This is a genomic window from Enterovibrio nigricans DSM 22720 (assembly GCF_900167155.1).
In the GTDB taxonomy this organism is placed as follows: domain Bacteria; phylum Pseudomonadota; class Gammaproteobacteria; order Enterobacterales; family Vibrionaceae; genus Enterovibrio; species Enterovibrio nigricans.
On sequence record NZ_FUXU01000002.1, the window covers coordinates 114,909 to 172,579 of the forward strand.

48 protein-coding genes (2 of these 48 cut by a window edge) are annotated in these 57,671 nt (G+C 48.0%); 27 read left to right on the forward strand and 21 right to left on the reverse strand.

The window, feature by feature from the left end:
• The 5 genes from murC to lpxC form a co-directional block, all read left to right on the forward strand.
• Window positions 1-1,288, forward strand: the 3' portion of a protein-coding gene (murC, locus tag B5D35_RS01305; protein WP_078750817.1) for a UDP-N-acetylmuramate--L-alanine ligase. The gene continues 194 nt to the left of window position 1, outside the view; the window shows 1,288 of its 1,482 coding nt (coding positions 195-1,482); its start codon lies beyond the left edge, outside the window; the stop codon is at window positions 1,286-1,288.
• A gap of 206 nt (window positions 1,289-1,494) precedes the next feature.
• Complete coding sequence (locus tag B5D35_RS01310) at window positions 1,495-2,262, forward strand: cell division protein FtsQ/DivIB (RefSeq protein WP_078750818.1); 768 nt, start codon at window positions 1,495-1,497, stop codon at window positions 2,260-2,262.
• Window positions 2,263-2,279: 17 nt separating this feature from the next.
• Window positions 2,280-3,536 (forward strand): cell division protein FtsA, encoded by a 1,257-nt coding sequence (ftsA, locus tag B5D35_RS01315; protein ID WP_078750819.1) that lies wholly within the window; start codon window positions 2,280-2,282, stop codon window positions 3,534-3,536.
• 33 nt (window positions 3,537-3,569) lie between these two features.
• Entirely contained in the window at window positions 3,570-4,745 is a 1,176-nt protein-coding gene (ftsZ, locus tag B5D35_RS01320; RefSeq protein ID WP_078750820.1) for a cell division protein FtsZ, read from the forward strand.
• A gap of 113 nt (window positions 4,746-4,858) precedes the next feature.
• On the forward strand, window positions 4,859-5,776 hold the full coding sequence (lpxC, locus tag B5D35_RS01325; RefSeq protein WP_078750876.1) for a UDP-3-O-acyl-N-acetylglucosamine deacetylase: 918 nt from the start codon (window positions 4,859-4,861) through the stop codon (window positions 5,774-5,776).
• 81 nt (window positions 5,777-5,857) lie between these two features.
• Here the strand turns inward: lpxC and B5D35_RS01330 are convergent, their stop codons facing one another.
• A complete protein-coding gene (locus tag B5D35_RS01330) occupies window positions 5,858-6,319 on the reverse strand; it encodes a DUF721 domain-containing protein (protein ID WP_078750821.1) in 462 nt (153 codons plus the stop codon).
• Between the two features lie 438 nt (window positions 6,320-6,757).
• Here B5D35_RS01330 and secA point away from each other — a divergent pair, with 438 nt between their 5' ends.
• The gene (gene secA / locus B5D35_RS01335) at window positions 6,758-9,478 is read left to right on the forward strand and encodes a preprotein translocase subunit SecA (protein ID WP_078750822.1); all 2,721 of its coding nucleotides are present in this window, start codon (window positions 6,758-6,760) and stop codon (window positions 9,476-9,478) included.
• A 59-nt stretch (window positions 9,479-9,537) separates the two neighbouring features.
• Window positions 9,538-9,945 (forward strand): 8-oxo-dGTP diphosphatase MutT, encoded by a 408-nt coding sequence (gene mutT / locus B5D35_RS01340; RefSeq protein WP_078750823.1) that lies wholly within the window; start codon window positions 9,538-9,540, stop codon window positions 9,943-9,945.
• 69 nt (window positions 9,946-10,014) lie between these two features.
• Here mutT and yacG read toward each other — a convergent pair whose 3' ends face one another.
• The 8 genes from yacG to nadC form a co-directional block, all read right to left on the reverse strand.
• A complete protein-coding gene (gene yacG / locus B5D35_RS01345) occupies window positions 10,015-10,212 on the reverse strand; it encodes a DNA gyrase inhibitor YacG (RefSeq protein ID WP_078750824.1) in 198 nt (65 codons plus the stop codon).
• 25 nt (window positions 10,213-10,237) lie between these two features.
• Entirely contained in the window at window positions 10,238-10,978 is a 741-nt protein-coding gene (gene zapD, locus B5D35_RS01350; protein WP_078750825.1) for a cell division protein ZapD, read from the reverse strand.
• 12 nt (window positions 10,979-10,990) lie between these two features.
• Complete coding sequence (gene coaE / locus B5D35_RS01355; protein WP_078750826.1) at window positions 10,991-11,590, reverse strand: dephospho-CoA kinase; 600 nt, start codon at window positions 11,588-11,590, stop codon at window positions 10,991-10,993.
• Window positions 11,591-12,460: a prepilin peptidase gene (locus B5D35_RS01360; RefSeq protein ID WP_078750827.1), complete on the reverse strand. Its 870-nt coding sequence runs from the start codon at window positions 12,458-12,460 to the stop codon at window positions 11,591-11,593. It abuts the gene before it with no gap.
• A gap of 118 nt (window positions 12,461-12,578) precedes the next feature.
• A complete protein-coding gene (locus B5D35_RS01365) occupies window positions 12,579-13,802 on the reverse strand; it encodes a type II secretion system F family protein (RefSeq protein WP_078750828.1) in 1,224 nt (407 codons plus the stop codon).
• A gap of 10 nt (window positions 13,803-13,812) precedes the next feature.
• Window positions 13,813-15,522 carry a type IV-A pilus assembly ATPase PilB gene (pilB, locus tag B5D35_RS01370; RefSeq protein ID WP_078750829.1) on the reverse strand — a complete coding sequence of 570 codons (1,710 nt, stop codon included), beginning with the start codon at window positions 15,520-15,522 and terminating at the stop codon, window positions 13,813-13,815.
• A 230-nt stretch (window positions 15,523-15,752) separates the two neighbouring features.
• A complete protein-coding gene (locus tag B5D35_RS01375; RefSeq protein ID WP_078750830.1) occupies window positions 15,753-16,187 on the reverse strand; it encodes a pilin in 435 nt (144 codons plus the stop codon).
• Between the two features lie 212 nt (window positions 16,188-16,399).
• Window positions 16,400-17,305: a carboxylating nicotinate-nucleotide diphosphorylase gene (gene nadC, locus B5D35_RS01380; protein ID WP_078750831.1), complete on the reverse strand. Its 906-nt coding sequence runs from the start codon at window positions 17,303-17,305 to the stop codon at window positions 16,400-16,402.
• A gap of 186 nt (window positions 17,306-17,491) precedes the next feature.
• Here nadC and ampD point away from each other — a divergent pair, with 186 nt between their 5' ends.
• From ampD to acnB, 8 genes are all read left to right on the forward strand, one after another.
• Window positions 17,492-18,049 (forward strand): 1,6-anhydro-N-acetylmuramyl-L-alanine amidase AmpD, encoded by a 558-nt coding sequence (ampD, locus tag B5D35_RS01385; RefSeq protein WP_078750832.1) that lies wholly within the window; start codon window positions 17,492-17,494, stop codon window positions 18,047-18,049.
• A gap of 309 nt (window positions 18,050-18,358) precedes the next feature.
• On the forward strand, window positions 18,359-19,132 hold the full coding sequence (gene pdhR, locus B5D35_RS01390) for a pyruvate dehydrogenase complex transcriptional repressor PdhR (RefSeq protein WP_078750833.1): 774 nt from the start codon (window positions 18,359-18,361) through the stop codon (window positions 19,130-19,132).
• Window positions 19,133-19,237: 105 nt separating this feature from the next.
• Window positions 19,238-21,901 carry a pyruvate dehydrogenase (acetyl-transferring), homodimeric type gene (gene aceE / locus B5D35_RS01395; RefSeq protein ID WP_078750834.1) on the forward strand — a complete coding sequence of 888 codons (2,664 nt, stop codon included), beginning with the start codon at window positions 19,238-19,240 and terminating at the stop codon, window positions 21,899-21,901.
• A 13-nt stretch (window positions 21,902-21,914) separates the two neighbouring features.
• Window positions 21,915-23,807 carry a pyruvate dehydrogenase complex dihydrolipoyllysine-residue acetyltransferase gene (aceF, locus tag B5D35_RS01400; protein WP_078750835.1) on the forward strand — a complete coding sequence of 631 codons (1,893 nt, stop codon included), beginning with the start codon at window positions 21,915-21,917 and terminating at the stop codon, window positions 23,805-23,807.
• Window positions 23,808-24,025: 218 nt separating this feature from the next.
• The gene (gene lpdA, locus B5D35_RS01405) at window positions 24,026-25,456 is read left to right on the forward strand and encodes a dihydrolipoyl dehydrogenase (protein ID WP_078750836.1); all 1,431 of its coding nucleotides are present in this window, start codon (window positions 24,026-24,028) and stop codon (window positions 25,454-25,456) included.
• A gap of 393 nt (window positions 25,457-25,849) precedes the next feature.
• A complete protein-coding gene (locus B5D35_RS01410; RefSeq protein ID WP_078750837.1) occupies window positions 25,850-27,493 on the forward strand; it encodes a methyl-accepting chemotaxis protein in 1,644 nt (547 codons plus the stop codon).
• Between the two features lie 173 nt (window positions 27,494-27,666).
• Window positions 27,667-29,934, forward strand: a complete 2,268-nt coding sequence (locus B5D35_RS01415) for a patatin-like phospholipase family protein (RefSeq protein ID WP_078750838.1) — start codon at window positions 27,667-27,669, stop codon at window positions 29,932-29,934.
• Window positions 29,935-30,161: 227 nt separating this feature from the next.
• Complete coding sequence (gene acnB / locus B5D35_RS01420; RefSeq protein WP_078750839.1) at window positions 30,162-32,759, forward strand: bifunctional aconitate hydratase 2/2-methylisocitrate dehydratase; 2,598 nt, start codon at window positions 30,162-30,164, stop codon at window positions 32,757-32,759.
• A gap of 73 nt (window positions 32,760-32,832) precedes the next feature.
• Here the strand turns inward: acnB and B5D35_RS01425 are convergent, their stop codons facing one another.
• From B5D35_RS01425 to B5D35_RS01435, 3 genes are all read right to left on the reverse strand, one after another.
• Window positions 32,833-33,966, reverse strand: a complete 1,134-nt coding sequence (locus tag B5D35_RS01425; protein WP_078750840.1) for a glycerate kinase — start codon at window positions 33,964-33,966, stop codon at window positions 32,833-32,835.
• Between the two features lie 12 nt (window positions 33,967-33,978).
• The gene (locus B5D35_RS01430) at window positions 33,979-35,244 is read right to left on the reverse strand and encodes a GntP family permease (RefSeq protein WP_078750877.1); all 1,266 of its coding nucleotides are present in this window, start codon (window positions 35,242-35,244) and stop codon (window positions 33,979-33,981) included.
• Between the two features lie 124 nt (window positions 35,245-35,368).
• Entirely contained in the window at window positions 35,369-36,520 is a 1,152-nt protein-coding gene (locus tag B5D35_RS01435) for a sugar diacid recognition domain-containing protein (protein WP_078750841.1), read from the reverse strand.
• 80 nt (window positions 36,521-36,600) lie between these two features.
• Between B5D35_RS01435 and B5D35_RS01440 the strand changes: the two genes are divergently transcribed.
• The 6 genes from B5D35_RS01440 to B5D35_RS01465 all read left to right on the forward strand — a co-directional run bounded on the left by B5D35_RS01440 (window position 36,601) and on the right by B5D35_RS01465 (window position 42,749).
• Entirely contained in the window at window positions 36,601-36,978 is a 378-nt protein-coding gene (locus tag B5D35_RS01440; RefSeq protein ID WP_078750842.1) for a YacL family protein, read from the forward strand.
• Window positions 36,979-37,257: 279 nt separating this feature from the next.
• The gene (gene glnK / locus B5D35_RS01445) at window positions 37,258-37,596 is read left to right on the forward strand and encodes a P-II family nitrogen regulator (protein ID WP_002537421.1); all 339 of its coding nucleotides are present in this window, start codon (window positions 37,258-37,260) and stop codon (window positions 37,594-37,596) included.
• A 20-nt stretch (window positions 37,597-37,616) separates the two neighbouring features.
• Entirely contained in the window at window positions 37,617-38,846 is a 1,230-nt protein-coding gene (locus B5D35_RS01450; protein ID WP_078750843.1) for an ammonium transporter, read from the forward strand.
• A gap of 161 nt (window positions 38,847-39,007) precedes the next feature.
• On the forward strand, window positions 39,008-40,024 hold the full coding sequence (locus B5D35_RS01455) for a Fe(3+) ABC transporter substrate-binding protein (RefSeq protein ID WP_078750844.1): 1,017 nt from the start codon (window positions 39,008-39,010) through the stop codon (window positions 40,022-40,024).
• A 68-nt stretch (window positions 40,025-40,092) separates the two neighbouring features.
• On the forward strand, window positions 40,093-41,724 hold the full coding sequence (locus B5D35_RS01460; protein ID WP_078750845.1) for an ABC transporter permease: 1,632 nt from the start codon (window positions 40,093-40,095) through the stop codon (window positions 41,722-41,724).
• On the forward strand, window positions 41,721-42,749 hold the full coding sequence (locus B5D35_RS01465) for an ABC transporter ATP-binding protein (protein ID WP_078750846.1): 1,029 nt from the start codon (window positions 41,721-41,723) through the stop codon (window positions 42,747-42,749). The genes B5D35_RS01460 and B5D35_RS01465 overlap by 4 nt, the downstream gene beginning before the upstream one ends.
• 63 nt (window positions 42,750-42,812) lie before the next feature.
• Here the strand turns inward: B5D35_RS01465 and B5D35_RS01470 are convergent, their stop codons facing one another.
• Window positions 42,813-43,394 carry a TetR/AcrR family transcriptional regulator gene (locus tag B5D35_RS01470; protein ID WP_078750847.1) on the reverse strand — a complete coding sequence of 194 codons (582 nt, stop codon included), beginning with the start codon at window positions 43,392-43,394 and terminating at the stop codon, window positions 42,813-42,815.
• Between the two features lie 248 nt (window positions 43,395-43,642).
• Between B5D35_RS01470 and hpt the strand changes: the two genes are divergently transcribed.
• Window positions 43,643-44,176: a hypoxanthine phosphoribosyltransferase gene (gene hpt / locus B5D35_RS01475; protein ID WP_078750848.1), complete on the forward strand. Its 534-nt coding sequence runs from the start codon at window positions 43,643-43,645 to the stop codon at window positions 44,174-44,176.
• A 66-nt stretch (window positions 44,177-44,242) separates the two neighbouring features.
• Here the strand turns inward: hpt and can are convergent, their stop codons facing one another.
• A complete protein-coding gene (gene can, locus B5D35_RS01480) occupies window positions 44,243-44,893 on the reverse strand; it encodes a carbonate dehydratase (RefSeq protein ID WP_078750849.1) in 651 nt (216 codons plus the stop codon).
• A gap of 205 nt (window positions 44,894-45,098) precedes the next feature.
• Here can and B5D35_RS01485 point away from each other — a divergent pair, with 205 nt between their 5' ends.
• From B5D35_RS01485 to B5D35_RS01495, 3 genes are read left to right on the forward strand one after another with little or no spacing between them, the layout of a single operon-like run.
• A complete protein-coding gene (locus B5D35_RS01485) occupies window positions 45,099-46,751 on the forward strand; it encodes a SulP family inorganic anion transporter (protein WP_078750850.1) in 1,653 nt (550 codons plus the stop codon).
• Between the two features lie 16 nt (window positions 46,752-46,767).
• Complete coding sequence (locus B5D35_RS01490; RefSeq protein ID WP_078750851.1) at window positions 46,768-47,691, forward strand: ABC transporter ATP-binding protein; 924 nt, start codon at window positions 46,768-46,770, stop codon at window positions 47,689-47,691.
• The gene (locus B5D35_RS01495; RefSeq protein WP_078750852.1) at window positions 47,688-48,458 is read left to right on the forward strand and encodes an ABC transporter permease; all 771 of its coding nucleotides are present in this window, start codon (window positions 47,688-47,690) and stop codon (window positions 48,456-48,458) included. The genes B5D35_RS01490 and B5D35_RS01495 overlap by 4 nt, the downstream gene beginning before the upstream one ends.
• Before the next feature lie 35 nt (window positions 48,459-48,493).
• Here B5D35_RS01495 and panC read toward each other — a convergent pair whose 3' ends face one another.
• From panC to sfsA, 7 genes are all read right to left on the reverse strand, one after another.
• Window positions 48,494-49,375, reverse strand: coding sequence for a pantoate--beta-alanine ligase (gene panC / locus B5D35_RS01500; protein ID WP_078750853.1), 882 nt, complete (start codon window positions 49,373-49,375; stop codon window positions 48,494-48,496).
• A gap of 14 nt (window positions 49,376-49,389) precedes the next feature.
• Window positions 49,390-50,184 carry a 3-methyl-2-oxobutanoate hydroxymethyltransferase gene (gene panB, locus B5D35_RS01505; RefSeq protein WP_078750854.1) on the reverse strand — a complete coding sequence of 265 codons (795 nt, stop codon included), beginning with the start codon at window positions 50,182-50,184 and terminating at the stop codon, window positions 49,390-49,392.
• A gap of 50 nt (window positions 50,185-50,234) precedes the next feature.
• Window positions 50,235-50,717: a 2-amino-4-hydroxy-6-hydroxymethyldihydropteridine diphosphokinase gene (folK, locus tag B5D35_RS01510; protein WP_078750855.1), complete on the reverse strand. Its 483-nt coding sequence runs from the start codon at window positions 50,715-50,717 to the stop codon at window positions 50,235-50,237.
• Window positions 50,714-52,108 carry a polynucleotide adenylyltransferase PcnB gene (gene pcnB, locus B5D35_RS01515; protein WP_078750856.1) on the reverse strand — a complete coding sequence of 465 codons (1,395 nt, stop codon included), beginning with the start codon at window positions 52,106-52,108 and terminating at the stop codon, window positions 50,714-50,716. The genes folK and pcnB overlap by 4 nt, the downstream gene beginning before the upstream one ends.
• Window positions 52,109-52,177: 69 nt before the next feature.
• Window positions 52,178-53,050 carry a tRNA glutamyl-Q(34) synthetase GluQRS gene (gluQRS, locus tag B5D35_RS01520; RefSeq protein ID WP_078750857.1) on the reverse strand — a complete coding sequence of 291 codons (873 nt, stop codon included), beginning with the start codon at window positions 53,048-53,050 and terminating at the stop codon, window positions 52,178-52,180.
• A gap of 75 nt (window positions 53,051-53,125) precedes the next feature.
• Window positions 53,126-53,575: an RNA polymerase-binding protein DksA gene (dksA, locus tag B5D35_RS01525; protein WP_078750858.1), complete on the reverse strand. Its 450-nt coding sequence runs from the start codon at window positions 53,573-53,575 to the stop codon at window positions 53,126-53,128.
• A gap of 131 nt (window positions 53,576-53,706) precedes the next feature.
• Window positions 53,707-54,417: a DNA/RNA nuclease SfsA gene (gene sfsA / locus B5D35_RS01530; RefSeq protein ID WP_078750859.1), complete on the reverse strand. Its 711-nt coding sequence runs from the start codon at window positions 54,415-54,417 to the stop codon at window positions 53,707-53,709.
• A 243-nt stretch (window positions 54,418-54,660) separates the two neighbouring features.
• Between sfsA and hrpB the strand changes: the two genes are divergently transcribed.
• Together hrpB and B5D35_RS01540 are read left to right on the forward strand one after the other, a co-directional pair.
• Window positions 54,661-57,069, forward strand: coding sequence for an ATP-dependent helicase HrpB (gene hrpB, locus B5D35_RS01535; RefSeq protein WP_078750860.1), 2,409 nt, complete (start codon window positions 54,661-54,663; stop codon window positions 57,067-57,069).
• A 62-nt stretch (window positions 57,070-57,131) separates the two neighbouring features.
• Window positions 57,132-57,671, forward strand: the 5' end (the start) of a protein-coding gene (locus B5D35_RS01540; RefSeq protein WP_078750861.1) for a hypothetical protein. Its footprint extends 606 nt past the window's final position; 540 of the gene's 1,146 nt are visible here — the first part of the coding sequence; its start codon is at window positions 57,132-57,134; its stop codon lies beyond the right edge, outside the window.

A 57,671-nucleotide genomic window follows, 5' to 3' on the forward strand; every position in this document is an offset into this window, starting at 1 on the left:
CAAAGGTGCCACGGTCTTTATTGGGCATGCTGAAACCCATGTGGACGGTGCGAGTGTCGTGGTGGTATCCACCGCTATCAAACTTGACAACCCAGAGTTGGTGGCAGCAAAACGTGCTCGCATCCCTGTTGTTCGCCGCGCTGAAATGCTGGCAGAGCTAATGCGTTACCGTCACGGTATTGCTGTCGCAGGAACGCACGGTAAAACCACGACGACAGCGTTGGCCACCTTGATTTATCAAGAAGCAGACTTGGATCCAACCTTCGTGAACGGTGGTCTGGTGAAAAGTGCAGGTACCAATGCTCGTTTGGGATGTAGCCGTTACTTGATTGCAGAAGCGGATGAAAGTGACGCATCTTTCCTCCACCTGCAGCCAATGGTGGCGATTGTCACCAACATCGAAGCAGATCACATGGACACGTACGGTGGTGACTTTAACAACCTGAAACAGACGTTTATCGATTTTCTGCACAAGCTGCCGTTTTATGGCCAAGCTGTTATGTGCATCGACGACCCTGTCGTGCGTGAGCTTATTCCACAGATCGGTCGTCAGGTGATCACCTATGGTTTTGCCGATGATGCCGATGATGCCGATGATGCCGATGTACAGCTCAAGGATTACCGTCAAGAAGGTCAAAAAGGCATTTTCACCATCTTGCGTAAAGACAAGCCTGAGCTTCATATTGAACTGAATATTCCTGGGCGTCACAACGCACTGAATGCGACAGCCGCGGTTGCAGTTGCCACCGAAGACGGTGTTGAAGATGACGCGATCTTGCGGGCGCTGTCAAGTTTTGAAGGCACCGGCCGTCGTTTCGATCAGCTGGGCCTATTCCCTGTCGATGATGGCGAAGTGTTGCTGGTGGATGATTATGGACATCACCCAAGTGAAGTGGACGTAACCATTCAGGCAGCACGTGCGGGTTGGGCTGATAACCGTTTGGTTATGGTATTTCAGCCACACCGATATAGCCGAACGCGTGATTTGTATGATGATTTCGCGAACGTGTTGGAACACGTGGATGTTCTGCTGATGCTGGATGTGTATTCGGCAGGGGAAGCGCCGATTGCAGGCGCTGATGGTCGTAGCTTGTGTCGCACTATTCGTAGCCGAGGCAAGATAGATCCCATTTTTGTGCCGGACGTGGATTCACTACCTGCAGCCCTCGAAGCGGTGATTAAGCCGGGCGATTTGGTGTTGACCCAAGGTGCTGGTGATATCGGTAAAGTGGCCAGAAAACTGGCGGAATTGAAATTGAATAGAAAAGCATTGAGTGAGCAAAGCTAGGAATCAGAATGGGCTTGCAGCACACCTCAACTGGTTGATGTCTAACTTTTAACCTGTTTTTGGTTGTTTTGCATGTATTTGATCTCAGCTTCATCACTTCTGTGTTAAGAAGGGTTGGTGACCTGTCAAACTGACCGTTATAATCGGTCGGCTTTGCAATGAGTAAAGCGGCAGGTTGCCCATCAAGAGCGAGGCAGTTGCCAGATATGACGCAAATGACGGCAGAAGACGTACCGGCTCAACCTTCAATGTTGAAATCGCATTGGGGGGGGCTGGTGTTTTTGGTATTTGTCATTCTAGCTATCGTTTGGTCAATGCTACGCGTACTTGCTTGGATGGGGGATGAACAGCAGTTACCCCTGTCACAGATTGTTGTACAAGGCGAGTTGCAACATGTGTCGCCGACTGACGTGAGAAACGCGGTATTAACTCTGGGTACATTGAAGAGTTTCATGCTGCAAGATGTCGACACCATTCATGGTGCTGTTGCATCACTCCCCTGGGTGGCGAACGTTGCGATTAGAAAGCAATGGCCAGACACATTGAAAGTCAATGTGACGGAATATCAACCTGAAGCGGTCTGGAATGGATCGCAACTTTTAGATATTCATGGGGTGGTCTTTGATGCCAGCCCTGAAGATGTGAAAGACAGACACTTAGTGTCACTTCATGGCCCTGAGGGGAGTGAAGAAGAAGTATTACATGTTTGGCGAGAGCTACGAGACATATTAGCCTCGACAGACTACAAGATTGCTGCGCTCGCTCTGAATGAGCGACGCTCATGGCGAATAGTGACTCGGGACGGTGTGCGTATCGAGTTAGGACGAGAGTCCAGAAACGAAAGATTACAGCGATTTGTCGCGCTGATTAAAGATATCAACGCAACAGGCCGAACCATTCAATACGTGGATTTGCGCTATGACACTGGTGCTGCGGTGGGCTGGAAAGCCCCTGTTCAAGCTGGTGAAGAGTAAACCTGAGAGTAGGTGGGATGAAACAGACAGCTGACAGACCTTTGATAGTAGGGTTAGACATCGGTACTTCTAAAGTATCGGTGGTCGTCAGTGAAGTGCTGCCAGATGGCGCCGTCAATATATTGGGCGTTGGCACCACTCCATCTCAGGGGATGGACAAAGGTGGTGTAAACGATCTTGAATCTGTCGTTAAATCAGTTGAGCGTGCAGTCAATGACGCAGAATTGATGTCAGATTACAAGATACGCTCCGTATTTTTGTCGTTGTCGGGTAAACATATTCACTGCCAGACCGAGCGAGGCATGGGCACTATCTCCGACGAAGAAGTTACGCAAGACGACGTAGATATGGTGATCCACACGGCGAAGTCCGTGAAAATCAGTGATGAGCAGCGTGTACTTCATGTGATCCCACAAGAGTACAAAATTGACTACCAAGAAGGGATAAAGAACCCCGTCGGGTTGTCGGGCGTCCGTATGGAAGCCAGTGTTCATTTGATCACTTGTCATAATGACACCGCCAGAAATATAGAAAAAGCGGTTGAACGTTGTGGTCTTAAAGTTGACCAATTGATTTTCTCGGGGCTTGCAGCCAGTCACGCTGTGATTACAGCGGACGAAAGAGAACTTGGCGTTTGTGTCGTCGATATCGGCGGCGGAACAATGGACATTGCGGTATGGACAGGTGGCGCATTACGTCATGCTGCGGTTATTCCTTATGCCGGCAATGTTGTGACCAGTGATATCGCATATGCCTTCGGTACACCTTTGAGCGATGCTGAAAAGATCAAAGTCAGGTACGGTTGCGCGTTAAGTGAGTTGGTCAATAAAGATGCAAAAGTCAATGTCCCAAGTGTAGGCGGTCGCCCTTCGCGCAGCCTGCAAAGACAGACCTTGGCGGAAGTGATTGAGCCACGCTGCAGCGAATTGTTGGGGTTGGTGCAGCAAGAGCTGGAGCGAGTTCAGGAACGCCTACGTGCACAAGGCGTTAAGCATCAATTAGCAGCAGGCGTTGTTCTGACTGGTGGTGCGGCACAAATGCAAGGGTTAGTGGAATGCGCAGAACGTGTATTCCAGAACCAAGTCCGTGTGGGACTACCTGAGGGAGTCACAGGGTTGACAGATTATGTCAACACTCCTATCCATGCGACAGCGGTTGGTTTGCTGCATTACGGCAAAGATAACCTATTAAACGAAACGAGCGAACCAGAGCCTAAGCGTACTGTATCCGGAATGTTCAGTAAGCTTAGTGGCTGGATCAAGAAAGAATTTTAAACCTGATGCGAACAGGAAAGACGGAGAGAACACATGTTTGAACCGATGATGGAAATGTCCAACGATGCGGTAATTAAAGTCGTTGGTGTTGGCGGCGGCGGTGGTAATGCAGTCGAGCACATGGTACGAGAGTCAATTGAAGGGGTGGAATTCATCACCGTCAACACTGACGCTCAAGCTCTGCGTAAGACAGCTGTTAGCACAGTCATCCAAATTGGTGGTGATATCACGAAAGGCCTAGGTGCTGGTGCAAACCCGCAAGTAGGTCGCGAATCTGCGATGGAAGATCGCGAAGCCATTAAAGCTGAGCTCGAAGGTGCCGATATGGTATTTATCGCAGCAGGTATGGGCGGCGGTACTGGTACTGGTGCAGCTCCTGTTATCGCTGAGATTGCGAAAGAGCTGGGCATTCTTACTGTAGCGGTGGTGACAAAACCATTTAGCTTTGAAGGTAAGAAGCGCATGGTGTTTGCTGAGCAGGGTATTGAAGAGCTTTCTAAGCATGTTGATTCCCTGATCACTATCCCGAACGAGAAATTGCTCAAAGTTCTGGGTCGCGGTATTACGCTTCTGGACGCGTTTGCAAAAGCAAACGATGTGCTGCGTAACGCTGTCCAGGGTATTGCAGAGCTGATTACTCGTCCTGGCCTTATCAACGTCGACTTTGCAGATGTACGCACAGTGATGTCTGAAATGGGTCACGCAATGATGGGTAGCGGTGTAGCAACAGGCGAAGATCGTGCGGAAGAAGCCGCTGAAATGGCGATTTCTAGCCCACTGTTGGAAGACATTGATCTGGCAGGTGCGCGTGGTGTTCTCGTAAATATTACAGCTGGTTTCGATATGAGACTGGATGAATTCGAAACTGTGGGTAACACTATAAAAGCGTTTGCGTCTGACAATGCGACAGTTGTGATCGGAACTTCTATGGACCCTGAGATGTCTGAAGAGTTACGAGTGACGATTGTTGCAACGGGTATTGGCAATGAACGTAAGCCGGATATTACCTTGGTTTCTGGTTCTCAAAAGCCAGCACCAGTGGAAAATAAGGCACAACCTTTGCAGGAAGCTCCTAAGGCGGCAACAAATGTGCCGGTTGGACGTCCAGCAGAGCAGGTAGTTCAGCCACAGACAAACGTTGCGCCGAAACCAAAGCAAGAGCAAGACTACTTAGACATCCCTGCGTTTCTTCGTAAGCAGGCAGACTAACCTAGGCGGTGCTTGGTTTGTGAGCAGCAGCATGTTATCATGCTGCCCGTTTTGCCCTTTGTGACACCGTAATGGGTGATTTGGGGCGCAAAAAATTCAGTTGGGAATGGCAGATGATTAGACAACGAACATTAAAAACTATTGTTCAAACGACCGGAGTCGGCTTGCACTCTGGCCGTAAGGTCACGTTGATCCTGCGCCCGGCAGCAGCTAACACAGGCGTAATCTATCGCCGTACAGACCTTAATCCGCCAGTGGACTTTCCTGCTGATCCGGCGTCTGTTCGCGATACGATGCTGTGTACTGCATTGGTAAACGACGAAGGCGTTCGTATCTCGACTGTTGAGCACTTAAATGCCGCTTTGGCAGGCATGGGTATCGATAACGTTATCGTTGAAGTTGACGCACCAGAAATTCCAATCATGGACGGCAGTGCCAGTCCATTTATCTATCTGTTGCAATCAGCGGGGATTGAAACTCTTAATGCAGCAAAACGTTTTGTTCGTATTAAGAAACCTGTTCGCATCGAAGACGGCGACAAGTGGGCTGAGTTGTTACCTTACGACGGTTTCCGCTTGGATTTCGCTATCGACTTTAATCACCCAGCGATTGAATCAGAACAGCAAAATTTGGTGTTAGACTTTTCTTCTAAGTCGTTTATCAAAGATATTAGCCGCGCACGTACATTTGGCTTTATGCGTGATATTGAATATCTTCAATCACGTAATCTGTGCCTTGGTGGCAGCTTTGACTGTGCAATTGTTTTGGACGACTACCGTATCCTGAACGAAGAAGGCTTGCGTTACGACAATGAGCTAGTGAAACACAAAGTGCTGGACGCGATTGGCGACCTTTACATGTGTGGTCATAACATCATTGGTGAAATGCGTGCATACAAGTCAGGTCACGCGTTGAACAACCAGCTTCTGCGAGCGGTGCTTGCAGACCAAGAAGCGTGGGAGTGGGCAACGTTCGAAAACGAACAGACATTGCCAGTGACGTTTGCACAACCAGGCATGGTACTCGCCTAAGAAAAAACCGGAGTGATAACTCCGGTTTTTTTATGTCTATTGCCCGCTAAAAGCTTACCGTATTCTTCGAATTTACGGGTTCTATGTTTTGTCTGCCAGTGCGGCAATCGCCTCTAGCTTTTTTCGAATCTTCTCAGGTGCGCTTTGCGCAATCGCCTTTAAATACTCTGCAGCGACAGGGCTGACAGGCGGTGTCTTTTCTTTAAATTCTTTAGCTTTTTGCTCTTCCACTTCACGCTTAGCTAATTCTGGGTTCACTTTGATTTCAATTGTCATCAGTGACGGCAGTGTACTTTTACGTAATGAAGACAAAAGCACTTGTCTGTCAAAGTTCAGTCGGTTTGCCCACGAAGAAGAACCACATTCTAAGACCAAAATACCGTCACGAAAATTTGCCACGCGGCAATGTTTCGCCGAATGGGGAGGTAAAAGGGTTTTCACTTGATCATTTAGCTGAGACAGCGCGTGTGCGCGTTGGCGAACTTGCCCTGCTAACCCTTTTTCTAATAGATCTAATGCTGCTTGTGGACGGTGATCTCTCAAAACCAACTCTCTTTAACGTGACTGAATTAAGAGTATCAGTTGATCACGCACCACTCTATCTTTCACGGAGATTTCTCTCTAATTATTTGACGGTGTAAGGCAACGACTGCGCGAAAAGCGAGCATTAAATGCACTATTTCGTAGCAGGGTATTGGACGGGTTCTAATTTTTATTAACAAACCAAGAAGAACGTGTATTACGAGTGGGATGCTTGTGAGATATGGCTTATGATAATCGGCCAACGCGCATAATAAGCGAGAAGAATTGATTCTCAAGCCTTGAAAACATCGTCGTCAGGCACAAGATCAATATTCATAATGAATCGCTAATTCTTCCGAAAGAATTTTGGCAGAGGGATATGCTGAATTTCTCTGCTGCGCAGTATCCAGGCTTTGGCCCTTTTGCTGAAGCTAAAATTATGAGAGAAACGGCAAAGCCATGTTATCGAAGCTAATTACCAAAGTAATCGGAAGCCGCAACGACCGCACCCTGCGTCGTCTTCGCAAAGTCGTCAATGAAATCAATAATCTTGAACCCCAGTTTGAAGCGTATAGTGACGACGAACTGAAAGCCAAAACGGCAGAATACCGTCAACGTATTGAGCAAGGCGAATCGCTGGATGTCATCCTGCCAGAAGCATTTGCTACCGTGCGTGAAGCCTCTAAGCGTGTATACGGCATGCGCCATTTTGATGTGCAGTTGATTGGCGGCATGGTGTTGAACAATGGTCAGATCGCAGAGATGCGTACTGGTGAAGGTAAAACCCTAACGGCAACCCTGCCAGCGTATCTACACGCATTGACAGGCAAAGGCGTTCATATTGTTACCGTGAACGATTATCTGGCCAAGCGTGATGCTGAAACAAACCGCCCTCTATTTGAATTCCTTGATATGACAGTTGGCATCAACGTGCCAAATATGCATCCTCAAGAGAAAAAATCGGCTTACCAAGCGGACATCCTGTACGGCACGAATAACGAATTTGGCTTTGACTACCTGCGTGACAACATGGCATTCCGTGCTGAAGACCGTGTGCAGCGTGAGCGTTACTTTGCCGTTGTCGATGAAGTCGACTCCATCCTTATCGATGAAGCACGTACGCCACTGATTATCTCTGGTCCAGCTGAAGACAGCTCAGACATGTATACCCGTATCAATGCGCTTATCCCGCAATTGGTGCGTCAAGACAAAGAAGACAGTGAAGAATACCGCGGTGACGGTCACTTCACCGTTGATGAAAAATCTAAACAAGCACACCTTACCGAAACGGGTCAGGAGTTTGTTGAAGATTTGCTGAAGAAAAACGGTCTGATGGAAGAGCTTGATACGCTTTATTCTCCGACAAATATTACCTTGCTTCACCATATCAATGCAGCATTGCGTGCACATGTTTTGTTTGAAAAAGACGTCGACTACATCGTGAAAGACGATGAAGTGGTCATCGTTGATGAACACACTGGCCGTACTATGCCGGGTCGTCGTTGGTCTGAAGGTCTTCACCAAGCTGTTGAAGCGAAAGAAGGCGTTAAAATCCAAAACGAAAACCAGACGCTGGCATCGATCACCTTCCAGAACTATTTCCGTTTGTATGACTTACTGTCTGGCATGACCGGTACAGCAGACACAGAAGCATTCGAATTCCAGTCAATTTATGGTCTGGAAACCGTGGTTATTCCAACCAACAAACCAATGGTTCGCGATGACATGGCCGATCAGGTCTACATGACTGAACGTGAGAAATTTGAAGCCATTATTGCGGATATCAAAGAACGCAGTGAAAAAGGTCAGCCATCGCTTGTTGGTACGGTGTCTATCGAGAAATCTGAACTGTTATCAAATGCACTGAAAAAAGCAGGCGTGAAACACTCCGTACTGAACGCGAAATTCCATGCCTCTGAAGCAGATATTATTGCTGAAGCTGGCGCGTTGGGTTCGGTGACTATCGCAACCAACATGGCGGGTCGTGGTACGGATATCGTGTTGGGTGGTAGCTGGCAAACAGACGTCGCTAAGTTGGAAAACCCAACGGAGCAGCAAATTGCAGATATCAAAACGGAATGGCGTGAGCGTCACGAAGCGGTGAAAGCTGCGGGTGGTCTTCATATCATTGGTACTGAGCGTCACGAATCTCGCCGTATCGATAACCAGCTCCGTGGTCGTTCTGGTCGTCAGGGGGACCCGGGTTCAAGCCGTTTCTATTTGTCGATGGAAGACACACTGATGCGCATTTTTGCGTCTGAGCGTGTATCTAACATGATGAAAAAGCTCGGAATGGAAGAAGGTGAGGCGATTGAACACCCTTGGGTGAACAAGGCGATCGAAAACGCACAGCGTAAAGTTGAAGGCCGTAACTTTGATATTCGTAAGCAACTGCTTGAATTCGATGATGTTGCCAATGATCAGCGTAAAGTGGTTTATGAACTGCGTGATGAGTTGATGGATACAAATGACATCAGCGAGATGATTGAACACAACCGCGAAGATATCGTGAGCAGCGTGATTGATCAGTACATTCCGCCTCAATCTCTCGAAGAAATGTGGGATGTGGCAGGTCTGGAAGCGCGCCTTAAAGCGGACTTCGATGTTGATTTGCCACTGCAGCAATGGCTGGATGCAGACGAAAAACTGTACGAAGAGCAACTGCGTGAAAAAATCCAGAACCACATCGTTGACGTGTATCAGTCGAAAGAAGCTGCTGTAGGTGCGGAAACGCTACGTAATTTCGAAAAAGCAGTGATGTTGCAAACGCTCGACACGCTGTGGAAAGAACACTTGGCGGCGATGGATCACCTGCGTCAGGGTATCCACTTGCGTGGCTATGCGCAGAAGAACCCGAAACAGGAATACAAGCGAGAGTCTTTTGAACTGTTTGAAGATATGCTGGGTGCCCTGAAATCAGATGTTGTGACGACATTGAGCAAAGTGCGCGTTCAGCAGCCTGAAGAAGTCGACCGCATGGAAGAGCAACGTCGTGCACACGCAGAAGCGGCAGCACGTCGTCAGCAGATGAGCCACGCAGAAGCAGAAAACCAGTTGGATGACAGCCAAGGCCATGCATCTGACACTGTTGTTCGTGATGGCCGAAAAGTGGGTCGTAATGAGCCATGTCCTTGTGGGTCAGGCAAGAAATTCAAGCAATGCCACGGTAAGATAGACTAACCGAAGGCAGAGATATAAGAGGCCGCAGATTGCGGCCTTTTTTATGGGAAAACGGATTAATGACTAACATAAAACGCATTCATATTGCAGCGGGGATCATCCTGAACCCGACAAAGGATGGGATTTTTATTACTCAGCGCGCCGCGAAAGCCCATAAAGGCGGTTTCTGGGAGTTTGCTGGCGGACAGGTTGAAGCTGGCGAAACCGCGGAGACTGCTGTCATTCGAGAGCTGGATGAGGAAGTCGGGATCTGTGCTACCGGTATCGAACATTTTCTGTCACTATCGCATGACTATCCGGATAAGTGCCTGACTTTCGATTTTTTTTTGATATCAGAATTTCGTGGTGAGCCCTTTGGGAAAGAGGGACAACCGGGACGCTGGGTGAAGATAAAAGAGCTTGGTCTTTTTGAATTTCCCGAGGCAAATGGCCCCGTGCTTGCCAAGCTGAAAGCGATGTTTCTATAAAATACGGGCGGCAAAAGTATTCACTTTGCCGCCCGTAATTATGGATTGGTGTTTTTGAACGGATGGGTGTTATTGATCTTCTGACCAACCATCACTGTCAGACATATCTGGGGCACCAGCAATACGCTTTTCTTCATCGGCCCATTCACCCAGATCGATAAGCTGGCACTTCTTGCTGCAGAACGGGCGATAGGGACTCACGTCGCCCCAAACGACAGGGATGCCACACTGCGGGCACTTAACAATGGTTGGACTTTCTTTGCTCACAGAAACCTCTGTATATTGGTTGTATCTAGCAAACGGCCAGTCGAAGTGACATGGAGTCTGCGATGGTACGGCTTTCGTCAAATGGCATAAAGCGGACAGCAAAGCGCGATTTATGACCCGACACTAACGGGTAGGCATTGTAATCGGGCGATATCTGAATGCGAAGTAAATAGGCGCCATCAACGTCTTGTTGATAAAATCCATTGCTCACGGTGCAAGGTTGCATGACCGTGCTACCTCTGACTAAGCGAAGCCAAAACGTCAGCGCGTCATTTAGTGCATCTAGCGAAGATAGCCAGTGTACCGTATTGGATTGTTGGTGTGCCAATGGCAAACTCAGCCAATGATGAAGGGCAGGTAAGTCAAAGCTACATACTCCCCCTGGGATAGAAAAACGCTGACGAATAGAAGACAGAAACTTATCTTCTTTTAGTTTTTGTCCCAATCGAGGCGTCTGCAGTAATGCTTGTTGTCGTTGACGACTTTCACCCAGCAAGATTTTTAGCTGTTCCACATCAACATGAGGTACATCAAGCCAAGCTTCTAACTTGGCCCGTTGCTTTTCAAGATCTTTAATCAGATCCCCTTTCACTTGAACCTGCTCCAAGATCTCCATCAGATCAAACAGGCTTTTAAAGAACTGAGCCCACTGAGAGGTTTCCGAAACATCGGCCGCACGTTTTACCTGATCTAACAAGTACTCAAGCCGCAAATACACACGGACTTGCTCATTTAAAGGGTGCTCGTAAAGGGTGTCAGTGCTCATGGTGCTCTCAATTTACTGTATTGCCAGTTCAAGGTACTGAGCATGTAATGCGTCGATTTGAGGAATTAGCGCCTCATCATTCCCATCATTGTTCACGATGTCGTCGGCAATTGCTAGTCGCTGCGTGCGGCTCGCTTGCGCATTTAATATATTTTTCACCTGATCGTCACTGATGCCGTCGCGTTTACGTGTGCGCGCAATTTGTGTCTCTTCGGAGACATCAACAACCAGAACACGCTCGCACAGGGACTGAAGCCCGTTTTCAACCAGCAATGGCACCACTAAAAGGCAGTAAGGTGTATCACTCAGTTGTGTTTGCGTGATCATGGCTTCACGAATTTTGGGGTGTAGCAGTGCATTAAGCCACGCTTTGTCCTCAGGGTGTGAAAAAATGTGCTCGCGTAAAGCGCTGCGATTGAGCGTGCCGTCTGACGTGAGAATGTGACGACCAAACTTTTGAGCAATGGCGTTCAGCCCTTCGGTGCCGGGTTCGACAACTTGGCGAGCAATCACGTCGGCATCAATGATATCCATGCCTTTTTCAGCAAACATATTGGCAACCGTGCTTTTTCCGCTGCCGATGCCACCCGTAATGCCAATAACTAACGCCATTTAGTAACCCAGATAAGATGTTAAATACCAATGGATGATCTTATCGCCCCAGAGCAAACCGATCCACCCTGCAATAGCAAGATAGGGGCCAAATGAGAAAGGGGTTTCTTTGCCTGTGCCGTTAATACGCATCAGTGCGATGCCACCGATTGCACCAACGAACGAAGCAAGAAGAATAACCATCGGGAGTGTTTGCCAGCCAAGCCATGCCCCTAATGCGGCAAGGAGTTTGAAATCGCCATACCCCATCCCTTCTTTGCCTGTCAGTATTCTAAAGAGTTGGTAAACACTCCAAAGCGAGAGATAGCCTGCCATGGCGCCAATCACTGCGTCTTCAAGAGACACGGGAGACACACCAACGACGGCTAGCAAAATGCCTGCCCACATAAGAGGTAAGGTCATCTGATCGGGAAGAAGCATGGTGTCCATGTCGATAAAACAGAGCGAGAACAACACAAACGTGGCGAAAATAGCGGCCAGAGACCAATAGGAACCCGTTAGCGTAAATGCGGTTGTTCCCGCTAAAACAGCGGTCAGTAGCTCGATCAATGGATATCGTTTACTTATGGGGGTTTTGCAGTGTCGGCACTTTCCCCCAAGGACTAGCCAGCTTAAAACTGGCACGTTATCGATTGCCGTAACAGGGTGTTGGCAAGCAGGACAGTGAGAACGTGGCAGGCTTAAGTTAAATACTTTACCTTCAGGCGCAGATATTTCGTCAGGGAAACAGTCGTGACATTCTTGTCGCCACTGCCTCTCCATCATCTTTGGCAGTCGGTAAATCACGACATTGAGAAAGCTGCCGACGATTAGGCCAAACACAGAAGCAAATACTACAAAGAGACTCGGAGAGTCAAACAGCCAATTCATCACGATATTCCATGGTTAAGCGTAAACGAGGTAAAGCAAAGGAATATGATAACCAGTTGTGTTCACGCACTCTATGTGAAATCTGAACAAAAAAGAAATCTGAGACGCTGTTTGATTTTTATCCCAATACACTGATCAAATTAAACATTGGTAAATACATCGCAACGACTAAAGAACCAATTAATACACCAAGAACGATGATTATGAGGGGCTCTAGGATTTTTCCTAAGTTATCGACCGTATTATCGACCTCATCCTCATATATCCCCGCGACTTTGTTCAACATGTCATCCAGCGAGCCTGACTCTTCACCGATCATCACCATTTGCGTCATCATGTCAGGGAATTGCCCCGTTTCTTTGATTGAGCGGTGTAGAGGACGTCCCCCAGAAGTTTGCTGATACACGGTTTCAATCACTTTTTGATAATGCAGGTTATTCGCCGTTTTTCCGGCCGCAGCGAGGCCATTTAACAAAGGTATACCTGCGCTGAAGGTGGTGGCGAGGGTACGTGTGAAACGCGCAAGCGTCGCCTTGGTGAGTACGCCCCCAACAATGGGGATATGGAGAGAAAAACGGCTGACCTTGAGTCGAAACGCAGTGCTGCGTTTGTAATACGCGCGAAATAGCAAAGAGGCGATAACGAAAGCAAGGGCTGTGTATAGGCCATAATGTTGAACAAATTCAGAGAGTCCCAGCACTTTTAGCGTAAACCAAGGCAGTTCTGCATTAAAAGAGGCAAACACATCTTTAAACGTCGGGATGACAAATAGCAGCATGCCGATCGTCACAGCTAACACTAAAAACATCACGATGCTGGGGTAAATCATCGCTTTGACCACTTTCGCCCGTGTGGCTTCTTCTTTTTCTCGATAAACACTGATACGCGCGAAAATTTGCTCTAAACGCCCCGTCTGCTCACCGGTTGAGACTAGGTCGCAATAAAACTGGTCGAAAAGGGGGGAGCTGTTTTTCATGGCGATTGCCAGCGAAGCCCCAGCTTCAACGTGGCGATAAATATTGCTGATAATCAGCTTCATTTCCGCTTTCTTTGCACCTGCTTTCAGCAACTGCAAGGTTTCCCCTAGCGGCACGCCAGCTTCTAGCATGGTGGAAATTTGACGACTGAACAGGGTAATGTCTTTTGCTGTTGCCGCATTGCGTCGTTGTACAATTGCTGAAGGGCTACGTCGTTTTATTTTGGAAACTTGCACCCGTTGTTCTGCAAGCGCAATACGTGCTTCCTGTTCGTTAAAAGCCAGTATTTGACCTTTCACTTTTGAGCCTTTGGAGGTCAACCCTCGCCAATGAAAGGCATGAAGTTTCTGTTTGCTTGTCGCCATAATTTAACCTCTAGAGACTGATGACGCGCTGCAATTCTGTCAGGCTGGTAATGCCTTCATTCAGCTTTTCAATGCCCGCTTCTTGAAGCGATAGCGTACCGCTCGATGTGGCAATGTTTTGTAATCGTCCTGGCGTTGCGCCTTGGCCTATTGCTTCAGCAAGCTCGTTATCAATTTTCATTACTTCGTAAATACCCACGCGGCCTAAATATCCGTTGTTGCATCGATCGCAGCCATTGGTTTTAGCAGTGAAAAGACTGTCACGTTTGAGTGAGGGGTAATGGTGCTGGAGTGCCGAGAGTTGTTGGTCGTCGCTAAAGTGTGGCTCTTTACAGTGAACGCAGAGCCGTCTGGCGAGGCGTTGAGCAATGACAAGCGATAAAGACGCCGCAAGATTGTATGGCGCGACGCCCATATTCACGAGCCTGTTTATGCTCTCTACTGCTGAGTTGGTATGCAGTGTCGACAGTACCAAATGCCCGGTTTGTGCCGCTTTAATACCGATTTCAGCCGTTTCTAAATCTCGAATCTCGCCCACCATCACAACATCGGGGTCTTGTCGAAGGAAGGCGCGCAGTGCTTTGGCAAAGTCCAGTCCGATATCGTTGTTAATGTTCACTTGATTGATGCCGGGCAGATTGATTTCGACCGGATTTTCAGCCGTTGAAATATTCCGTTCGTCCGTATTGAGATACTTTAAGCCTGTGTAGAGCGACACTGTTTTGCCACTCCCCGTCGGCCCAGTCATCAATATCATGCCTTGGGGTTTATCCAAGGCTGACAAATAGTCGGCTTTTTGTTTTTCGTTATACCCCAGTTTATCGATGTCCAACCCGACACTGCCGCTATCCAAAATACGCAGTACCACTTTTTCCCCCCACAAGGTAGGCAGGGTGGAGACGCGCATATCTATAGAATTGGTGTTAGATAGCGTGAGCTTAATACGTCCATCTTGCGGCATTCGACGCTCAGCGATATTGAGCTTGGCGAGAATTTTCAACCGGGTTGATAGCCGCCTTGAAATGCCTGCTGGGGGAGAGCTATGAAGCTGCAACATGCCATCCAGACGAAAGCGGATGCGATAGGTGTCTTCAAAGGGTTCGAAGTGAATATCTGAAGCTTGTTTTCTTACAGCATCAAGGATGACTTGCTGAATATAGCGGCTGACTGGGGCTTCATCTGTCGCCAGTTCATCGACATCTTGCGCGTTGTCGAACTCTGCAAGCTCTTCAAGCTCGGAGTCTGAAACCGATGAGGAATCAGGCGTGATGGAAGACAGATTTTTGCCGTAGAGTTTTCGAAGTGCACCTTGTAATTGCTGATGTTCGAGAATCACAGGCTTAATCATTAAACCTGTTGCAAAGCGGAATTCGTCTTGTGCATTTAAATCTGTTGGGTCACTGACGCCGAGATAAAGCATCGCATCCTTGATCAGTAAAGGAAGGACGGTGTGATTGAGGCAGAGTGATTTTTTGTCTAGTTTTTCGCAGGTCGCAACGTATGGGTAGTCTCCAATATTGCTCAAAGGTTCTTTGAAATAGCCGCTGAGTATTTCCGCCAGAGATGCACTGGAAAGGACATGGTTTGCGATAAGGGCATCTGGAGCGGAACGGTTATCAAGCGTCATGGTATTTAAGGCTTGTGTCGCTTGCTCTTGCGAAACCGCTGAACTATGCAGAAGAAGTCTGATCAAGCTGGAATCTAAGGTTTCTGCATTCACAGGGGGAGGTTCCCTTCTCTATATATTGGTATAAGTATTTGGTATTACGTTATTCCTCCAATGTGAAACCATTTCGTTCATAATTCGAGGGAGTTTCGACGAGCGTCATGTCAGATGATGTTTAAGTTGTGCTGCTTTTGCTTTTGCTTTTGCTTTTGCTTTGGTGGGTTGGAGATGACTAAATGGAGGGAGGCTCCCCCCTCCATTTATTTGTGTTATCTAGTCAACGTTTATGGAGCTACGCACCCTTTCAGATCTTCAAGACCTGTTGTGTGGGTACAGGCCCAGCCAGTATTTGATTTAGTGTAAATGATAGTTTTTGTATCTAAAGAAGAAGTCGGGTTGAATGTTAGTGTAAGCGTACCGCCACTAACAAAAGCTTCATCACCTTCACCTGTAATAACTTGGGCCAGCTCCATACCACCTAAAGTAAGCATGTCGGCTTTACCACCCAGATCTGCCCAATCAGTATCCTCCGGAAATACGCCATTTTGCGCAAACGCATCAATATTGACCAACAGTGATTTCATGGTAGCAATGCCCGCCGTCGCATCTGCTTTTTTCGTGTAGTCCTGATACGCAGGCACGGCAATCGCAGTCAGTGCACCAATGATCCCAACAACAATCAACAACTCAATTAAACTAAAACCTTTTTGCTTTCTCATATTCTTCTCTCCTGTTTTTTAATACGCAATGAATTGCGTAAGTGGTTTCAAGATAAGACTGAATATGGCGGAGGAACAGCGGGATTGTGGGGTCTTTCGAGGCGTGGCAGCCTTTCATGTAACAAAAAATGAAGGGGACGAGGAAGAGTGTGACCGTTAGGTGATAATGCAGGCGTATTGCCCGCATTATCAGTAATTTATAGCAATCGTGATTACTTGAAACGCATGGAAAGATCCATGGCATTGATATGCTTTGTTAGTGCCCCGACAGAGATATAATCGACACCTGTATCGGCATAATCGCGAATGGTGTCTAACGCCACGTTACCTGACACTTCCAATGCAATGCGTCCGTTGTTTAGCGTCACGGCATCACGCATCATATCGGTAGTGAAGTTATCCAGCATCACAATGTCTGCACCCGCATCAATCGCTTGTTGTAATTCGTCCAGCGATTCGGTTTCCACTTCAACAGGTTTGCCAGGGTTAAGCTTTTTCGCCGTATCAACGGCTTGCTGGATACCGCCACAGGCGATGATGTGATTTTCTTTAATCAGGTAAGCGTCATACACACCGATGCGATGGTTATAACCACCGCCACAGGCCACCGCGTATTTTAGGGCATTGCGAAGACCCGGGATGGTTTTGCGGGTATCGAGCAAACGCGTCGTCGTCCCTTGCAACTTTTCAACATAGCGCGCAGTTTCGGTTGCACAGCCAGAAAGCGTCTGAATAAAATTCATGGCATTGCGCTCACCTGTCAGCAGGATGCGTGCAGGGCCTTCCAGTTCACACAGCACCTGATTCGGTTCAACCTTGTCACCGTCTTCGACCATCCAGCGAATGCTTACGTCGCCACCAAGTTGACGAAACACTTCATCAGCAAATGCTTTACCACAGAAAACCCCTTTTTCGCGGGTGATGATAGTGGCAGACGCATCGGTGAAAGCGGGGATTAAGCTTGCAGTGATATCTTGAGTGGCATCTAAATAGCCTCCCAAGTCTTCTTTTAAAGTATCTGCAACGCAACGAACGATGTCGCTTTTGAGCATTTCTTTCAGGTTTTCCAGCCGCTTTTGGCTGTCGTGAATGCGCTGTGCGCTGGAGAGTTCTGACATGGTGGTTCCATCACAGGTAAAACGAAAATTCTAACAGGTTAGCCCTGACTACTTTGGCTGCAAGTGTACATGTGAGAGGCAAAGAATGCGAGGCATGTAGCCATGAGGTTGCAAAGTGTTTAAGGCTTAGGTTTTTACGGAAAATGCGGTAAACTGTTGTTTTCCTGATGCTCAAAGGCATTGTGTATGTTAATTATCAGTGATCACATTCTGGACTCGGCTGTTTACCTCCCTTCTCCCCATTTTAATGAACGCCCGGATCCGAAAGATGTGTCATTGCTGGTGATGCACAATATCAGTTTGCCGCCTGGAGAGTTTGGTGGCCCGTATATTGAGCAGTTTTTTCAGGGAAATCTCACCTCTAGAGACCATCCGTATTTTGACGAAATCCGTCACCTCGACGTGTCGGCCCATTGCTTAATTAAACGCGATGGCTGTGTGATGCAATTCGTGCCTTTTGATAAACGCGCCTGGCATGCCGGCGTGTCGTGTTTTGAAGGCCGAGACCAATGCAATGACTATTCGATAGGTATTGAGCTAGAAGGAACGGATGATTTGCCGTATACCGATGAGCAATATCGGGTGCTCGCCTTGGTGACGGCGTCTCTGTTGCATCATTATCCGAAAATGACGGCCTCGCGCATCACGGGTCACGAATTCATAGCACCGAGTAGAAAGACAGATCCTGGGCCGTCATTTAACTGGCAGCGGTATCGACAATCGCTGGATACGAAGGAGATCTGACGATTTAGAACAGCAAACCCTGTAAATGGGAGTTGCCAAAATTCGCGTTTCTGTGAAACGGTGATGAGACTTTGCGTATTTTTCCATCGAAATGAGCAAACAAATTGGTCATACCATTGAGGTTGGATTGATTATTTCGCAAACGACATCTACTTGTAATTTCTATGACTTAAATCAAGTTTACGGTAGACAATAACAACACTATCTGGTAACTTTTTATGTGTTTGGTTATTGGTCTTACCAATTTACAAGACCGATGGATGGGATTAGACGCGCAGGATTTCCGGCGCCAGAAAATAAAGAAAAACGATGGCAATACAACGGATTCGTCAACCCAAACTGTCAGATGTTATAGAGAAAGAGCTGGAAAGCTTGATTCTGGAAGGCACATTGTCACCGGGGCAAAAATTGCCGCCGGAGCGCGAGTTGGCGCTACAATTTGATGTTTCTCGACCTTCGATTCGTGAAGCGATTCAACGACTGGAAGCAAAGAAATTACTCACTCGAAAGCAAGGTGGCGGCACCTTCGTCAGTGAACGCTTGTGGCAGCGTTTCTCTGAACCTTTGATTGAGTTATTGGCAGACCATCCAGAATCTCAACTCGATTTATTAGAATCTCGACACGCACTGGAAGGCATTTCAGCCTATTTTGCTGCATTACGAGGTACAGAAGAAGATTTAAACCGAGTGTGTCAGTGCCACGACCACATTCGGGAAGCTCAGCAACTTGGTGACTTAAAAGCGGAAGCCGCTGCTGTCATGCAATACCTGATCGCCGTAACTGAGGCATCACATAACGTGGTATTGCTGCACATCATGCGCAGCTTGGGACCGTTGCTGGAGCAAAACATTTTACAAAACTTTGAGTTACTAAATCGCCGTAAAGAAGTGGTTGATAAAGTAACCAGACACAGAGCCAATATTGTTCAGGCGATAACTGCAGGGGAGCCCGAAAAGGCCCGTCAGGCATCGCATGCACATTTGGCTTTTATAGAGGAAACCCTACTGGATCTGGGGCGAGAAGAAAGCCGACGTGAGCGCTCGCTTCGCCGGATACAGCAACGCAAGGACGAGTTGGAATAACGCTTCCTGACAGTTCAATTAAGTATTGGAGCTGTCAGGATGCGTTTTTTTCAGCTGCGACAACATTAGTTTTGTACGAGTCAATCAACGAAAGGATAGATCGCCATGTCTGAAGTCATGAAAAATGACGTGGACGCACTTGAGACCCAAGAGTGGTTAGAAGCTCTTGCATCAGTCGTTCGTGAAGAAGGTGTAGAACGTGCCCAATTCCTACTAGAGCAAGTTATGGAAAAGGCACGCCTTGATGGTGTTGATATGCCTACTGGCATCACCACCAACTATGTGAATACCATCCCTGCGGATAAAGAACCAGCATATCCAGGTGGCGTAAACCTGGAACGTCGTATTCGTTCTATCATTCGTTGGAACGCGATCATGATCGTGTTGCGCGCATCTAAGAAAGACTTGGATCTTGGTGGCCACATGGCGTCATATCAGTCTGCTTCTGCTTTCTATGAAGTGTGTTTTAACCATTTCTTCCGTGCGCCTAACGAGGTGGACGGTGGCGACTTGGTTTATTACCAAGGTCACATCTCTCCGGGTATTTACTCGCGTGCATTTGTTGAAGGCCGCTTGACTGAAGAGCAGCTAGATAACTTCCGTCAAGAAGTTGATGGTAAAGGTATCCCTTCATACCCACACCCTAAACTGATGCCTGAGTTCTGGCAGTTCCCGACCGTATCTATGGGGCTGGGTCCGATCTCTGCTATCTATCAAGCTCGCTTCCTGAAATATTTGGAAGGTCGTGGCCTGAAAGAAACCAATGCGCAACGCGTATACGCGTTCTTGGGCGATGGTGAGATGGATGAGCCAGAATCTCGTGGTGCGATCTCGTTCGCCGCGCGTGAAAAACTGGGCAACCTGTGCTTCCTGATTAACTGTAACCTTCAGCGTCTAGACGGCCCTGTAATGGGTAATGGCAAGATCATCCAAGAATTGGAAGGTCTGTTCAAAGGTGCTGGTTGGAACGTTATCAAAGTGGTTTGGGGCAGTGGTTGGGACAAACTTCTTGCGAAAGACACCACAGGTAAGCTTCTTCAGCTGATGAATGAAACTATCGACGGTGACTACCAAACATTTAAGTCTAAAGACGGCGCTTACGTTCGTGAGAACTTCTTTGGCAAATACCCAGAAACAGCGGCGTTAGTTGCTGACATGACGGATGAAGAGATCTTCGCACTGAAGCGCGGTGGTCACGAGTCATCTAAATTGTATGCGGCATTCAAAAATGCACAAGAGAACACAGATCGCCCAACTGTTATCCTAGCTAAAACCGTTAAAGGTTATGGCATGGGTGAAGCAGCAGAAGGCAAAAACATTGCGCACGGCGTGAAGAAAATGGACATGACACATGTTCAGCACCTTCGTGACCGCCTAGGCCTGCAAGATCTTGTTTCTGATGAAGACATGAAAGCACTTCCATACCTGAAGTTGGAAGAAGGCTCTGCAGAATACGAATACATGCACGCTCGTCGTAACGCGCTGCACGGTTACACGCCTAAGCGTTTGCCGAAGTTCACAGAAGAACTTGTTATTCCAGAAGTTGAAGAATTTAAGCCACTGCTTGATGAGCAGAAGCGCGATATCTCAACCACAATGGCGTTTGTTCGTACACTGAACATTCTGCTAAAAAACAAAGGCATTGGTAAGAACATCGTTCCTATCATTGCGGACGAAGCACGTACCTTCGGTATGGAAGGTCTGTTCCGTCAAATCGGTATCTACAACCCGCACGGTCAGGAATACACGCCTGAAGACCGTGGCGTTGTTTCTTACTACAAAGAAGCGACCTCGGGTCAGGTTCTGCAAGAAGGTATCAATGAACTGGGCGCCATGTCTTCATGGGTAGCAGCAGCGACTTCTTACAGCACCAACGATCTGCCAATGATCCCGTTCTACATCTACTACTCTATGTTCGGCTTCCAACGTGTGGGCGATATGGCGTGGATGGCAGGCGACCAACAAGCACGTGGCTTCCTACTGGGCGCAACAGCAGGTCGTACTACCTTGAACGGTGAAGGTCTGCAGCACGAAGATGGTCACAGCCACATTCAGGCGAACACTATCCCGAACTGTATTTCTTACGATCCAACGTTCGCTTACGAGCTAGCGGTTATCATGCAAGACGGTATCCGTCGCATGTACGGTCCTGAACAAGAAAACGTGTTCTACTACCTGACGCTGATGAACGAAAACTACGCAATGCCAGCAATGCCAGAAGGCGCTGAAGAAGGCATTCGTAAGGGTATTTACAAACTTGAGTCTTATGCTGGTGCGAACAAAATTCAGCTGATGAGCTCAGGCACCATCATGAATGAAGTACGCAAAGCCGCTCAAATCCTGAGCGATGAGTACGGTGTTGCTTCTGATGTTTACTCTGTTACCTCATTCAATGAGCTAACGCGTGAAGGTCAAGATGCAGAGCGCTTCAACATGCTGAACCCTAATGCTGAGCCAAAAGTTCCATATATCACTCAAGTGATGGGTTCTGAGCCAGCAATCGCAGTGACTGACTACATGAAGAACTACGCGGAACAAGTGCGTGCGTTCATGCCTTCTGAGTCTTTCAAAGTGCTGGGTACGGATGGCTTTGGCCGTTCAGACAGCCGTGAGAATCTGCGTCGTCACTTCGAAGTGAACGCAGGCTACGTTGTTGTTGCTGCGCTAAGCGAGTTGGCAAAACGCGGTGATATCGAGAAATCTGTTGTGGTTGACGCAATCCAGAAATTCGATATCGATACTCAGAAAGTGAATCCACTGTACGCGTAAGAGGCATAAATCAATGGCAATCGAAATTAATGTACCTGACATCGGTGCCGATGAGGTTGAAGTAACTGAGATCCTCGTTAGCGTTGGTGACAAAGTTGAAGAAGAGCAGTCGCTGATCACCGTTGAAGGTGACAAGGCGTCGATGGAAGTACCTGCATCACAGGCTGGTATCGTAAAAGAAATCAAAATCGCGGAAGGCGACACGGTTTCTACCGGTTCTCTGATCATGATTTTCGAAGCCGAGGGTGCAGCGCAAGCTGCACCTGCTCCTGCGGCAGAAGCAGCTCCAGTAGCAGCTCCAGCTCCAGCAGCAGCGGCATCTGAACTGAAAGAAGTTCACGTTCCAGATATCGGTGGTGACGAAGTAGAAGTTACCGAGATCATGGTTGCGATTGGCGACAGCATCGAAGAAGAGCAATCTCTTCTTACGGTTGAAGGTGACAAGGCTTCGATGGAAGTTCCTGCACCGTTCGCGGGTGTACTGAAAGAAATCAAAGTAGCTGCAGGCGATAAAGTGTCTACTGGCTCTTTGGTTATGATCTTTGAAGTGGCTGGCTCTGGCGCAGCGCCAGTTGCAGCAGCGCCTGCGGCTGAAGCACCAGTTGCTGCGCCAGCAGCGTCTGCAATGAAAGAAGTGCATGTACCTGATATCGGCGGCGACGAAGTTGAAGTTACCGAGATCATGGTTGCAATTGGCGACAGCATTGAAGAAGAGCAATCTTTGATCACTGTTGAAGGTGACAAGGCTTCGATGGAAGTTCCGGCACCGTTCGCAGGTGTACTGAAAGAAATCAAAGTAGCAGCAGGCGATAAAGTGTCTACTGGTTCTCTGATCATGGTCTTCGAAGTGGCGGGTGCAGCACCGGCTCCAGCAGCGGCAGCACCAGTTGCATCTGCACCAGCAGCGGCTCCAGCTCCTGTGGCAGCACAAGCGGCTCCGGTGGCGTCGGGTGATTTCGTTGAGAATGACGAATACTCACATGCATCTCCAGTTGTTCGCCGTCTGGCGCGCGAGTTTGGCGTTAACCTGTCGAAGGTTAAAGGTTCGGGTCGTAAGAGCCGTATCCTGAAAGAAGACGTTCAGAACTACGTGAAAGAGGCGCTTAAGCGCTTGGAATCAGGCGCAGCAGCGTCTGCATCTGGCAAAGGCGATGGCGCAGCATTGGGTCTACTGCCTTGGCCGAAAATTGATTTCAGCAAGTTTGGTGAAACTGAGGTTCAACCTCTGTCACGCATCAAGAAGATTTCTGGCGCGAACCTGCACCGTAACTGGGTAATGATCCCGCACGTTACACAGTGGGATAACGCTGACATCACTGAGCTGGAAGCATTCCGTAAAGAGCAGAACGCGATCGAAGCGAAACGCGATACGGGCATGAAGATCACCCCATTGGTGTTCATCATGAAAGCCGTTGCTAAAGCGCTGGAAGCGTTCCCAACGTTCAACTCTTCTCTGTCTGATGACGGTGAGAGCTTGATTCTGAAGAAATTCGTTAACGTTGGTATTGCGGTAGATACGCCAAATGGTCTAGTTGTTCCTGTCTTTAAAGACGTGAACAAAAAAGGCATTTACGAGCTGTCAGCTGAGCTGATGGAAGTATCGAAAAAAGCACGCGGCGGTAAGCTGACGGCAGCTGACATGCAAGGCGGCTGTTTCACTATCTCTAGCCTGGGTGGCATCGGCGGTACAGCATTCACGCCAATCGTGAATGCACCTGAAGTTGCAATCTTAGGTGTGTCTAAGTCTGAAATGAAGCCAGTGTGGAACGGTAAAGAATTCGCACCACGTCTACAGCTTCCACTGTCACTGTCTTACGATCACCGTGTGATCGATGGTGCTGATGGCGCACGCTTCATTACTTACCTGAACGAGTGTCTGTCAGACATTCGCCGTCTGGTACTGTAAGACAACACCCGATCGGCACTTGTCTGCATAAGACAGGTGCCGATTTGATGTATAGCTCACAGGCTATGGGTTTTTATTTTTCAGCTTGTTAACACGGCTGTAAAATGTTGGACCAACTAAGTGTCTTTCAATAAAAAGCACTTATCGTGAAACAAAACGGAACCAACATAAAAATAATTCTTAGCCTGTCAGGGATATAAGACTACAACGAGGTCAGAATGAGTAAAGAAATCAAAACCCAAGTCGTGGTGCTGGGTTCAGGTCCTGCTGGTTATTCAGCCGCATTCCGTTGCGCGGACTTGGGTCTGGAAACTGTTCTGGTAGAAAAGTACAGCACCTTAGGTGGTGTGTGCCTGAACGTGGGTTGTATTCCATCTAAAGCCCTGCTGCACGTAGCAAAAGTTATTGAAGAAGCCAAAGCGATGGCTGAACACGGTGTTGTTTTTGGTGAGCCAACGACAGACATCAACAAAATTCGCCTTTGGAAAGACAAAGTTGTTACCCAACTGACTGGCGGTCTTGGCGGCATGGCTAAGATGCGTAAAGTGAACGTGGTTAACGGCTACGGTAAATTTACCGGCCCTAACACCATCGTTGTTGAAGGTGCTGATGGTGCAACCACCATTAACTTTGACAACGCGATCATCGCTGCGGGTTCACGCCCAATCGAGTTGCCGTTTATCCCACATGAAGACCCACGTATTTGGGACTCAACTGACGCCCTGGAACTGAAAGAAATTCCAGAGAAGCTGTTGGTTATGGGTGGCGGCATCATCGGCCTAGAAATGGGTACCGTATACGATGCGCTGGGTTCTCAAATTGACGTGGTTGAAATGTTCGACCAAGTTATCCCAGCAGCAGACAAAGACATCGTTAAAGTCTTCACCAAGCGTATCAGCAAGAAGTTTAACTTGATGCTGGAAACCAAAGTTACTGCGGTTGAAGCGAAAGAAGACGGCATCTACGTAACAATGGAAGGCAAGAAAGCACCTGCTGAACCTACTCGTTACGATGCAGTGCTGGTGGCTATCGGCCGTGTACCAAATGGTAAACTGCTGGATGCAGAAAAAGCGGGTATCGAAGTTGATGAGCGTGGCTTTATCAACGTTGATAAACAACTGCGTACCAATGTTGCTCACATCCATGCGATCGGTGACGTTGTTGGCCAACCAATGCTTGCACACAAAGGTGTGCATGAAGGTCACGTAGCAGCAGAAGTTATTGCCGGTAAGAAGCACTACTTCGACCCGAAAGTCATTCCTTCAATCGCGTACACTGAGCCAGAAGTTGCTTGGGTTGGTAAGACCGAGAAAGAAGCGAAAGCAGAAGGTATCAACTACGAAGTTGCGACGTTCCCATGGGCTGCTTCTGGTCGTGCAATCGCCTCTGACTGTTCAGACGGTATGACCAAGATGATCTTCGACAAAGACACGCACCGTGTAATCGGTGGTGCAGTTGTCGGTACTAACGGTGGTGAACTGTTGGGCGAAATCGGTCTGGCGATTGAGATGGGTTGTGATGCAGAAGACATCGCTCTGACCATCCATGCGCACCCAACGTTGCATGAGTCTGTGGGCCTGGCTGCTGAAGTGTTTGAAGGTTCAATCACTGACCTGCCAAACGCAAAGGCTGTGAAAAAGAAGAAGTAACTTCTGACGTTTGAATATGAAAAAGCATCTCCAAGGAGGTGCTTTTTTTATGCCTGTTCCTATGTCAAAGGCCCCGCCTGTTTATTGCCTTGAGGTATGCAGTTAAACGAATGTCCCCTTAGAATCCATGTTACCTCGATTATTTATTCTTCGTTTTTAATGCAACATCATAGTTTTACTAAATTATGTTTTTTATCAATGAGCTAGTGCATTATTATTTCTTTGCTGAACATAGGGCTATTTTGTGAGCTTGTCTCGTCGTGAGTCCTGCAACAATGCGGTTATTTGTTGCTTTTAATTTACCACCACGTTTAAGCCTATGACTGTTCTGCCACCCTCTAGCCGCGAAAACCACGTTTTAACATCCTTTTTATTCCGTCTGCTGAGGGATTTATGCACTTTTTAAATCAATTTTCATTTCGTACGAAGCTCTTTATGCCCGTGGTGTTTGTCAGTATTGTTTTTATGTCGGTATTGGTAATGTCATACCAGACGTTTGGACGACAAGTTTCATTGAATAACGATCTGAACCTCAAGCTCAGACCCACCTATGAAAATGTGGAAGATGCATATCGAGACTTATACCAAGTACTGGGCAGCTTGGAAGGCATGTTGGCAAAAGGGGTCTCTCCTGATGTGGTGGATGCACAGCAATTTGAATTCGAAGACAACGCGCCTAAGGCACTACCGCGCCTAGAAAAGTTCCAAGTATTGATTGATTCGGGTTTGGTCGCCCCTTCTTTGCAGCAAACGCTGGACACGTTAACGTCGCGTGCAGATGCATGGATCTCTGATATTGAAACCCTGATCCGCAATCCTGACGAGGCGCAAGCTAACTACCGCAACCAACAAGTAGAGATAGCGAAAGGCTTTGAGGTCATTCGTGGTGACATCAAGGTACTCGAAAAAGCGATAGCAAAAGCACAAGAAGAGGTTTCGGCTGAAATCCAGTCGTCTACCGCTTTTGCGGAGCGCTTGATCCTTGGTGGCACGCTGACCGCGATTTTGCTCGCTATTCTTGGCTGTATAGCATTGGCTCGCTTATTGTTGAAACCCCTCAGGGAAATGGGCAGTGCGCTGGAAAATATTGCATCAGGTGATGGCGACCTTACACAGCGCTTGGATGTTTATAGCCAAGATGAAGTTGGTCAATTGGGCGCCTCTTTCAATTTGTTCGTCGAAAAGATTCAGAGAAGTATTCAACAAGTTATCGACGCATCGAATCACCTGAATGCGCAAATTAGCCAGATTGAAAAAGCAATCCGTAGCAGTGTTAATCAAACAGAAAGTCAGCAACGTGAAAGTGACATGATTGCAGCGGCTGTGCAGGAGATGAGCGCCAGCAGCACGCAAATCAGTCAGAACGCAACGGACGCAGCAGATGCAACACAGACCGCTACGCAAGAAATTGTGGCAGCGCAAGACAGTGTGGCGAGCACGGTTGGAGCAATGTCTGAGCTAAGAGGTACGATAGACGAATCTCAGGCAATGATCACCGCGTTAAATAATGATGTTGACCGTATCGCCTCAATCATTGATGTGATTCGCGGTATCGCAGAGCAAACTAACCTGCTGGCATTGAATGCTGCGATTGAAGCGGCACGGGCGGGTGAACAGGGGCGTGGTTTTGCTGTAGTCGCGGATGAAGTGAGAATGTTGGCGAACAAAACGCAGCAAAGCACGGAAGAAATCCGCGATATGATTGAGCGCTTGGAAGCGGGTACGAAAAAGGCTGTGTCTTCGATGGATAAAAGCAGTGAAGCGAGCAATGCGACCGTTACACGAGTCCAACAAACATCGGAGTACCTAGATGCAGTGTCCCACATGGTGTTGACAATTAATGACCAAAACAGCCAAGTGGCAGCCGCTTCGGAACAACAAAAAACGGTCTCTGAAGACGTTAACCGAAACATTCATGGCATCGTAGAAAACGGCAAAGCAGTGCACAAACATCTTGGTGATGTTGAACATATCTGTCGTGAACTGGCAGAAAAGAGTAAGCAGTTGGATGATGTTGTCGGTAGTTTTCGCGTCTAACAACACTTAACGGGATGAATGAGAAAGCACTCTGGAAGCAGGGTGCTTTTTTATTGATACAAAACCAGTTTCCTTACCAAATAACGGCTTTCTCTGACCTCAATTTCACCTCTCGATGGTATGGTGATTATCATATTTAAATCAGATGGCTTCGATCGTTAGGGCAGTGTTTCATGGTTTTCAGGATATTTCGTGGTTTTGTAGTCTCTCTAAGTGTACTTTTTTCGGCGGTATTGACCGCTTTACCCGCGGAGAGCCAGGAAACCCCAAATCGTCCAACCGTCGGATTAGTGTTGGGTGGCGGTGGCGCAAAAGGGGCGGCACACGTAGGCGTTTTGCGCGCACTGGAAGAAATGAAAATTCCAGTAGACTACATCGCAGGCACCAGTATGGGGGCCTATGTGGGGGGCTTGTATGCACTCGGCATGTCTGCGGAAGAGATTGAAGTGTTGATGGATCACACTGACTGGAATGCGGGCTATGTAGACCGTGTCTACCGAGGGGATCGTCGAATTCGCGACAAAGAGCACGAAGACCGTTACAACCTCTCTACTAATCTTGGTTTTGATTTAAAAAGCTTAAAAACACCCCAGGGTATTGTTCAGGGTCAGAATATGATCCGTATTCTCCGTGAGTCGACGGGGAATCCCCCAGTATTTTCCTCCTTCAATGAGTTAGTGATCCCGTTTCGTGCCGTCGCAACAGACATAGAGAAACTTCAACCGGTTGTAATTGGTGACGGTCAGTTAACGGAAGCAATGTTGGCGAGTATGGCCGTACCAGGCGCATTGCCTCCGGTTGAAATCCAGGGGCACTACCTTGTTGATGGTGGTCCTGTGAACAATATGCCCGTTGATGTTGCTAAAGCGCTTGGGGCGGATGTTGTCATTGCGGTCGATATCAGCACCGATTACGCCTCAGCCGCAGAGCTTGGATCTTATCTACAGGTCATGAATCAGCTGGTTAACTTTATGGTTCGCAATAGCACTGACGTGCAAATCGGCAATATGACCGACAGCGACATACTGCTGACACCGGATGTTGGGAACATGGAAACGACCGAATTTGACCGTATGCCAGAAGCGTTTGAAAAAGGCTATCAAGTCGCTTTGCAGAACAAAGAAAAACTGACAAAACTGGCACTTACTTCGGGCGAGTATCAACATTATGTCGAGGCAAAACAAGTCAGACGTCGGCAGATGTTGCACGGCGACATGTTATCTATCGATCAGATTGTACTGAATAACGATACTAGCTTTTCCGATGATGTGCTGACTGAAAGGTTAGACTTACAACTGGGTAAAATGAACTCTAAAGAGCTTGAGAAATCCGTTCGTAACCTTTATGCGCTCGACCGCTTTGAAACTGTGCGCTATCACGTTGAGCAGAAAGGCAAAGAGAACGTCTTAGTTGTCGATGTGAAAGAGAAAAATTGGGGGCCAAATTTCGTCGATTTTCGTTTTTCTCTTGAAGACAATTTTGAGTCAGACACCAATTTTTCGGCAGGGTTTAGCATTAATTCTACGGGGCTGACGGAGAATGGTGCTGAGCTTAGAACCACCTTTGAAATAGGGACGGACAAACGCGCGCAAGCCGAGTTTTACTTACCGTTTACCGCTGATCAGTTGTTTTTTGCAGAGGTGTTAGGTGGGTTTGAAGTGCGAGAAAGAAAAGAGTTTTACCGCTCTCCCGAACCAACACTGGAAGAGGTGGATTTCACCTTGTCAACGCGCTACAGCGAAGTGCGGGGGGACATCGGCATTGGATGGCAACCTAAACTCTGGAGTGAGTTTAAGTTGGGTTATCGTTATATCAAAGGTGAGGAAGAATTCTCGGGTGGTTTGTTAGAGCAGAACTACACCCGCGAAATGCCGTATTTTAGCATCACACTCGATACCCTAGATAATCGCGTTTTCCCGAACAGAGGTGGGTATTTCCTTACGTCGCTAGGTTATGCAAGAGATACGTTGAAAGACGACAGTCAATCTTCATCAGAGTCGATGGTGTTTAACAGCACAGGTATTTACGCAGAAACGTGGGGCAAACACACGCTCTACGGGAAAGCCAAATACGGCACCATCAATGAACGTGTTGGCAATGTGCTTATTGAGCCTCATGAACTGGGTGGTTTTTTAAACCTTTCCGGTATACCGAAAGATTCGTTGTGGGCAAACAACATTGCATTTGGAGCGGTCGTTTACCGCTATCGACTTCTGGACAATGACTTTGGTGTATTCACATCACCCGTCTATTTGGGCGCATCACTGGAATATGGTGGAGTGTGGAACAACCCCGATTTTTCGCTTAAAGATGTACCGTTTTGCGCGGCAGGCAGTATATTTGCTGGGGTAGATTCCCCCTTGGGACCGATGATCATCGCCTATGGTCGTACAGAAAACGATCTCGATTCGTTCTATTTTATAGTCGGATCCCAGTTCTAAAGGACAGATTTAGAGAAAGCACAGTGTGCTTTCTCTACAATGAATCGAATGTTTCATTCCATGGCTGGAATTTAATATTTGGTTAAAAAGTGATAACATGCCAGCTTCGTCATGCAGGTACATTAGAAAGATAGTTAGCCCTACACTTCAAACGCGTACCTGTGAACCGAGCTTACTTCCAAGGATGTCTGACCGTGAAGGGCAGACCGTAATATGAGGAAAATGTCGTGCTTGAAGCCTACCGTAAACACGTCGAAGAACGTGCCGCTCAGGGCATCGTCCCTAAACCATTAGACGCGGAACAAACCGCGGGTTTGATCGAACTGCTTAAAAACCCACCTGCTGGTGAAGAAGCGGTACTCGTCGATCTTCTTGAAAACCGTATTCCACCTGGTGTTGATGAAGCCGCGTATGTAAAAGCTGGCTTTCTGTCTGCAGTTGCAAAAGGTGAAGCAAGCTCTCCGCTGGTTAGCAAAGAAAAAGCGGTAGAACTTTTGGGAACGATGCAAGGTGGTTACAACATTGAATCACTGATCGCGCTGCTGGATGATGACGCGCTTGCGCCAATCTCCGCGAAAGCACTTTCTCACACATTATTGATGTTTGATGCTTTCTATGACGTTGAAGAAAAAGCGAAAGCGGGCAATGCGCATGCAAAGCAAGTCATGCAATCTTGGGCCGATGCAGAATGGTTCTTGTCTAAGCCAAACGTGCCTGAGAAAGTCACACTGACCGTATTCAAAGTCACTGGTGAAACCAACACCGATGACTTGTCACCAGCACCTGATGCATGGTCTCGTCCAGATATTCCATTGCACGCATTGGCAATGCTGAAAAATGAACGTGACGGTATTAATCCAGACCAAGCGGGTGTCGTAGGCCCAATCAAACAAATCGAAGCGCTTCAGGAGCAAGGCCACCAACTGGTTTACGTGGGTGACGTTGTTGGTACTGGTTCTTCACGTAAGTCAGCGACTAACTCTGTACTTTGGTTCATGGGAGATGATATCCCGAACGTACCAAACAAGCGTGCAGGTGGCTTCTGTCTGGGTGGTAAGATTGCCCCAATCTTCTTCAATACGATGGAAGATGCTGGTGCACTGCCTATCGAACTTGATGTTTCTAAGCTCGATATGGGTGATGTCATTGACGTTTATCCGTTCAAAGGCGAAGTGCGCAGCAATGCGAGTGACGAACTGCTGTCGACTTTTAAACTGAAAACAGACGTGTTGTACGATGAAGTACGCGCGGGTGGTCGCATTCCATTGATCATCGGTCGTGGTCTGACTGATCGTGCACGCGAAGCGCTGGGTCTGGCACCTTCTGAGGTGTTCCGCCGCCCGCAAGCGGTCGCAGACACAGGTAAAGGCTACACACTCGGCCAAAAAATGGTGGGTAAAGCGTGTGGTGTAGAAGGTATCCGCCCGGGTACTTACTGTGAGCCAAAAATGACGACCGTAGGTTCTCAGGATACCACTGGCCCTATGACCCGTGATGAACTTAAAGACCTTGCATGTCTGGGCTTCTCAGCTGATTTAACCATGCAGTCGTTCTGTCACACTTCCGCGTATCCAAAACCGGTTGACGTTAATACGCATCATACCCTGCCAGATTTCATTATGAACCGTGGCGGTGTTTCTCTGCGTCCGGGTGATGGTGTTATCCACTCATGGCTTAACCGTATGCTACTTCCAGATACAGTTGGTACCGGTGGTGATTCGCATACACGTTTCCCTCTAGGGATTTCGTTCCCAGCAGGTTCTGGCTTGGTTGCGTTTGCGGCAGCAACAGGTGTGATGCCTCTGGACATGCCAGAGTCAATTCTGGTTCGTTTCAAAGGTGAAATGCAACCAGGTATCACTCTGCGCGATCTGGTTCATGCGATCCCTTACTACGGCATCAAACAAGGTCTGTTGACCGTTGAGAAAGCGGGCAAGATCAATGCGTTCTCTGGCCGTATTCTTGAAATTGAAGGTGTTGATCATCTGACCGTTGAGCAGGCGTTCGAACTGTCAGATGCATCGGCAGAGCGTTCTGCTGCTGGCTGTACGGTCAAGCTATCTCAAGAATCTGTTGCTGAGTACCTGTCTTCTAACATCGTGATGTTGAAGTGGATGATCAGCGAAGGTTATGGCGATCGTCGTACCATCGAGCGTCGCATTTCAGCGATGGAAGCGTGGCTTGCGAATCCAGAACTGATGGAAGCAGATAAAGACGCAGAGTACGCAGAGGTGATCGAAATCGATCTGGCTGACATTAAAGAGCCAATTCTGTGTGCGCCAAACGATCCGGATGATGCGCGTTTGCTTTCTGACGTGGCGGGTGACAAGGTTGATGAGGTCTTTATCGGCAGCTGTATGACCAACATTGGTCACTTCCGTGCTGCGGGTAAGCTTTTGGACAAATTCGGCGGTACGTTAGAAACGCGTCTTTGGGTTGCTCCACCAACTAAGATGGACCGCGACCAACTGACCGAAGAAGGCTACTACGGTATCTTTGGTCGTGCGGGTGTGCGTATCGAAACACCGGGATGTTCACTGTGTATGGGTAACCAAGCGCGTGTTGCCGATAAGGCAACGGTTCTGTCTACATCTACACGTAACTTCCCGAACCGTCTGGGTACAGGTGCGAATGTTTACCTGTCTTCTGCGGAATTGGCGTCAGTGGGTGCCATCATTGGTCGCATCCCAACGGTTGAAGAGTATCTGGAATACGCGAAACAAATCGATGCAACCGCAGCCGATACGTATCGCTACCTGAACTTCCACCGCATGGATCAATACACCAAGAAAGCCGATGAAGTGATCGTTCAAACCGCGGTATAACGCAGTTTTCGTCATCGTGTAATATGAAAAAAGCCTCCAAATATGGAGGCTTTTTCGTGTCTATTTATAATGTTTACAGTTTTAAACTCAGCAATCGCGCTACGTTGGCTGCGGTGTTTTCAACATTCACCGCGCCTTCGCGAAGGGCTTCTTCCAGAGAAACCGAACGTGGCACCACGCTGAATACGGCATCGATACCGTGCTCATGTACGATATCAACATCGTTAGACAGGCAGCCCGCAATGCCAATGACTGGCAGGTTGAACTGCTTAGCACAACGCGCCACACCGATTGGCGTTTTACCGTGAACAGTTTGACTGTCCATGCGGCCTTCACCGGTGATCACCAGATCGGCGTCTTTCAGTTGTTCTGACAAATTCACCGCGTCCATTACAATGTTGATGCCAGGACGAAGGTCAGCATTGAAGATACCCATCAACGCTGCTCCCATGCCACCAGCAGCGCCGGCACCCGCATTGTTTTTTACATCACGACCCAGTTGCGCCGCCATTAGATCGGCGTAATGAGACAGGTTTGCGTCCAGCTTCATAACCATGCTTGGTGTCGCGCCTTTCTGCGGGCCGAAGATGGCGGATGCGCCTTTTTCGCCGCACAACGGATTATCCACGTCGCATGCTACTTCAAGCTTAATGTCTTTCAGTAGTGCATCTATTTGTGAGCAGTCAATGGTGTATAAGGTTTCTAGTGCGCCCCCGCCGTGGCCAATACTTTTGCCCTCTTTATCCAGCAGTTTCACACCCAGAGCTTGCGCCATACCTGCGCCGCCGTCGTTGGTTGAACTGCCACCGATACCAACAATCAGATGTTTAGCACCGTACTCTATTGCGGCTTTGATCAGTTCACCTGTACCAAAACTGGTGGTGATCAACGGGTTGCGCTGAGAAGGTGGAACCAGATGTAAGCCTGATGCCGCAGCCATTTCGATAACCGCGGTTTCTCCGTCGCCCATCAGGCCGAAGAAACCTTCTACTGGCGTACCCAAAGGGCCGGTTACGACGACATCGATGATGCGGCCCCCGGTTGCATCAACCAACGACTGGACCGTACCTTCGCCACCGTCGGCCATTGGCAGTTTCACGATATCAGCATCAGGCATAACACGACGGAAGCCATTTTCAATTGCAACGGCAACCTCCATTGCTGACAGGCTTTCTTTATAAGAATCAGGGGCAATAACAATTTTCATCAGCAATGTCCTTTATACAAACAGACCAAATACACCAAAGATAAGGGTAGAAATCAGCGCAATCACAAAACCAACCGCGGATTCATAAGGGATGAGCTTCAAACGCTCTTTCATGTCCATGTGAACCGCACCGCCTGTGGCGTGGAAGAAGCTTCCGTGAGGCATATGGTCAAAGACGGTGGCACCCGCATGGATCATTGCAGCACCGGCCAAAGCCGGTACACCTAATTCAAGGATAGTGTTGGCAAATACGCTACTTGCTACGGCAGTACCTGCGGTTGTTGATGCTGTTGCCAATGACATCAGTGCACCCGAGAACGGTGCCAGCAGGTAAGAAGGCAATCCAGAAGAGGTCAAAATATCGATAAGACCGCTTTTAAGCCCTGAGTTCGCGATGATGCCTGCAAGGGTACCCGTACCCAGCAACATCACAGCGACCGGAGCCATACGGTTCAAGCCTGACACTGCAAAATGGTTGGTTTCACGGCCGCGACGCATCGCCAGTGCACCGAGCAGACCACCCAGAGGAAGAGCGATCAGTGGGTCGATGTTAATTCCAGCAATTGGGCGAAGCGCCAGCAGAGAGATTGCTACCATAGGCGCGACAATGGCTGCGCCGAATGAAGGCAGGCGGCTCATATCAACTTTTACAACTTCGTGTTCGGCAACCTTACTTCCGCGATTAACGAGCTTTAGCGCAATAAAGTAAGCGGCTACCAGTCCAAATAAACCTGGAATAACACCTGCCGCCATCACAGAGGTGAGGGGAACGTTGAATGCGTCAGCGGCAGCAATGGCATTTGGGTTTGGCGACATCACGTTGCCGGCTTTACCGCCGCCAACCATGGCGAGCAGAATGGCCATTTTTGAAAGATCAGCGCGACGTGCAATCGCCAGTGCAATCGGTGCAACCGTAATAACCGCAACATCCACGAATACGCCAACGGCGGTCAGAATCATGGTTGCGACTGCCAGTGCCAGAAGGGCACGGGTTTCACCGACTTTCTTAACAATGGTTTCGGCGATGGTGGTCGCGGCACCGGATTCAATCAGAACGCCAGCCAGCACACCCGCGGCAAGAATGCGAAGTACAGCAGTCACAATGCCTTGTGCACCACCAATCATCAGTGAAACCGTGTCTGTTAGGGACACGCCGCCGACGATACCACCAACAAGCGCACCGATGATCATGCCGTACGCAGGCGGGACTTTTCTTAATATCAGGGTAATAGAAACGATTAAGGCAGCGAGGGCGCCTAGGGTGGAAACTTCGGTCATCTCATACATCTCAGCTGAAACGAAAAACTGACGGCACTTTACGCCGTCTTCGGATGAGGAGCTTTAGACAGATGTCTGAATTTACATGGGTGAAATGAAGACTATTTTGTGCGCTTGCACAAAACTAGTGGCTGCGCTGCCACTTCAAGAAGGAAAGATAGAGACTGGTTTTGTCTTCTAACTTGTTGATATCAAATAATGTAATCTCATTAATACGTTGCAGTCGATAGCGAAGCGTATTTCGGTGAATATGCAGCTTTTCGCACGTATGAACTAAATCACAGTTTTGATCAAAATATACAGTGAGGGTTTTCAGTAAGGTGCCCCGACTGTCTTCCCCCTGCAATCGTAGCATGGGTTCTAGTAGTTGCTTGGTACGCCAATCATCTTCCGGCATGGCACTTAACAGCACTGGAAGAGTATGATCTTTGTAGTAAATCACGGTATCGCTTGGCGTGCTGGCTTCAAGGGTGGCACTTGCGGTTTGATATGAACGCGCGAGGCCTTTTAGTGTGGGGAAATAGCCACCGTAGGCAATCTGCACGCTAAATGCTTTTTGCTCGGCAATTCGTTTCAGCAGTTTTCGGACTTTCTTTTCTTCGGTTGTGCGAGACCATTCGCCATTTTCTATTGCGATAGGCTTTAACACCACAATTTCATTGCGTGACACTGACGTGATTCCGACCAGATTGTCACGCTCTGGGTATTCCAGCATGTGCACCATTTTCTGGAGGTGCTCCAGAGAAAGGGCGTCGGTTTTATTGGGAATGAGTTTGAAAAGCGTGGCCACTCTTGGCTGCTCTAGATCCAAGTCCAAGCGTTGTGCAATTGAGACGAGTTGGCCCGCATTGAGTTCTGACTCGCGGATGAGCTGTAAAACCAGCTCCTCTCGATGGCGTTTATCCCACTGCATTTGGGAGATAAATGCCGCCTGCTCAACAATAAGTTCAGCCGTCATTTTCACAAGTTCGCCAAAACTTCTTACCGTGTCTGGCTTTCCTGAAATACCGACGACACCAATGGCAACGCCGTTAAACATGACAGGAAGATTGATACCGGGCCTGACGCCCATCAGTAGGTTTGAGGCGGCGTCATCGATTTCCACCACACGGTTTTTTGTCAACGCTAAAAGCGCACCTTCGTGTTTTTGATGCAAACGGCTTAGATCGCCGGAGCCTATAATTAACCCCTGTTCATCCATGACATTGACGGAATGACCAATGATTTTCATCGTCCTTTCGACGATTTGGCGTGCGATCATGGTATTGAGTTGCATTGGGTCTAAAGATCCTGAAAATGAGCTGACTTTTAAACAGTATCTGCCAGAAGTAAGCCGATACAAACCGAGGATACTACGTGGATTACGAATTTCGACGCAATACTTTAGACGACAGTTTTCATGCGGAGTTTTCCATGGGGCATGAAGCACTGGGACGTTGGTTGATTGATGAATTGGGGACCGACCACAGTGCGATTGATGAAGTATTGGACAATTTAAAACACATCATGGAACAAGGTGGAGAGTGGAACCGCCCTGGGAAGGTATTTCATCTTCAAGTGATCCAAGAAGAAGCGCTGATTCAAGCCAATATCACCATGGAAGGCTTTGAAGAAGAAATGCCTGATCAGGATCTCCATGCCTATGATGAAGAGAGTGTGTCTCTTTGTGGACCAGAAGACCTTCTTTTGGTGCTAGAAGCATGGCAAGACTTCATTCGCCGTTACGGACGGTAACTCTCTGATTTATATAACATACGGTAAAGGAGTATCGTGTGTCAAATATTTATACATTCCCTGCCTTAAAATCTTTACGCCACTTCTTGGTGCACTATATTTGGTTCATCTCACGCTTGCCTTAAAACAGTGATCTCTACGCACTATATTGGTGCGATTTATTTTTCAATTGATACTGAAAAATCATAATTAATTGATTATTAAATTAAAAATAATATTGGCACGCGATTTGTTTATTACTAAATAAGAACATCTTACTTATGGGTCAAGGAGACGGTGATGAAACTTATCAATGCGATAATTAAGCCATTTAAGCTCGATGATGTGCGTGAAGCACTCGCAGAAGTGGGCGTCGACGGCATGACAGTATCAGAAGTAAAAGGCTTTGGCCGCCAAAAAGGTCACACAGAACTCTACCGCGGTGCTGAATATCAAGTGGATTTCCTGCCGAAAGTAAAACTGGAAATTGCTGCACACAGCGAAAACGTCGATGAAATTATCGAAGCCATTAGTAAGGCGGCGCAGACCGGCAAGATTGGTGACGGCAAAATTTTTGTTTATGACCTCCAGCAAGCCGTACGTATTCGTACTGGTGAGATGGATGCAGAAGCAATTTAAGGTTTGAGGGAGCAATAGAAATGGAATTATCAACAACAGTAATTGAGTTGCGTTACGCACTGGATACCTTTTTCTTCTTGATATCGGGTGCATTGGTTATGTGGATGGCGGCAGGCTTCGCCATGCTAGAGGCCGGCCTTGTCCGTTCAAAGAACACCACAGAGATTTTGACGAAGAACGTTTGTTTGTATGCAATTGCTTGTACTACGTACCTGCTGGTTGGTTACAACATTATGTACGTGGATAACGGCGAAGGTGGCTGGTTGCCATCACTGGGTTTCCTCATTGGTACGCAAGGCGAAGGCGCGGATCACTCTTTAGAATCTGACTTCTTTTTCCAAGTTGTTTTCGTTGCTACCGCCATGTCAGTCGTTTCTGGTGCGGTTGCAGAGCGTATGAAATTGTGGGCTTTCCTTGTTTTTTCCGTGGTACTTACCGCGTTTATTTACCCAGTTGAAGGTTACTGGACATGGGGCGGCGGCTTCTTGTCAGAAGCGGGATTTAGCGATTTTGCTGGCTCAGGTATCGTTCACATGGCCGGTGCTGCAGCTGCTCTGGCTGGGGTATTGCTATTGGGTGCTCGTAAAGGTAAGTACGGTAAAAACGGACAAATCTACCCAATTCCAGGGTCTAACCTGCCATTAGCAACCTTGGGTACCTTTATCCTTTGGTTCGGTTGGTTTGGCTTCAACGGCGGTTCTCAGTTGATGATTTCTGACTTTGAGAATGCGACAGCGGTCGGTCAAATTTTCCTGAACACTAACGCAGCAGCAGCAGCAGGTGCAATTATTGCGCTGGTGGTGTGTAAAGCAGCGTGGGGCAAAGCTGACCTGACCATGATTTTGAACGGCGCGTTAGCGGGTTTGGTTGCGATCACCGCTGATCCACTGTCTCCGTCGCCAGTTGCGGCCATCACGGTTGGTGGTTTGGCAGGTGCGTTGGTTGTTCTGAGCATTGTCGGTTTGGACAAACTGAAAATTGATGATCCTGTTGGTGCAATCTCTGTGCACGGCACCTGTGGTTTGTTTGGTCTGTTGGCTGTGCCTTTCAGCAACGCAGATGCTACGTTCGGTGCGCAGTTGTTTGGTGCGGCGGTTATCTTCGCGTGGGTATTTGGGGCAAGCCTGTTGGTATGGGGTGTCCTGAAAATCACCATGGGAATCCGTGTCGGTGAAGAAGAAGAACTAGAAGGTATGGATTTCCACGATTGTGGTGTAGATGCGTACCCAGAGTTTGTTAGTGTGAAATAACACGTTACAAACTATGTAAATAGAAAAGACCCGTGTCCTAAGGATGTGGGTCTTTTTTTGTTCGGTTTGATCTAATTGGCGTTGCGCACGATGTGATGATGTGTATACTAATCGGACTGATAAACGTTCTCATTATTATTGTGGTTTGGAAGGCAGGGAATATGAAAAAAGTGCTGTCAGCATCGGCATTGGTGCTAGGAGTTATGGGTTCGGGTGTAGCGAGTGCTGCTGAAGAAGTAAATGTTTACTCTTACCGTCAACCTTTTTTGATTGAGCCAATGTTGAACGAGTTCACCAAGGAAACTGGTATCAAAGTAAACATAAAGTTTGCTAAGAAAGGTATGGCTGAAAAAGTTGAGCAAGAAGGCGAATACAGCCCTGCTGATGTACTGCTGACCGTCGATATCTCCCGCCTGATGGAACTGGTGAACAAAGATCTTGTTCAATCTGTTGATAGCGAAACCATCGAAGAGAACGTTCCTTCACAATACCGCGACAGCGATGACCGCTGGTTTGCACTCACTACCCGTTCACGTGCGGTGTATTCTTCTCGTGATCGTGTAGGTCAACTGGGTGAAGAGTTTGATTACATGGATTTGGCGAAGCCTGAATTCAAAGGAAAAATCTGTACTCGCTCAGGTAAACACCCATACAATGTCTCACTGGTTTCTGCCATTATCGCCAATCACGGTGAAGCAGAGGCAAAAGCGTGGTTGGAAGGCGTAAAAGCTAACCTTGCACGTAAACCTCAAGGTAATGACCGTGGCCAAGTAAAGGCTATCTCTGAAGGTCTGTGTGACGTGTCTCTGGGTAACAGCTATTACTTAGGTAAAATGCTGGCTGACAAAGAGCAGAAGACTTGGGCTGACAGCGTTTACCTGAACTATCCTGGCCAGAAAGCCGATGGCACACACGTGAACATCAGTGGCATGGCAATGGCGAAATATGCGCCGAACAAAGAAAACGCACAAAAACTGATGGAGTTTTTGACGTCAGATAAAGCACAGCAGATGTACGCTGAAGTGAACTTTGAAGAGCCAGTGAAGCCAGGAGCAAAGCGCTCTGAGCTGGTGGCATCTTGGGGTGAATACACAGCAGATGATCTGCCTCTTGAAACCATTGCAGAAAACCACGCGAAAGCGGTAAAACTTCTAGATGAAGTGAAGTTCGATCTGTAATGGTGAAAAGAAAAGGGGGGAGTTAGATTCCCCCTTTTTGTAATTCTGACGCCATGATGTAGTAGGCAATGTTAGAACAGAACCGTTTTTTAAAAACCAGTAGTTGGGTGTTTTCCCTGCTGCTGGTTTTGCCGATTTTGGCGATTTTTTACACCGCACTCGGTGATTCAGATGATGTCTTCGGACACCTGATGGCTACCGTGATGGGGACGTACACCCTCAATACCGCACTTCTTGTTGTGGGAACAGTGGTGCTCTCATTGCTCATGGGCATCCCTTCGGCTTGGTTGATGGCTCGGTATTCTTTACCTGGCGATCGATGGTTACAATGGGCTCTGGTGCTGCCTTTGGCAATGCCGGGTTACATTGTCGGCTATATCTACACCGATTGGTTTGATTACGCTGGCCCTCTTCAAATCCTGCTTCGTGACCTGACAGGCTGGACATCTGCCGCGCAATACTGGTTTCCTGATTTAAGAATATTACCGGGCGCATGTTTTGTGCTTGCCTTGGTGCTTTATCCCTATATTTACCTTCTTGCCCGTGCTTCATTTATGGAGCAAAGCACAACCTTGACGCAATCAGCACGATTGCTGGGTTGTTCGCCAATGCAAGCGTTTTGGCGTATTTCCTTGCCTTTAGCTCGTCCTGCTATTGCCGTTGGTGCTTCGCTTGTTGCGATGGAGACCCTCGGTGATTTTGGTACTGTGAGCTATTTTGCAGTAAGCACATTGACTACCGCTGTTTATGACACTTGGTTGGGGTATTCAAACCTTAACGCGGCTGCGAAGATTTCCGCGATCATGTTGATGGTTATTTTCCTTTTGATTAGCAGCGAACGTTATAGCCGACGTAAGCAAAAACTGTTTAGTCAAAATGCAGCAGCAGATAAAGTGGCCAAATTGGCTTTACGCGGAAAAACCAAATGGCTGGCCGCTATCTGGTGTTGGGGCTTGTTTTTCATCGCTTTTGCCGCGCCACTTGGTCAGCTACTCATCTATGCGTGGGGGTACCACTCTGACAGCTCTGTTGGAGATTTTGCCCAATACAGTTTTAATAGCTTGTATGTGTCAGGGGGCGCCGCCGTGATTGCGGTGTTTGTTGCGATGCTGGTGAATTTTTACCGACGTAACATTGGATCTGCAGCGAGTAACGTACCGCTTCGGATGGCTTCATTAGGCTATGCAGTGCCGGGCACCGTATTGGCGATTGGCGTATTGATTTTCCTAACCAGTGCCGATCATATGATCAATGATATTGCAAAAGAGATGGGGTGGGGACGTCCTGGCCTTATCCTTTCAGGTTCAATCTTTGCGTTATTAACCGCTTTTGTTGTGCGCTTTAGTGCCGTTGCAATTGGCAGTATTGAGTCTAGCCTTGCAAAAGTATCTCCGTCACTGGATATGGCCGCACGTACTATGGGCTGTAACGTGAAAGAGATGATAAAACGTGTACAATTACCCTTGATCCGTCGTGGCTGTTTGATTGCCATGCTACTGGTGTTTATTGAGTCGATGAAAGAGCTAAACGCAGCCCTTTTACTTCGTCCATTTAACTTCGAGACGCTGGCAACCTATGTGTTTAACTATGCCTCAGATGAACACCTTGAGTATGCAGCGATGCCTGCAGTATTGTTGGTGTTGGTTGGACTCGTCCCCTTAATCATGATTAACCGTTCTTTGGAGCAAAGCCACTCATGAGTCATGCGCTAACCGTTAGCAATTTGATTTGTCGTTATAACGGCCAAGCCGTGCTCAATGATTTAACGTTCAACGTTGAAAAAGGCGAAATCGTCTGCCTGCTAGGGGCGAGTGGGTGTGGTAAAACCACGCTGCTCAAAGCCATTGCTGGGCTATTACCTCTTGATTCGGGAAAGATGAGCATCAATGGACGAGCCATCATCGATGACAAAATGAATGTGCCGCCAGAACAACGCAAGATCGGAATGATTTTTCAGGATTACGCTTTGTTCCCGCATCTGACGGTGGCTGAAAATGTGTCATTCGGTTTAAAAGAATGGGACAAAGCGGCCGTTGCTCAGCGTGTCAGCGAAATGTTGGCTCTGGTTAAATTGGATGGTTTGGAAAAGCGGTATCCGCATCAACTCTCTGGTGGTCAGCAACAGCGTGTTGCGATCGCTCGTGCATTGGCAAGCAAGCCTGATCTGCTGCTTCTTGATGAACCTTTTTCCAATATCGACACACAAGTACGCCACAGCCTGATCAAAGAAATCCGTAAAATATTTAAAGAGCAGGGCGTCACGGCGATATTTGTGACACACAGCCGTGAAGAGGCCTTTGCATTTGCCGATAAACTGGCGGTGATGAATCAAGGCGTGATCGAACAGTACGGTGGTGCGACAGAGCTTTACTACACACCGAGTAGCCGTTTTGTTGCTGATTTCCTCGGTCATGGCTCTTATGTGCCAGCGACACTCAATGGTGACAGAAAAATGCATACACCTTTGGGTGATTGGCCTGTGGAGAAGGTGTCGGATAGTGGCGATCTGGAATGGCTGATTCGTCCGCAAAATTTAACGATTTTGCCGAATGAATTGGGCGATGGCATGGTTTCTGACGTTCAGTTTATGGGTGACAGTTGCCGCTATTTGGTGGATGTGAACGGCCAGAGTCTAATGGTGTATTCAAATCAGCTTCTCGGGATGGGAGACAAAGTGACGCTTGATATTCGTCCTCACGAACCGATCTTGTTCAAGCCACTGTGATTCCGCCTCGCGGCGTTTCACTAATGAAAAAAACCGGCGAGAACGCCGGTTTTTTGTGCGGATTTATTTCCCACAGAGCATCTCGATATAACCTTCAGCCTGCAGTGACAAGGCATCCTTGTCGGGCTGCTGGTGTGCCTGAAGATAAAGAATATAGCAAATGCCGTCGAACATTCTGGCATGCTCCATTGGCCTCTCCGAGCCTTGTGCCTCAAAGAGGCTTGAGATGCGGGTTAGCAGTTCTTTACGAGCGTTAACGTAGTTAGGCCAGATATCCTCACGGATGGAGGTACTCCATTCAAACCAAACCTTCAGCCACTCTTTATCATCTAATGCCGCATCAATGAGAGCATCTGAGATACGTAAAAGAGAGGCGTGTGCGTTCTTGTCGTCGTGAATATTGCTGAGGATGAGGTTTTTAAATGCAGATTCAGCCTCACTGAGTACGACATCTACAAGCTCTTCTCTGGTTGGAAAGTAGTTAAAAACAGTTGCCACTGACACATGTGCCATGTCAGCGATATCTGCATGACCTGCTCGCCCTATTCCGCGTTTGGAAAACACTTCCATGGCGAATTTGAGCAGTTGCTCTTTGCGCTGTTGTGGTGACAACCTTGTACGTGTGCGTCCACTTGAAGTAGCCATATTTGTTCCTGCCAACTTTATTTAGAAATACCCATTGGTGTATTTCACTGTTTTTATTTGATGTAACTATTTGATCTACAACTGAACAGAAAGCGTACAACAGCAACAAGTTGCATTTCAATGTTTAACCAGGTATTAAGTGTCGAAATTTTGACATCTATCGAGAGTAGGATTGGACACAGTGCGATGATAGAATGTGCGACCTCATTTACACAGGTAGTCAGACGGGATATCCGTCGAGGTTTATAATGAAACATACCGTCGAAGTGATGATTTCAGAGCAGGAAGTCCAGCAACGCATAAAAGTGTTGGGTGCTGAAATCACAGAGCACTATAAAGGTTCCAACGATTTGGTCATGGTTGGCTTGCTGCGTGGCTCGTTTGTCTTTATGGCTGACCTAGCACGTGCGATTGAATTGCCGCACTCTGTGGATTTCATGACAGCGTCTAGCTATGGCAACGCCATGGAAAGTAGCCGTGATGTGCGTATCCTGAAAGACTTGGATGACGACATCAAAGGGAAAGACGTATTGCTGGTTGAAGACATTATTGATACTGGTAACACGCTGGCGAAAGTGCGTGAGATCTTGTCTCTGCGTGAGCCAAACTCTATCCGCATCTGTACGCTTTTGGATAAACCAGAGCGTCGTGAAGTCGAAGTGCCTGTTGATTGGTATGGCTTCAAAATCCCGGACGAGTTCGTTGTTGGCGTGGGTATCGACTACGCTCAAAAATATCGTCACCTGCCATTCATTGGTAAAGTGGTGCCACTGGAAGATTAATCTTCTGGGTGCAAAAAAAAGCGACCAAGACGGTCGCTTTTTTTGTTTTTGCACGGACTGCAGTGGCTATTTGTCTGGTACCAACTCCGCCATCGCGGCGTCATAGCCTGCTTCTAATGTTTGCGTGTTATACGCTGTCATACCGAGATCTTTGAGCACACCATCGCTGATGTCATAGAACCAGCCGTGGATCTTGATGTCCTGACCACGCGCCCAAGCAGAACGAAGAATTGTTGAGCTGCCTAAGTTATACACTTGCTCTGCGACGTTTATTTCACACAAGCGGTTGCCTTGCTCTTCAATACTAAGCGAACTGAGGTAGCGTTTGTGTTTACGATAGAGATCGTGAATGTGGAGAAGCCAGTTGTTAATAAGACCCAGCTCAGGGTTTTCAATGGCAGCGTGGACACCACCGCAGCTGTAATGGCCGCAAATGATAATGTGTTTGACCCGAAGAACATCTACTGCATATTGCACAACAGATAGGCAATTGAGATCGGTGTGGATCACCTGATTTGCCACGTTACGGTGAACGAACAGTTCGCCAGAAATAAGGCCAGTCAATCGCTCAGCTGGGACGCGGCTGTCTGCACAGCCAATCCAGAGGTACTCAGGGTGCTGAGATTTTGCCAGCTCCGCAAAGTAGGCGGGATTGTCTTCCTTAATGGATTTTGACCACTTCTGATTGTTCGCGAGTAGCTGCTTAATTTGTGCCATGGCACCTCCCAAAATCTAGCCGCGGGACAATATACACCAACAAAAATTATATTTAGATACAATTTAACACTTTCTTCTCAATATATTAGCTCATCCTACCAGCCGTAAGATTGGTATAACTGACCTTTAACACCTTTTAATCTCGGTATAATGGCGATGAATTCCGGTGTAAATCGGAAAAGGAAGAAGTGATAGGGAGTAGTTTGTGCAGTTTGAACGATTCAAACAATGGAACCTCAAAGGGGATCTTTTTGGCGGTGTAACGACCGCGATTATTTCATTACCTCTCGCGCTCGCGTTTGGTGTTGCATCAGGTGCTGGTGCAGAAGCCGGGTTATGGGGAGCGATCCTTGTGGGGTTGTTTGCCGCGTTGTTTGGCGGCTCTTCCACTCTGATTTCTGAGCCTACGGGCCCGATGACGGTCATTATGACGGCCGTTCTTACTTCAATGATGGCGCGTTATCCGGAAACGGGCATGGCCATGGGCTTTACTGTGGTAATGATGGCTGGTGCATTCCAAGTGCTTCTCGGTACCTTGAAACTTGGAAAGTACGTCACCTTGATGCCTTACAGCGTGATATCTGGGTTTATGTCAGGTATTGGGGTCATATTAATCCTTCTTCAGCTCAGTCCGCTTATGGGGCAGCCAGCTCCGCCGGGCGGTGCCCTCGGTACCTTACAAGCCTTACCTGACACACTGGCTAATATCAGTTTTAAAGAGCTGCTACTAGGTGTGCTGACACTTGGTATTCTGTTTTATTTCCCCAAAAAGTATCGAAAATATGTCCCAGCGCAATTGGTGGCATTGGTGCTAGTAACCGCGCTTTCGGTGGTTTTGTTCGACACGGAAAGTATCCGCCGCATTGGTGAAATCCCGACGGGCTTACCCTCAATTATTTTCCCAACATTTACGCCTGAGCTCTTTTCCACCATGCTTGTGGATGCAGTGGTATTGGGTACCTTAGGGTGTATTGATACCTTGCTGACTGCCGTCATTGCTGACTCGCTTAGACGGGAAGAGCACAACTCGGATAAAGAGTTGCGTGGTCAGGGTATCGCGAACATGATTTCTGGTTTGTTCGGTGCACTGCCAGGGGCGGGTGCCACCATGGGGACGGTGGTCAACATTCAGGTCGGGGCTCGCTCACCGGTTGCGGGTATTGTCCGAGCCCTTATTCTGGCCGCTGTTGTATTGGTCGCGGGCTTTTTGACTGAACCTATTCCGATGGCGGTGCTGGCAGGTATTGCGCTGTATGTGGGTATCAATATTTTAGATTGGAGTTTCCTGCAACGTGCGCACAAAGTCAGCATGCATCAAACAGTCATCATGTATGGAGTGATGGCCTTGACGGTTTTTGTCGATCTGATTGTGGCTGTTGGTCTGGGTGTGTTTATTTCTAATATTGTGATCATTGAGCGTCTCAGTCGCGAGCAAGCCAAACAGGTTAAAGCCATCAGTGACGCGTATGATGATGATATTCCCCTTAGTGAAGAGGAACGGGCCCTATTAGACAGTTCTGATGGTAAGGTGTTGTTTTTCTATCTTTCTGGCCCGATGATCTTCAGCGTATCTAAAGCAATCGCGCGTCAACATACGCGTATTGGCGACTACCGCGTTATGATTCTCGACCTGAGTGATGTGCCGCTGATTGATATGACAGTGGGACTCGCGCTTGAGAATGCCATCGCCGATGCTAGGGAGGCGAACTGTACCGTGTTCCTGTTGAGTCCTCATCAGCAGACACAAGATCAGCTAGACCGGCTCCATGTTGGTGATTGGATCAGTGAAGCACACATGTTTGACTCTCGTCATGACGCGCTTTATGCCGCAAAGCGGTTGACGGAAGTGATGCCTTAAAACAACAGTGAGACTTATGAAAGCAATCGAAATTGATAATCTGGTCAAGGTGTATGGCAAAGATGTCAAAGCACTGAAAGGCGTGTCACTGTCGGTTCAGCAGGGGGATTTTTACGCCCTGCTTGGGCCCAACGGTGCAGGAAAATCGACGACTATCGGCATTATCTGTTCATTGGTAAATAAAACCGCTGGGTCGGTGAAAATCTTTGGCTACGACATAGATACCCATCTTGTTGAAGCGAAGCGCCAACTTGGCTTGGTGCCACAAGAGTTCAACTTTAATCAGTATGAGAAAGTTGAACAAATTGTGGTCAATCAGGCGGGTTATTATGGTGTTGAGCGTCTCGAAGCCAAAGCCAGAGCGAAAAAGTACCTCACCATGCTCGACCTTTGGGAAAAGCGCGATCAGCCAGCGAAAGCGTTGTCGGGGGGGATGAAACGTCGTCTGATGATTGCGCGTGCGTTGATGCACGAACCGAAATTGCTGATCCTTGATGAGCCGACGGCGGGTGTTGATATCGAATTGCGACGTTCCATGTGGTCGTTTCTTCGCGAGATCAATCAACAAGGGATCACCATTATTTTGACTACGCACTACCTCGAAGAGGCGGAGATGTTATGTCGGAACATTGGCATCATTAATCGCGGTGAATTGATTGAAAACACTTCAATGAAAGCGCTGCTGCAAAAACTGGATGTTGAAACCTTTGTGTTAGATCTTGCTCCAAACAGTACAGTGAGGGCGTTAGACGGTGTTGCTTGGCAGCAGGTGGATGATCACACGTTAGAAGTGGAAGTGCACAAATCAGTGGGTTTGAATACCGTATTCAGTCAGCTTTCTGAGCAGAATATTCAGGTGCTTTCCATGCGTAATAAGGCAAACCGTTTGGAAGAGTTGTTTGTCACTTTGGTGCGTGAAAGCACGGAGGTGATGATATGAATAAGCTCTATTGGGTGGCGTTTAAAAGCCTGCTTATTAAAGAAGTGTCGCGCTTTGCGCGTATTTGGGTGCAAACCTTGGTCCCGCCAGCGATCACCATGACGCTGTATTTCATCATTTTCGGAAACCTGATAGGTAGTCGGATCGGTGAAATGGGCGGCTTCAGTTATATGGCTTACATTGTTCCTGGCCTTATCATGATGTCAGTGATCACTAACTCGTATTCCAATGTGGCATCGTCTTTTTTTAGCGCCAAGATGCAGCGTAATATTGAAGAATTGATGGTCGCCCCCGTACCAAACTACATCATTATAGCTGGCTACATCGGTGGTGGAGTGGCCCGAGGGTTGGCAGTCGGTACGTTGGTCACAGGGGTATCTCTGTTCTTCGTGGATTTACACATCGCCCACTTAGGTGTGATTGTGGCAACAGTGTTCATGACCTCTGTTCTGTTTTCATTAGGTGGCTTGATCAACGCGGTTTATGCACGAACGTTTGATGACATCAGTATTATTCCGACCTTCGTACTGACACCACTGACGTATTTAGGTGGCGTGTTCTATTCGCTGTCGCTACTGCCCGAGTTTTGGCAAGGCGTGTCAAAGCTGAATCCGATTGTGTATATGGTCAATGCGTTCCGCTATGGATTTCTTGGTGTGTCAGATGTCAGTATCGTCACGTCATTTACCGTGCTGATAGCATTTATAGTGGCCTTGTATTCAGTGGCTTGGTATCTCATCTCAAGGGGAATAGGGCTGCGAACCTAACGACACATAAAAAAAACGCCTTTCGGCGTTTTTTTTTATTCTTCTTCGCTTTGGTCCGGCGCGGATGGCGCAATGTCCACCGTCAGGTTGTCTATTAAGCGTACCTGACCCAGGAACACAGCGGCAAGCACAACTGCCTTGGTTGTCTGCTCTGTGATAGGGAGCAGTGTATAAGCGTCACGAATGAATATTTCGTCAGGCTCTAGACCTGCTGCGCGTAGCTGATCGTTACCGTCCAGCACTAATTCACTGTAATCGCAACGTCCCCCACGCATTTGGCTGCTGATCCAACGTAGCGTTTTTGACAAAACCGGGGCGCGTTGACGCTCATCGACTGTCAGACGTGTGTTGCGGCTACTCATCGCAAGACCGTCCATCTCACGCACAGTCGTGACTGGCAGGATTTCAATTGGTAGGCACAAGTCGTTTACCAACTTGTTGATGACGGCCAATTGTTGGAAGTCTTTTTCGCCAAAGCAAGCAACATCTGGCTGTACCATGTTGAAGAGCTTGCTGACGACAGTGGCAACACCTTTGAAGTGACCAGGGCGAGAGCTACCTTCTAAAATGGATGAGAGCCCAGGCACGTCCACAAATGTGTGTTGTTCCAAGCCGTTTGGATACATCACGTCTACGGTTGGGGTAAAGACAATCTCAACACCCTCTCCGTTCAACTTGGCTAAATCGTCATCCAACGTGCGAGGGTAAGACGCCAGATCATCGGATTTTTCAAACTGCATAGGGTTAACAAAAATGCTTACCACTACCACGTCTGCAGCTTCACGAGCTTTACGAACTAACGTCAGGTGACCATCGTGGAGATGTCCCATGGTAGGAACAAAAGCAATGCGCTGCCCGTCACGACGCCATTGAAGAACCTGTTCACGGAGTGGGGCAATATCAGCGATCACTAGCATAACTTCAGCATTCCTTAATTAAACGTCTGCTCAGGGCCAGGAAACTCGCCATTTGCAACTTCGTCGATATAGCGAGAAACAGCCAGGCGCATATCGCCAGTTTCTGCCAGATAGTTTTTTGAAAAGCGTGGAATGTAATTCGCGGAAATACCGAACATGTCATGCATGACCAGTATTTGGCCGTCAGTCGCATTTCCCGCACCAATACCAATGACAGGTACGCGTACTACGTCTGTAATTCTGGCGGCCAGTGCTTTAGGAACACACTCTAACAAGATGATTTGCGCGCCAGCTTTTTCTAATGCAAGCGCATCTTGCACCATCTGTTCGGCTTTTTCTTCGTCGCGTCCTTGAATTTTGAAACCACCGAAAATATTTATCGATTGTGGCGTCAGGCCAAGGTGCGCACACACAGGCACCGCACGTTGTGTCAGTTTAGTAACGGTTTCAGCAAGCCAAGCTCCGCCTTCCAGCTTTACCATGTTCGCCCCTGCTTTTACTAATACAGCGGCGTTTTCACAGGCTTGCTCAGGCGTCGCAAACGACATGAATGGCATATCAGCCATCAATAGACAGTTTGGGCTGCCAGCACGAACGCTACGCGTGTGATAGGCGATATCTTCTAAAGAGACAGAAAGCGTGTCGCTTTTGCCTTGAAGTACCATGCCAAGGGAATCACCGACAAGAAGTACCGGCATTTCCTGTTGTTCGAAGAGTTGGGCAAAACTGGCATCATAGGCCGTTGCCGAGGCAAATTTACGTCCTTCTTGCTTCCATGCCATTAAGGTATTAATCGTAATTTTTTTCATCTTGTCTCCCAAACCCTGCTTGCTTTATAGATCTAACCTTGGAGGGCGCGCTACGCGAGAACTGTTAAACCGTTTCGTTCCGTCACGGCAACTAATTCTGCGACTGTGCTGCCATCTGGCAAGTGCAAGTCAGGGGCTATTTCGGCGAGAGGGTAAAGCACGAATTCACGCACTTTCATCCCGTAGTGTGGAACGGTTAACCGTTCGCTTTCCAGTTGGAGATCTCCATAAAGGAGGATATCCAAATCTAGCGTTCTCGGGCCCCAACGCGCATCTTTACGTTCTCGTCCAAACGCCAGCTCAATACGCTGCGTTTGGTCAAGAAGATCTAACGGATCCAGAGCTGTGTCAATGGCGGCTACCGCATTCACATAGTCTGGCTGGTCCGAGGGGCCCATCGGCTTACTGCTATAAAGCGAAGAGCAACTGACAAAAGTCGATGCCGGTAGATGTTTCAATGCGTCAATTGCATTGGTTGCTTTCTCTACCGGATCGCCTAAATTACTGCCAATAGCAATGTAAGCACGGATCATGAATCTTGTTTCGATTGCGGCTTCTTGCGACGTGGCTTGCTCTTACGGCGACGCATTTTTTTATTGTTGCTGGCTTTATTCAACACCTGCACCATATTGTGTCGAACGTCTCGCTCTGACTTTTGGAAGGTATCCCACCAATTCGCCAGTTCTTCGAGTGAACCACCTTCAACTTGCCCACGCATTTCAAGGAAGTCGAATGCTGCGCGGAACTTCGGTTGTTCCAGCAGTTTATAAGCACGAGTACCCGAGCGACGGCTCAGGCGTAGCTGAAGTTGCCAGATATCTCGAATCATCGCGGTGAATCGACGCGGAATAGCGATCGACTTCACTTGCTCATCAAGAATGTCATTCGCGGCAACCATAAACGCATCGTAGTAGCTCAATCCACTTTCAAAGGAGATCTCTTCTGCACGCGTTTCTAGCGGATACCACAGCATTGCTGCAAACATAAATGCGGGATTAATGCGTTGATCTTTTGCCATACGTTCATCGGTTGAACGTAGCACCAGCTCAAGCATCTGCTCACATTTACTGCTGCGATCTTCGGTGAAATGCTCTTCGAGGATCGGGAACAGTGGTGCAAACAGGTTGTAGTCTCTCAGCATCTGGTAGGTATCTAGACCATGACCAGATTGCAGCAGCTTCAGGCTTTCTTCAAACAAGCGCGCAGCCGGAATATCACGAAGTAAATGCGCAAGACCTGGAACAGGTGCAGCAGTTGCGTCATTGATCTTCATGTTGAGTTTGGCGGCGAAGCGAACAGCACGCAGCATGCGTACTGGGTCTTCACGATAACGGGTTTCAGGATCGCCAATTAAACGGATCACACCGTTTTCAAGGTCTTCCATACCACCGGCGTAGTCGCGTACCGAGAAGTCATCGATGTTGTAGTAAAGCGCGTTGACCGTGAAGTCACGACGCTCTGCATCTTCATCAATAGTACCGTACACATTATCGCGCAGAAGCATGCCGTCATTTGACTGACTGGCAAATTTTTCGCCTTTCTCACCACCGTGGTGACCACGGAACGTCGCCACTTCAATGACGTCTCGACCGAAAAGGATATGAGCAAGACGGAAACGGCGGCCAACCAAGCGGCAGTTTCTAAATAATTTGCGCACATCTTCCGGTGTCGCATTCGTTGCGATATCGAAGTCTTTAGGCTGTGTATTAAGCAGCAAATCACGCACACCACCACCAACGAGGTATGCTTCGTAGCCAGCCTTATTCAGGCGATAGAGCACTTTCAGCGCATTTTCGCTGATATCTTTTCTTGATATACCGTGCTCTTGGCGAGGAAAAACTTCTAGCTTAAGGTCGTTGATGTCGCGCGTTTTGTTATCGCGATTCAATACCTTACGGCAAAAGCTGGTAACTCGATTAAAGATAACTCACCTCGTATCTGACAGGTCGGGCCATAAAAAAAGACGGCATATGATATATCACGGAGCGACGTTTTAGAAAGCTGTAATAACTTCCGTCTCGGAAGGCAGCTTGCCGCATTGCCAATTTTCGACGCCCCAGGCTAGCAATAAATCAACCTGAGCGCCTTTCAATTCTTGTGGAATAGCATGCCCTAAAAAAGCCAGTGCCGCTTCCATTGCCGGGCCAGGGTTGTCATTGTTTATAGCTGGCGCGTGGTTTTGCTTAGAAAGCTTATTACCGTCAGCGTTGAGTGCAAGTGGCAAATGCAAATAACTCACCGGTGCTTGCCCTAGCTTTTGATACAACGAAACTTGTCTTCCCGTTGGCTCAATCAAATCTGCGCCCCGGACAACCTGGGTAACGCCTTGATAGATATCATCTAGCACCACCGCCAGATTGTACGCAAACAGCCCGTCTCTGCGCTTTATAATAAAATCTTCACTGGCCATGGATAAGTCTAATTTTATCAGGCCATGCTTAATATCGGTAAATTCTACGATGGGATTGTCAATTTTGACACGAACAGCCGATTCGTTGCTGTTTATTTGTCGGAGGCGGCACGTTCCAGGGTAAAACCCGCCAGCATCTTTTATCTGGCGACGCGTACATTGGCAATAGAATGCTTCACCCGATTTCAACCATGCGTCAATTTGTGCCTGATACACGTCGTGACGTGTGTGCTGGTAAAGCACCTCATCATCCCAATTCAGGCTGTATGCTTCTAACGTACGAAGGATAGCCGTTGCTGAGCCGGCGACTTCACGCGGCGGATCGATGTCTTCTATACGAACCAGCCATTTCCCATTGTTTGCTTTGGCTTGTAAATAGCTGCCGACGGCGGCGACCAAAGAGCCAAAATGCAAAGGACCAGAAGGGGAAGGGGCAAAACGTCCGACGTAATGCATGTTTATTGCCTGTTTAAAAAGGAAAAAGGGAGCGTCTGCTCCCTTTTTGCCATGAATCTCGATAAAGCGGAAGGCTTAGCCTGCCATTTGCTTCTCTTTGATTTCTGCAAGCGTTTTACAGTCGATGCACAGATCGGCTGTAGGACGTGCTTCCAGACGGCGAACGCCGATTTCTACGCCACAAGAATCACAAAAACCAAAATCGTCGTCTTCCAAACGTTGGAGGGTTTTAGCGATCTTCTTGATCAGTTTACGCTCGCGATCGCGGTTGCGCAGTTCAAGGCTGAACTCTTCTTCTTGCGCTGCACGATCAACGGGATCTGGGAAGTTTGCAGCTTCGTCCTGCATGTGGTGAACCGTGCGATCAACTTCTTCTCTTAGCTGATCACGCCACGCTTGAAGGATTTTACGGAAATGATCGATTTGCAGATCATTCATGTATTCCTCGCCAGCTTTTTCCTGATAAGGTTCTAACCCGGCCATAGCCAGGATGCCCAGCGATTTTTTTACTTTGCTTTCTGGCATTAAGCGTTCTCCTAAATACACCCTGACCCGCTTGGTCAAAATAGGGCGGTACATATAACAGAAACCCTAAAGTGAGGCAACGATTGTTTCTGCCTAACGTTATCCCAGTGTGAACGTGTCTACATTTTTTCTCACAGGTGGGAAAACGGGACTCTGGTTTTTATGCTCATTTGGCGTGGGGAGAGGTCGGCTTTGTAGCACAAAATCTCAACGCCAAGTGACTCAGCTTCAATAAGTAATTGATTATAGACCGCATCTATATGTTTTGCTGCGGAAACTTTTTCAATGCCTGAGTGAAGTACTGCGAAAAATAGCACCGCTCGTTTCCCTTGCTGCGTCAGCGTCGCTAATTCGCGAAGGTGTTTTTGTCCTCGCGTCGTTACCGCATCAGGGAAGAAGCCCTGCCCGTTTTCTTCCCGCAAAGTCACGCTTTTCACTTCAATAAAGCAGTCTGCTTTGTCGGGAGATTGAAGCAATATATCAATGCGGCTTTTCTCTTCACCATAAGGCACTTCCGAGCGTAGTGACGTATATCCTGCCAACTCTGTGATTCTGCCTTCATTGATGGCTTCTACAACAAGGTGGTTCGCTTGTGCGGTATTCACACAGATAAAGTGACCGGTTTGAGTCTCTGTTAGCTCCCAACTGTTTGGGTATTTTCGTTTTGCATTATCTGACGTGGAATACCACACCGTATCTCCGGCTGTCGCACAGCCAGTCATTGCGCCGGTATTCGCACAGTGAATAGTTCGCTCTGAGCCATCGTTGCATTCGATATCCGCAAGAAATCGTTTGTAGCGCTTGATGAGACGGGCTGATTGTAAGGCTGGTGAAAAATCCATGGTGTCCCTTATAAGGCGTTCATTACGGCAGTTAAACAATGACGTGCCCAACGATTCAGGCAAATGCAATGCGTCTTTTTATCGTATGGGTAAGGTTCATCAGTGAAGGGGCTGACGCATTAACGGTGAAAAGAAACACGTCACGCCCTTTCCTTCATAAAGCTATGTGGTGCGCTGAAATCAAGCATCTTCAGGTCGCATGGGGTTATACTTGCGGTTCATTTTGACACAAAGGTTTTTGATTTGTCACAGCTTCCCATCGATAGCGTCTTAGACAATGTTATCTCTGCACTTGGTCACAATGCTCAAGTCATTTTGAAAGCACCACCGGGTGCGGGTAAGTCGACACGGCTTCCTCTTGTCTTGTTAGAAAAGAACGTTGTGAAAGGCCGAATTATATTGCTAGAGCCTCGTCGTCTGGCTGCGAGAAATATCGCCCGCTTTTTGGCTAAACAGCGAGGCGAGTCGGTGGGTGAAACGGTGGGACTTCGTGTGCGCGGGGAAACACGGGTCAGCGATAAAACCCGCATCGAGATCGTCACAGAAGGGGTGCTGACGCGCATGATCCAGTCCGATCCTGAGCTACAGGGCGTGGATTTGGTGATCTTCGATGAGTTTCATGAGCGAAATCTTCACGCAGATCTTGCCTTTGCGCTGTCTTTGGATGTACAGGCGGGACTCAGAGATGATCTTACATTGCTGATCATGTCGGCCACACTGGATGATGGTGCGCTGTCTGAGCTGCTGCCGACCGCAGAGGTGCTGACTTCTGAAGGACGCAGCTTTCCCGTGGAAGCGCGCTACCAATCGGTGCCTCGTCAATATGGCTATGAATCAGTGGTTGCCAGTGCGATAGCGGCCCTTCTTGATAAAGAGGAAGGATCGGCGTTGGTATTTTTGCCCGGCGTACGAGAAATTCAACGCACAGCAGAAGCACTGCGTGACAAAGTAGCGGCGAATGTATTGATCTGCCCGCTCTTTGGCCAACTGTCTCCCAAAGAGCAGCAGGATGCAATCGCGCCTGCACCACAAAACAGGCGAAAAGTGGTGCTGGCGACCAACATTGCCGAGACCAGTTTGACGATAGAAGGTATTCGCCTTGTGGTGGACTCTGGATTGGAGCGCGTTGCGCGGTTTAATCGTAAGACCAGCATTACCAAATTAGAAACCTTACAAATTGCCAAGTCTTCGGCTATCCAACGCATGGGGCGTGCAGGACGATTGTCGGAAGGGATTTGTCTTCGACTCTATGGTGAAGATACTTACCAGCGGATGCAAACGGTGCCTGAGCCAGAAATGGTTTCCAGCGACTTGACGCAGTTGGTATTGGAAGTGATCCAGTGGGGCTGTTCACCTGAAGATTTACAGTGGCTTGACGCTCCACCAACAGCGCATTGGCAGCAGGCATTGATGCTATTGCGACAATTGGGTTTGGTGGATGAAAGGGGCGGGCTGAGCGCGACGGGTAAACAACTGAATGAGCTGGGCGTCGAAGCACGCTTGGGCGCGATGTTATTAACCGCAAAACGACTGGATAAACGCTGTCTTTCTACGGCGTGCTGGCTAGCTGCTTGGGCTGAAGAGCCGTTGCGCGGTAAGGCAGATTGCGATTTGCGATTGCAATTGATGCAAGTAGCCTCCCGCAAAGGCAGCCACAGCCAACGTGCTCAGCAGCTTGCAGACCGAATAGGGTGTAGGCTTACCACAGAGATAGACGGAGATCTGCTCCCTTTGCTTGCTGCATCTGCATGGCCTGACCGCATTGCTAAATCTCGTGGCAACAATGGTCGCTTTTTATTAAGTAACGGGCATGGGGCGCAAATTGATACGGACCATCCTTTGTCGGCTGAAGACGCGCTGATTGCCGTTGACTTAATGAGTGTCGCACAGGGTGACAGCAGAATATTTACCGCATGCCGAGCGGATTTCGCCATCCTCCAAACGCAATTACCTTCACTGTTTTCTGAGCAGGAATGGGTAGACTGGGATGAAAAAAAAGGGCGCTTGGTGGCAGAAACCCAATTGCGCTGTGGCGATATAGTGGTTTCGAGAAAACCGATCACGCAGATCAGTGACCAGATGAGAACACAGGCAGTCCTGCAACAGATAAAACGCAAAGGGCTGGCGAGCTTATCGCTCAATGCCAAAGCGGAAAGCCTGCTCAATCGCGCACGTTGCGCCAACGTGTGGGCACTGGGATTGCCGTTACCAAGTTTGGATGAGCAGGATTTGTTAGAGGCGCTGGATGACTGGCTTTTACCTTTTCTGGGGGACGTTACCTCATTAGGCGGTCTGAAAACGGTAGACATTTATCGTGCGCTGGAGGCGTGGTTTGGATGGGACGCCACCAAAGAACTCAACAGGCTGCTGCCAGAAACCTATGAAGTACCCACGGGGTCGAGCTATAAAATTCGTTATCAATCCGATGCAAAACCTGCGCTTGCTGTAAAAATGCAGGAGATGTATGGGCAAGCACAGTCACCCTCGATTGCGGATGGCAAGGTAACCTTAGTCGTGGAGCTACTCAGCCCTGCGCAGCGACCGTTACAAATTACGCAAGATTTAGCGGGGTTTTGGCGAGGGGCATATAAAGATGTGCAAAAAGAGATGAAAGGCCGATATCCGAAACGCAATTGGGATCTTGCTGATTGACATAGCGTGTGTGATATTTCATGGTTGACAGGTAACCGTGTTTTACATAAGGGAAATCGCGTATGGAACTGTCTAAGAAAGAAAGGATCATACTCATTCGTCATGTCGAAAATACTTACGCAGAAATAAGCTCAACCCCCGTCAGTAATCAATCAGTTAGTAGGTCATGTAGAGGTAAGCAAACATATTTTTTGACTCCTCACTTGGCTTTAGATGCAAGGCACGATATCTATTTATTTCCTTTCCTGCTAAACCTTGACGGTTCGCCCTGGGTCGATGCCAACCTTTTTTTATTTTCCGCTGCCTTAGAGAATAGAAAAGGGTATACCGTTTCAGATGCGTTACGACAAAAAGCGAGTATGCTGCTCGACTATAAAATATTCTGCGAACATAAAAATATTGATCTTATGAGATTTGCTGGCCGTAAGCCTAAGAGGCCTACGTACATATATTTTTTCGATTTATTACAACAGGTAGATAGCGGAGATATTAAACGGGGTAATCTGAACAAACGAACAAAGGTGATTTATGACTTCTATAAGTATCTTTCTGCGGAGCCAAATTCTTTAATAGATCTTGAAAGAGTTGATGCTGTTGAGTCT

Coding starts and splice junctions, on each gene's coding strand:
- B5D35_RS01465 (WP_078750846.1), top strand. CDS start 41,721: ATGAGTCATGCGCTAACCGTTAGCAATTTGATTTGTCGTTATAACGGC.
- ftsZ (WP_078750820.1), top strand. CDS start 3,570: ATGTTTGAACCGATGATGGAAATGTCCAACGATGCGGTAATTAAAGTC.
- B5D35_RS01430 (WP_078750877.1), bottom strand. CDS start 35,244: ATGACCGAAGTTTCCACCCTAGGCGCCCTCGCTGCCTTAATCGTTTCT.
- B5D35_RS01310 (WP_078750818.1), top strand. CDS start 1,495: ATGACGCAAATGACGGCAGAAGACGTACCGGCTCAACCTTCAATGTTG.
- panC (WP_078750853.1), bottom strand. CDS start 49,375: ATGCTAGTGATCGCTGATATTGCCCCACTCCGTGAACAGGTTCTTCAA.
- hpt (WP_078750848.1), top strand. CDS start 43,643: ATGAAACATACCGTCGAAGTGATGATTTCAGAGCAGGAAGTCCAGCAA.
- ampD (WP_078750832.1), top strand. CDS start 17,492: ATGTTAATTATCAGTGATCACATTCTGGACTCGGCTGTTTACCTCCCT.
- B5D35_RS01415 (WP_078750838.1), top strand. CDS start 27,667: ATGGTTTTCAGGATATTTCGTGGTTTTGTAGTCTCTCTAAGTGTACTT.
- zapD (WP_078750825.1), bottom strand. CDS start 10,978: ATGAGCACTGACACCCTTTACGAGCACCCTTTAAATGAGCAAGTCCGT.
- B5D35_RS01460 (WP_078750845.1), top strand. CDS start 40,093: ATGTTAGAACAGAACCGTTTTTTAAAAACCAGTAGTTGGGTGTTTTCC.
- pdhR (WP_078750833.1), top strand. CDS start 18,359: ATGGCAATACAACGGATTCGTCAACCCAAACTGTCAGATGTTATAGAG.
- sfsA (WP_078750859.1), bottom strand. CDS start 54,417: ATGGATTTTTCACCAGCCTTACAATCAGCCCGTCTCATCAAGCGCTAC.
- aceF (WP_078750835.1), top strand. CDS start 21,915: ATGGCAATCGAAATTAATGTACCTGACATCGGTGCCGATGAGGTTGAA.
- B5D35_RS01435 (WP_078750841.1), bottom strand. CDS start 36,520: ATGCAACTCAATACCATGATCGCACGCCAAATCGTCGAAAGGACGATG.
- can (WP_078750849.1), bottom strand. CDS start 44,893: ATGGCACAAATTAAGCAGCTACTCGCGAACAATCAGAAGTGGTCAAAA.
- B5D35_RS01360 (WP_078750827.1), bottom strand. CDS start 12,460: ATGAATTGGCTGTTTGACTCTCCGAGTCTCTTTGTAGTATTTGCTTCT.
- nadC (WP_078750831.1), bottom strand. CDS start 17,305: ATGTCAGAACTCTCCAGCGCACAGCGCATTCACGACAGCCAAAAGCGG.
- secA (WP_078750822.1), top strand. CDS start 6,758: ATGTTATCGAAGCTAATTACCAAAGTAATCGGAAGCCGCAACGACCGC.
- lpdA (WP_078750836.1), top strand. CDS start 24,026: ATGAGTAAAGAAATCAAAACCCAAGTCGTGGTGCTGGGTTCAGGTCCT.
- B5D35_RS01470 (WP_078750847.1), bottom strand. CDS start 43,394: ATGGCTACTTCAAGTGGACGCACACGTACAAGGTTGTCACCACAACAG.
- aceE (WP_078750834.1), top strand. CDS start 19,238: ATGTCTGAAGTCATGAAAAATGACGTGGACGCACTTGAGACCCAAGAG.
- B5D35_RS01425 (WP_078750840.1), bottom strand. CDS start 33,966: ATGAAAATTGTTATTGCCCCTGATTCTTATAAAGAAAGCCTGTCAGCA.
- B5D35_RS01365 (WP_078750828.1), bottom strand. CDS start 13,802: ATGGCGACAAGCAAACAGAAACTTCATGCCTTTCATTGGCGAGGGTTG.
- B5D35_RS01375 (WP_078750830.1), bottom strand. CDS start 16,187: ATGAGAAAGCAAAAAGGTTTTAGTTTAATTGAGTTGTTGATTGTTGTT.
- B5D35_RS01450 (WP_078750843.1), top strand. CDS start 37,617: ATGGAATTATCAACAACAGTAATTGAGTTGCGTTACGCACTGGATACC.
- B5D35_RS01410 (WP_078750837.1), top strand. CDS start 25,850: ATGCACTTTTTAAATCAATTTTCATTTCGTACGAAGCTCTTTATGCCC.
- B5D35_RS01490 (WP_078750851.1), top strand. CDS start 46,768: ATGAAAGCAATCGAAATTGATAATCTGGTCAAGGTGTATGGCAAAGAT.
- lpxC (WP_078750876.1), top strand. CDS start 4,859: ATGATTAGACAACGAACATTAAAAACTATTGTTCAAACGACCGGAGTC.
- coaE (WP_078750826.1), bottom strand. CDS start 11,590: ATGGCGTTAGTTATTGGCATTACGGGTGGCATCGGCAGCGGAAAAAGC.
- gluQRS (WP_078750857.1), bottom strand. CDS start 53,050: ATGCATTACGTCGGACGTTTTGCCCCTTCCCCTTCTGGTCCTTTGCAT.
- glnK (WP_002537421.1), top strand. CDS start 37,258: ATGAAACTTATCAATGCGATAATTAAGCCATTTAAGCTCGATGATGTG.
- B5D35_RS01455 (WP_078750844.1), top strand. CDS start 39,008: ATGAAAAAAGTGCTGTCAGCATCGGCATTGGTGCTAGGAGTTATGGGT.
- folK (WP_078750855.1), bottom strand. CDS start 50,717: ATGATCCGTGCTTACATTGCTATTGGCAGTAATTTAGGCGATCCGGTA.
- ftsA (WP_078750819.1), top strand. CDS start 2,280: ATGAAACAGACAGCTGACAGACCTTTGATAGTAGGGTTAGACATCGGT.
- mutT (WP_078750823.1), top strand. CDS start 9,538: ATGACTAACATAAAACGCATTCATATTGCAGCGGGGATCATCCTGAAC.
- dksA (WP_078750858.1), bottom strand. CDS start 53,575: ATGCCAGAAAGCAAAGTAAAAAAATCGCTGGGCATCCTGGCTATGGCC.
- B5D35_RS01495 (WP_078750852.1), top strand. CDS start 47,688: ATGAATAAGCTCTATTGGGTGGCGTTTAAAAGCCTGCTTATTAAAGAA.
- panB (WP_078750854.1), bottom strand. CDS start 50,184: ATGAAAAAAATTACGATTAATACCTTAATGGCATGGAAGCAAGAAGGA.